Annotated in this window: 90 protein-coding genes and 1 tRNA gene (1 of these 91 only partly in view); 20 read left to right on the forward strand and 71 right to left on the reverse strand. The window is 62.5% G+C overall.

Going from position 1 to position 48,774, the window contains the following annotated elements; genetic code table 11:
- Nucleotides 1-356: 356 nt before the first annotated feature.
- The 15 genes from NNI01S_RS28115 to NNI01S_RS28175 all read right to left on the reverse strand — a co-directional run bounded on the left by NNI01S_RS28115 (nt 357) and on the right by NNI01S_RS28175 (nt 5,030).
- Nucleotides 357-551 (reverse strand): hypothetical protein, encoded by a 195-nt coding sequence (locus NNI01S_RS28115; RefSeq protein ID WP_157115017.1) that lies wholly within the window; start codon nt 549-551, stop codon nt 357-359.
- Nucleotides 552-585: 34 nt separating this feature from the next.
- On the reverse strand, nt 586-711 hold the full coding sequence (locus NNI01S_RS36395; RefSeq protein ID WP_281180695.1) for a hypothetical protein: 126 nt from the start codon (nt 709-711) through the stop codon (nt 586-588).
- The gene (locus NNI01S_RS28120) at nt 708-977 is read right to left on the reverse strand and encodes a hypothetical protein (protein ID WP_157115018.1); all 270 of its coding nucleotides are present in this window, start codon (nt 975-977) and stop codon (nt 708-710) included. Before NNI01S_RS28120 ends, NNI01S_RS36395 begins: the two co-directional genes overlap by 4 nt.
- A complete protein-coding gene (locus NNI01S_RS28125; protein WP_063023643.1) occupies nt 974-1,234 on the reverse strand; it encodes a hypothetical protein in 261 nt (86 codons plus the stop codon). Before NNI01S_RS28125 ends, NNI01S_RS28120 begins: the two co-directional genes overlap by 4 nt.
- A complete protein-coding gene (locus NNI01S_RS28130) occupies nt 1,231-1,617 on the reverse strand; it encodes a hypothetical protein (protein WP_063023645.1) in 387 nt (128 codons plus the stop codon). The genes NNI01S_RS28125 and NNI01S_RS28130 overlap by 4 nt, the downstream gene beginning before the upstream one ends.
- The gene (locus NNI01S_RS28135; protein ID WP_063023647.1) at nt 1,617-1,934 is read right to left on the reverse strand and encodes a hypothetical protein; all 318 of its coding nucleotides are present in this window, start codon (nt 1,932-1,934) and stop codon (nt 1,617-1,619) included. Before NNI01S_RS28135 ends, NNI01S_RS28130 begins: the two co-directional genes overlap by 1 nt.
- A gap of 138 nt (nt 1,935-2,072) precedes the next feature.
- Nucleotides 2,073-2,363: a hypothetical protein gene (locus NNI01S_RS28140; protein WP_157115019.1), complete on the reverse strand. Its 291-nt coding sequence runs from the start codon at nt 2,361-2,363 to the stop codon at nt 2,073-2,075.
- A complete protein-coding gene (locus NNI01S_RS28145; RefSeq protein WP_063023651.1) occupies nt 2,360-2,557 on the reverse strand; it encodes a hypothetical protein in 198 nt (65 codons plus the stop codon). Before NNI01S_RS28145 ends, NNI01S_RS28140 begins: the two co-directional genes overlap by 4 nt.
- Nucleotides 2,554-3,060, reverse strand: a complete 507-nt coding sequence (locus NNI01S_RS28150) for a hypothetical protein (protein WP_063023653.1) — start codon at nt 3,058-3,060, stop codon at nt 2,554-2,556. The genes NNI01S_RS28145 and NNI01S_RS28150 overlap by 4 nt, the downstream gene beginning before the upstream one ends.
- Before the next feature lie 200 nt (nt 3,061-3,260).
- The gene (locus tag NNI01S_RS28155; protein WP_063023655.1) at nt 3,261-3,443 is read right to left on the reverse strand and encodes a hypothetical protein; all 183 of its coding nucleotides are present in this window, start codon (nt 3,441-3,443) and stop codon (nt 3,261-3,263) included.
- 19 nt (nt 3,444-3,462) lie between these two features.
- Entirely contained in the window at nt 3,463-3,585 is a 123-nt protein-coding gene (locus NNI01S_RS36400; RefSeq protein ID WP_281180696.1) for a hypothetical protein, read from the reverse strand.
- Nucleotides 3,582-4,037: a hypothetical protein gene (locus NNI01S_RS28160; RefSeq protein ID WP_157115020.1), complete on the reverse strand. Its 456-nt coding sequence runs from the start codon at nt 4,035-4,037 to the stop codon at nt 3,582-3,584. The genes NNI01S_RS36400 and NNI01S_RS28160 overlap by 4 nt, the downstream gene beginning before the upstream one ends.
- A 23-nt stretch (nt 4,038-4,060) precedes the next feature.
- Complete coding sequence (locus NNI01S_RS28165) at nt 4,061-4,357, reverse strand: hypothetical protein (RefSeq protein ID WP_063023659.1); 297 nt, start codon at nt 4,355-4,357, stop codon at nt 4,061-4,063.
- Complete coding sequence (locus NNI01S_RS28170) at nt 4,354-4,710, reverse strand: hypothetical protein (RefSeq protein WP_063023661.1); 357 nt, start codon at nt 4,708-4,710, stop codon at nt 4,354-4,356. Before NNI01S_RS28170 ends, NNI01S_RS28165 begins: the two co-directional genes overlap by 4 nt.
- A 14-nt stretch (nt 4,711-4,724) precedes the next feature.
- A complete protein-coding gene (locus NNI01S_RS28175; protein ID WP_063023663.1) occupies nt 4,725-5,030 on the reverse strand; it encodes a hypothetical protein in 306 nt (101 codons plus the stop codon).
- Nucleotides 5,031-5,306: 276 nt separating this feature from the next.
- Here NNI01S_RS28175 and NNI01S_RS28180 point away from each other — a divergent pair, with 276 nt between their 5' ends.
- The 11 genes from NNI01S_RS28180 to NNI01S_RS28230 all read left to right on the forward strand — a co-directional run bounded on the left by NNI01S_RS28180 (nt 5,307) and on the right by NNI01S_RS28230 (nt 9,158).
- Nucleotides 5,307-5,567: a hypothetical protein gene (locus tag NNI01S_RS28180; RefSeq protein ID WP_063023665.1), complete on the forward strand. Its 261-nt coding sequence runs from the start codon at nt 5,307-5,309 to the stop codon at nt 5,565-5,567.
- Between the two features lie 13 nt (nt 5,568-5,580).
- On the forward strand, nt 5,581-5,868 hold the full coding sequence (locus NNI01S_RS28185) for a hypothetical protein (RefSeq protein ID WP_157115021.1): 288 nt from the start codon (nt 5,581-5,583) through the stop codon (nt 5,866-5,868).
- 279 nt (nt 5,869-6,147) lie between these two features.
- The gene (locus tag NNI01S_RS28190; protein WP_157115022.1) at nt 6,148-6,450 is read left to right on the forward strand and encodes a hypothetical protein; all 303 of its coding nucleotides are present in this window, start codon (nt 6,148-6,150) and stop codon (nt 6,448-6,450) included.
- An 85-nt stretch (nt 6,451-6,535) separates the two neighbouring features.
- Nucleotides 6,536-6,766, forward strand: a complete 231-nt coding sequence (locus tag NNI01S_RS28195; RefSeq protein ID WP_063023671.1) for a hypothetical protein — start codon at nt 6,536-6,538, stop codon at nt 6,764-6,766.
- Nucleotides 6,767-6,878: 112 nt separating this feature from the next.
- Nucleotides 6,879-7,133: a hypothetical protein gene (locus NNI01S_RS28200; RefSeq protein ID WP_063023673.1), complete on the forward strand. Its 255-nt coding sequence runs from the start codon at nt 6,879-6,881 to the stop codon at nt 7,131-7,133.
- A 7-nt stretch (nt 7,134-7,140) separates the two neighbouring features.
- Nucleotides 7,141-7,220 (forward strand) — tRNA-Asn (locus tag NNI01S_RS28205).
- A gap of 34 nt (nt 7,221-7,254) precedes the next feature.
- A complete protein-coding gene (locus NNI01S_RS28210) occupies nt 7,255-7,479 on the forward strand; it encodes a hypothetical protein (protein WP_063023675.1) in 225 nt (74 codons plus the stop codon).
- Between the two features lie 201 nt (nt 7,480-7,680).
- Nucleotides 7,681-7,953: a hypothetical protein gene (locus NNI01S_RS28215; RefSeq protein WP_157115023.1), complete on the forward strand. Its 273-nt coding sequence runs from the start codon at nt 7,681-7,683 to the stop codon at nt 7,951-7,953.
- A 3-nt stretch (nt 7,954-7,956) separates the two neighbouring features.
- Entirely contained in the window at nt 7,957-8,331 is a 375-nt protein-coding gene (locus NNI01S_RS28220) for a hypothetical protein (RefSeq protein WP_063023679.1), read from the forward strand.
- Nucleotides 8,328-8,510, forward strand: a complete 183-nt coding sequence (locus tag NNI01S_RS28225; protein WP_063023680.1) for a hypothetical protein — start codon at nt 8,328-8,330, stop codon at nt 8,508-8,510. Before NNI01S_RS28220 ends, NNI01S_RS28225 begins: the two co-directional genes overlap by 4 nt.
- A gap of 141 nt (nt 8,511-8,651) precedes the next feature.
- Nucleotides 8,652-9,158: a MarR family winged helix-turn-helix transcriptional regulator gene (locus NNI01S_RS28230; protein WP_063023681.1), complete on the forward strand. Its 507-nt coding sequence runs from the start codon at nt 8,652-8,654 to the stop codon at nt 9,156-9,158.
- Between the two features lie 141 nt (nt 9,159-9,299).
- Here the strand turns inward: NNI01S_RS28230 and NNI01S_RS34835 are convergent, their stop codons facing one another.
- Nucleotides 9,300-9,464, reverse strand: a complete 165-nt coding sequence (locus tag NNI01S_RS34835; protein ID WP_157115024.1) for a hypothetical protein — start codon at nt 9,462-9,464, stop codon at nt 9,300-9,302.
- Between the two features lie 52 nt (nt 9,465-9,516).
- Between NNI01S_RS34835 and NNI01S_RS36405 the strand changes: the two genes are divergently transcribed.
- Nucleotides 9,517-9,648, forward strand: a complete 132-nt coding sequence (locus NNI01S_RS36405) for a hypothetical protein (RefSeq protein ID WP_281180697.1) — start codon at nt 9,517-9,519, stop codon at nt 9,646-9,648.
- 7 nt (nt 9,649-9,655) lie between these two features.
- Here NNI01S_RS36405 and NNI01S_RS28235 read toward each other — a convergent pair whose 3' ends face one another.
- From NNI01S_RS28235 to NNI01S_RS34855, 27 genes are all read right to left on the reverse strand, one after another.
- Nucleotides 9,656-9,916 (reverse strand): hypothetical protein, encoded by a 261-nt coding sequence (locus NNI01S_RS28235; protein ID WP_063023682.1) that lies wholly within the window; start codon nt 9,914-9,916, stop codon nt 9,656-9,658.
- A 72-nt stretch (nt 9,917-9,988) separates the two neighbouring features.
- On the reverse strand, nt 9,989-10,324 hold the full coding sequence (locus NNI01S_RS28240; RefSeq protein WP_063023684.1) for a hypothetical protein: 336 nt from the start codon (nt 10,322-10,324) through the stop codon (nt 9,989-9,991).
- A complete protein-coding gene (locus NNI01S_RS28245; protein WP_063023686.1) occupies nt 10,314-10,604 on the reverse strand; it encodes a hypothetical protein in 291 nt (96 codons plus the stop codon). The genes NNI01S_RS28240 and NNI01S_RS28245 overlap by 11 nt, the downstream gene beginning before the upstream one ends.
- On the reverse strand, nt 10,601-10,984 hold the full coding sequence (locus NNI01S_RS28250; protein ID WP_063023688.1) for a hypothetical protein: 384 nt from the start codon (nt 10,982-10,984) through the stop codon (nt 10,601-10,603). The genes NNI01S_RS28245 and NNI01S_RS28250 overlap by 4 nt, the downstream gene beginning before the upstream one ends.
- Entirely contained in the window at nt 10,981-11,964 is a 984-nt protein-coding gene (locus tag NNI01S_RS28255; protein WP_063023690.1) for a hypothetical protein, read from the reverse strand. The genes NNI01S_RS28250 and NNI01S_RS28255 overlap by 4 nt, the downstream gene beginning before the upstream one ends.
- Nucleotides 11,961-12,365 carry a hypothetical protein gene (locus NNI01S_RS28260; RefSeq protein ID WP_063023693.1) on the reverse strand — a complete coding sequence of 135 codons (405 nt, stop codon included), beginning with the start codon at nt 12,363-12,365 and terminating at the stop codon, nt 11,961-11,963. The genes NNI01S_RS28255 and NNI01S_RS28260 overlap by 4 nt, the downstream gene beginning before the upstream one ends.
- The gene (gene ssb / locus NNI01S_RS28265; RefSeq protein ID WP_063023695.1) at nt 12,366-12,809 is read right to left on the reverse strand and encodes a single-stranded DNA-binding protein; all 444 of its coding nucleotides are present in this window, start codon (nt 12,807-12,809) and stop codon (nt 12,366-12,368) included. It lies immediately after the preceding gene.
- 81 nt (nt 12,810-12,890) lie between these two features.
- Nucleotides 12,891-13,223, reverse strand: coding sequence for a hypothetical protein (locus NNI01S_RS28270; protein ID WP_063023697.1), 333 nt, complete (start codon nt 13,221-13,223; stop codon nt 12,891-12,893).
- The gene (locus NNI01S_RS28275; protein ID WP_063023699.1) at nt 13,220-13,414 is read right to left on the reverse strand and encodes a hypothetical protein; all 195 of its coding nucleotides are present in this window, start codon (nt 13,412-13,414) and stop codon (nt 13,220-13,222) included. Before NNI01S_RS28275 ends, NNI01S_RS28270 begins: the two co-directional genes overlap by 4 nt.
- On the reverse strand, nt 13,411-13,758 hold the full coding sequence (locus NNI01S_RS28280; protein WP_063023701.1) for a hypothetical protein: 348 nt from the start codon (nt 13,756-13,758) through the stop codon (nt 13,411-13,413). The genes NNI01S_RS28275 and NNI01S_RS28280 overlap by 4 nt, the downstream gene beginning before the upstream one ends.
- Before the next feature lie 250 nt (nt 13,759-14,008).
- Complete coding sequence (locus NNI01S_RS28285; protein WP_063023703.1) at nt 14,009-14,458, reverse strand: hypothetical protein; 450 nt, start codon at nt 14,456-14,458, stop codon at nt 14,009-14,011.
- Nucleotides 14,459-14,463: 5 nt separating this feature from the next.
- On the reverse strand, nt 14,464-14,664 hold the full coding sequence (locus NNI01S_RS28290) for a hypothetical protein (RefSeq protein WP_063023705.1): 201 nt from the start codon (nt 14,662-14,664) through the stop codon (nt 14,464-14,466).
- Nucleotides 14,661-14,975, reverse strand: coding sequence for a hypothetical protein (locus tag NNI01S_RS28295; RefSeq protein WP_063023707.1), 315 nt, complete (start codon nt 14,973-14,975; stop codon nt 14,661-14,663). Before NNI01S_RS28295 ends, NNI01S_RS28290 begins: the two co-directional genes overlap by 4 nt.
- Complete coding sequence (locus tag NNI01S_RS28300; RefSeq protein WP_063023709.1) at nt 14,972-15,202, reverse strand: hypothetical protein; 231 nt, start codon at nt 15,200-15,202, stop codon at nt 14,972-14,974. Before NNI01S_RS28300 ends, NNI01S_RS28295 begins: the two co-directional genes overlap by 4 nt.
- Nucleotides 15,189-15,713 (reverse strand): hypothetical protein, encoded by a 525-nt coding sequence (locus tag NNI01S_RS28305; protein ID WP_157115025.1) that lies wholly within the window; start codon nt 15,711-15,713, stop codon nt 15,189-15,191. The genes NNI01S_RS28300 and NNI01S_RS28305 overlap by 14 nt, the downstream gene beginning before the upstream one ends.
- 240 nt (nt 15,714-15,953) lie before the next feature.
- Nucleotides 15,954-17,684 carry a DNA cytosine methyltransferase gene (locus tag NNI01S_RS28310; RefSeq protein WP_063023713.1) on the reverse strand — a complete coding sequence of 577 codons (1,731 nt, stop codon included), beginning with the start codon at nt 17,682-17,684 and terminating at the stop codon, nt 15,954-15,956.
- A 169-nt stretch (nt 17,685-17,853) separates the two neighbouring features.
- On the reverse strand, nt 17,854-18,246 hold the full coding sequence (locus NNI01S_RS28315; RefSeq protein ID WP_063023715.1) for a hypothetical protein: 393 nt from the start codon (nt 18,244-18,246) through the stop codon (nt 17,854-17,856).
- The gene (locus tag NNI01S_RS28320; protein WP_063023717.1) at nt 18,243-18,830 is read right to left on the reverse strand and encodes a hypothetical protein; all 588 of its coding nucleotides are present in this window, start codon (nt 18,828-18,830) and stop codon (nt 18,243-18,245) included. Before NNI01S_RS28320 ends, NNI01S_RS28315 begins: the two co-directional genes overlap by 4 nt.
- Complete coding sequence (locus NNI01S_RS34840; protein WP_157115026.1) at nt 18,827-19,777, reverse strand: hypothetical protein; 951 nt, start codon at nt 19,775-19,777, stop codon at nt 18,827-18,829. Before NNI01S_RS34840 ends, NNI01S_RS28320 begins: the two co-directional genes overlap by 4 nt.
- A gap of 282 nt (nt 19,778-20,059) precedes the next feature.
- Nucleotides 20,060-20,776: a hypothetical protein gene (locus NNI01S_RS28330; RefSeq protein ID WP_063023721.1), complete on the reverse strand. Its 717-nt coding sequence runs from the start codon at nt 20,774-20,776 to the stop codon at nt 20,060-20,062.
- Nucleotides 20,773-21,657, reverse strand: a complete 885-nt coding sequence (locus tag NNI01S_RS28335; protein ID WP_157115027.1) for a hypothetical protein — start codon at nt 21,655-21,657, stop codon at nt 20,773-20,775. The genes NNI01S_RS28330 and NNI01S_RS28335 overlap by 4 nt, the downstream gene beginning before the upstream one ends.
- Complete coding sequence (locus NNI01S_RS34845) at nt 21,654-22,055, reverse strand: hypothetical protein (RefSeq protein ID WP_157115028.1); 402 nt, start codon at nt 22,053-22,055, stop codon at nt 21,654-21,656. The genes NNI01S_RS28335 and NNI01S_RS34845 overlap by 4 nt, the downstream gene beginning before the upstream one ends.
- Nucleotides 22,052-22,729: an exonuclease domain-containing protein gene (locus NNI01S_RS28340; protein WP_063023725.1), complete on the reverse strand. Its 678-nt coding sequence runs from the start codon at nt 22,727-22,729 to the stop codon at nt 22,052-22,054. The genes NNI01S_RS34845 and NNI01S_RS28340 overlap by 4 nt, the downstream gene beginning before the upstream one ends.
- A 10-nt stretch (nt 22,730-22,739) precedes the next feature.
- Nucleotides 22,740-22,946, reverse strand: coding sequence for a hypothetical protein (locus NNI01S_RS34850; RefSeq protein WP_157115029.1), 207 nt, complete (start codon nt 22,944-22,946; stop codon nt 22,740-22,742).
- Nucleotides 22,947-22,948: 2 nt separating this feature from the next.
- Nucleotides 22,949-23,617 (reverse strand): hypothetical protein, encoded by a 669-nt coding sequence (locus tag NNI01S_RS28345; protein ID WP_245676403.1) that lies wholly within the window; start codon nt 23,615-23,617, stop codon nt 22,949-22,951.
- A gap of 1 nt (nt 23,618) precedes the next feature.
- Entirely contained in the window at nt 23,619-24,458 is an 840-nt protein-coding gene (locus tag NNI01S_RS28350) for a YqaJ viral recombinase family protein (protein WP_063023727.1), read from the reverse strand.
- A complete protein-coding gene (locus NNI01S_RS34855) occupies nt 24,455-24,616 on the reverse strand; it encodes a hypothetical protein (RefSeq protein ID WP_157115030.1) in 162 nt (53 codons plus the stop codon). Before NNI01S_RS34855 ends, NNI01S_RS28350 begins: the two co-directional genes overlap by 4 nt.
- A gap of 398 nt (nt 24,617-25,014) precedes the next feature.
- On the opposite strand from NNI01S_RS34855, the gene NNI01S_RS28355 reads away from it, so the two are divergent.
- Nucleotides 25,015-25,455 (forward strand): hypothetical protein, encoded by a 441-nt coding sequence (locus NNI01S_RS28355; protein ID WP_157115031.1) that lies wholly within the window; start codon nt 25,015-25,017, stop codon nt 25,453-25,455.
- Nucleotides 25,456-25,529: 74 nt separating this feature from the next.
- Here the strand turns inward: NNI01S_RS28355 and NNI01S_RS28360 are convergent, their stop codons facing one another.
- Complete coding sequence (locus tag NNI01S_RS28360) at nt 25,530-25,937, reverse strand: hypothetical protein (RefSeq protein ID WP_157115032.1); 408 nt, start codon at nt 25,935-25,937, stop codon at nt 25,530-25,532.
- Nucleotides 25,938-26,395: 458 nt separating this feature from the next.
- Between NNI01S_RS28360 and NNI01S_RS28365 the strand changes: the two genes are divergently transcribed.
- Nucleotides 26,396-26,698 carry a hypothetical protein gene (locus tag NNI01S_RS28365; protein ID WP_063023733.1) on the forward strand — a complete coding sequence of 101 codons (303 nt, stop codon included), beginning with the start codon at nt 26,396-26,398 and terminating at the stop codon, nt 26,696-26,698.
- A gap of 76 nt (nt 26,699-26,774) precedes the next feature.
- Entirely contained in the window at nt 26,775-27,461 is a 687-nt protein-coding gene (locus NNI01S_RS28370; RefSeq protein WP_157115033.1) for a hypothetical protein, read from the forward strand.
- Between the two features lie 370 nt (nt 27,462-27,831).
- On the opposite strand, the gene NNI01S_RS28375 is transcribed toward NNI01S_RS28370, so the two are convergent.
- From NNI01S_RS28375 to NNI01S_RS28400, 6 genes are all read right to left on the reverse strand, one after another.
- Entirely contained in the window at nt 27,832-29,130 is a 1,299-nt protein-coding gene (locus NNI01S_RS28375) for a tyrosine-type recombinase/integrase (protein ID WP_084489369.1), read from the reverse strand.
- Nucleotides 29,131-29,148: 18 nt separating this feature from the next.
- Complete coding sequence (locus tag NNI01S_RS28380; protein ID WP_157115035.1) at nt 29,149-29,346, reverse strand: helix-turn-helix transcriptional regulator; 198 nt, start codon at nt 29,344-29,346, stop codon at nt 29,149-29,151.
- A gap of 58 nt (nt 29,347-29,404) precedes the next feature.
- A complete protein-coding gene (locus NNI01S_RS28385; RefSeq protein WP_063023741.1) occupies nt 29,405-30,895 on the reverse strand; it encodes a hypothetical protein in 1,491 nt (496 codons plus the stop codon).
- Nucleotides 30,896-30,914: 19 nt separating this feature from the next.
- Complete coding sequence (locus NNI01S_RS28390) at nt 30,915-31,478, reverse strand: hypothetical protein (RefSeq protein WP_157115036.1); 564 nt, start codon at nt 31,476-31,478, stop codon at nt 30,915-30,917.
- A gap of 215 nt (nt 31,479-31,693) precedes the next feature.
- Nucleotides 31,694-32,047: a hypothetical protein gene (locus NNI01S_RS28395; RefSeq protein WP_063023745.1), complete on the reverse strand. Its 354-nt coding sequence runs from the start codon at nt 32,045-32,047 to the stop codon at nt 31,694-31,696.
- Nucleotides 32,044-32,364 carry a hypothetical protein gene (locus NNI01S_RS28400; protein ID WP_157115037.1) on the reverse strand — a complete coding sequence of 107 codons (321 nt, stop codon included), beginning with the start codon at nt 32,362-32,364 and terminating at the stop codon, nt 32,044-32,046. Before NNI01S_RS28400 ends, NNI01S_RS28395 begins: the two co-directional genes overlap by 4 nt.
- Nucleotides 32,365-32,644: 280 nt before the next feature.
- Between NNI01S_RS28400 and NNI01S_RS28405 the strand changes: the two genes are divergently transcribed.
- From NNI01S_RS28405 to NNI01S_RS28415, 3 genes are all read left to right on the forward strand, one after another.
- Nucleotides 32,645-33,538: a helix-turn-helix domain-containing protein gene (locus NNI01S_RS28405; protein WP_063917699.1), complete on the forward strand. Its 894-nt coding sequence runs from the start codon at nt 32,645-32,647 to the stop codon at nt 33,536-33,538.
- A complete protein-coding gene (locus NNI01S_RS28410) occupies nt 33,535-33,744 on the forward strand; it encodes a DUF397 domain-containing protein (protein ID WP_063023751.1) in 210 nt (69 codons plus the stop codon). Before NNI01S_RS28405 ends, NNI01S_RS28410 begins: the two co-directional genes overlap by 4 nt.
- Before the next feature lie 115 nt (nt 33,745-33,859).
- The gene (locus NNI01S_RS28415) at nt 33,860-34,063 is read left to right on the forward strand and encodes a DUF397 domain-containing protein (protein WP_063023753.1); all 204 of its coding nucleotides are present in this window, start codon (nt 33,860-33,862) and stop codon (nt 34,061-34,063) included.
- A 9-nt stretch (nt 34,064-34,072) separates the two neighbouring features.
- On the opposite strand, the gene NNI01S_RS28420 is transcribed toward NNI01S_RS28415, so the two are convergent.
- Complete coding sequence (locus tag NNI01S_RS28420; protein ID WP_157115038.1) at nt 34,073-34,396, reverse strand: hypothetical protein; 324 nt, start codon at nt 34,394-34,396, stop codon at nt 34,073-34,075.
- A gap of 346 nt (nt 34,397-34,742) precedes the next feature.
- On the opposite strand from NNI01S_RS28420, the gene NNI01S_RS36195 reads away from it, so the two are divergent.
- Nucleotides 34,743-34,946 (forward strand): DUF2510 domain-containing protein, encoded by a 204-nt coding sequence (locus NNI01S_RS36195; RefSeq protein WP_245676406.1) that lies wholly within the window; start codon nt 34,743-34,745, stop codon nt 34,944-34,946.
- Between the two features lie 52 nt (nt 34,947-34,998).
- Here NNI01S_RS36195 and NNI01S_RS28425 read toward each other — a convergent pair whose 3' ends face one another.
- From NNI01S_RS28425 to NNI01S_RS28480, 12 genes are all read right to left on the reverse strand, one after another.
- On the reverse strand, nt 34,999-36,054 hold the full coding sequence (locus NNI01S_RS28425; protein ID WP_063023757.1) for a hypothetical protein: 1,056 nt from the start codon (nt 36,052-36,054) through the stop codon (nt 34,999-35,001).
- Entirely contained in the window at nt 36,045-36,302 is a 258-nt protein-coding gene (locus tag NNI01S_RS35490; protein WP_169813030.1) for a hypothetical protein, read from the reverse strand. Before NNI01S_RS35490 ends, NNI01S_RS28425 begins: the two co-directional genes overlap by 10 nt.
- A 248-nt stretch (nt 36,303-36,550) precedes the next feature.
- Nucleotides 36,551-37,285, reverse strand: coding sequence for a hypothetical protein (locus NNI01S_RS28435; RefSeq protein WP_063023761.1), 735 nt, complete (start codon nt 37,283-37,285; stop codon nt 36,551-36,553).
- 10 nt (nt 37,286-37,295) lie between these two features.
- Entirely contained in the window at nt 37,296-37,517 is a 222-nt protein-coding gene (locus NNI01S_RS28440; protein ID WP_063023763.1) for a hypothetical protein, read from the reverse strand.
- On the reverse strand, nt 37,517-37,876 hold the full coding sequence (locus tag NNI01S_RS28445; RefSeq protein WP_157115040.1) for an LtfC-like domain-containing protein: 360 nt from the start codon (nt 37,874-37,876) through the stop codon (nt 37,517-37,519). Before NNI01S_RS28445 ends, NNI01S_RS28440 begins: the two co-directional genes overlap by 1 nt.
- Before the next feature lie 21 nt (nt 37,877-37,897).
- Nucleotides 37,898-38,608 (reverse strand): hypothetical protein, encoded by a 711-nt coding sequence (locus NNI01S_RS28450; protein WP_063023767.1) that lies wholly within the window; start codon nt 38,606-38,608, stop codon nt 37,898-37,900.
- 194 nt (nt 38,609-38,802) lie between these two features.
- The gene (locus NNI01S_RS36700) at nt 38,803-39,147 is read right to left on the reverse strand and encodes a phage tail fiber protein (RefSeq protein WP_063023769.1); all 345 of its coding nucleotides are present in this window, start codon (nt 39,145-39,147) and stop codon (nt 38,803-38,805) included.
- Between the two features lie 6 nt (nt 39,148-39,153).
- On the reverse strand, nt 39,154-39,465 hold the full coding sequence (locus tag NNI01S_RS28460; RefSeq protein ID WP_157115041.1) for an LtfC-like domain-containing protein: 312 nt from the start codon (nt 39,463-39,465) through the stop codon (nt 39,154-39,156).
- An 18-nt stretch (nt 39,466-39,483) separates the two neighbouring features.
- Nucleotides 39,484-40,728 carry a hypothetical protein gene (locus NNI01S_RS28465; RefSeq protein ID WP_157115042.1) on the reverse strand — a complete coding sequence of 415 codons (1,245 nt, stop codon included), beginning with the start codon at nt 40,726-40,728 and terminating at the stop codon, nt 39,484-39,486.
- Nucleotides 40,725-41,075: a hypothetical protein gene (locus NNI01S_RS28470; RefSeq protein ID WP_063023775.1), complete on the reverse strand. Its 351-nt coding sequence runs from the start codon at nt 41,073-41,075 to the stop codon at nt 40,725-40,727. Before NNI01S_RS28470 ends, NNI01S_RS28465 begins: the two co-directional genes overlap by 4 nt.
- Nucleotides 41,072-41,404 carry a hypothetical protein gene (locus NNI01S_RS34860; RefSeq protein WP_157115043.1) on the reverse strand — a complete coding sequence of 111 codons (333 nt, stop codon included), beginning with the start codon at nt 41,402-41,404 and terminating at the stop codon, nt 41,072-41,074. Before NNI01S_RS34860 ends, NNI01S_RS28470 begins: the two co-directional genes overlap by 4 nt.
- Before the next feature lies 1 nt (nt 41,405).
- A complete protein-coding gene (locus tag NNI01S_RS28480; RefSeq protein ID WP_063023779.1) occupies nt 41,406-42,014 on the reverse strand; it encodes a hypothetical protein in 609 nt (202 codons plus the stop codon).
- A 133-nt stretch (nt 42,015-42,147) separates the two neighbouring features.
- Here NNI01S_RS28480 and NNI01S_RS28485 point away from each other — a divergent pair, with 133 nt between their 5' ends.
- Nucleotides 42,148-42,375: a hypothetical protein gene (locus NNI01S_RS28485; protein ID WP_063023781.1), complete on the forward strand. Its 228-nt coding sequence runs from the start codon at nt 42,148-42,150 to the stop codon at nt 42,373-42,375.
- Here NNI01S_RS28485 and NNI01S_RS28490 read toward each other — a convergent pair.
- The 8 genes in view from NNI01S_RS28490 to NNI01S_RS28525 are tightly spaced (at most 51 nt apart) and all read right to left on the reverse strand, a layout consistent with a single transcriptional unit that may run on beyond the window.
- Nucleotides 42,372-42,671: a hypothetical protein gene (locus NNI01S_RS28490; RefSeq protein ID WP_063023783.1), complete on the reverse strand. Its 300-nt coding sequence runs from the start codon at nt 42,669-42,671 to the stop codon at nt 42,372-42,374. The genes NNI01S_RS28485 and NNI01S_RS28490 overlap by 4 nt on opposite strands.
- 1 nt (nt 42,672) lies before the next feature.
- The gene (locus NNI01S_RS28495) at nt 42,673-43,074 is read right to left on the reverse strand and encodes a hypothetical protein (RefSeq protein WP_063023785.1); all 402 of its coding nucleotides are present in this window, start codon (nt 43,072-43,074) and stop codon (nt 42,673-42,675) included.
- A 51-nt stretch (nt 43,075-43,125) separates the two neighbouring features.
- A complete protein-coding gene (locus NNI01S_RS28500) occupies nt 43,126-43,467 on the reverse strand; it encodes a phage holin (protein ID WP_157115044.1) in 342 nt (113 codons plus the stop codon).
- A gap of 21 nt (nt 43,468-43,488) precedes the next feature.
- Nucleotides 43,489-44,556, reverse strand: a complete 1,068-nt coding sequence (locus tag NNI01S_RS28505; RefSeq protein WP_063023798.1) for an N-acetylmuramoyl-L-alanine amidase — start codon at nt 44,554-44,556, stop codon at nt 43,489-43,491.
- The gene (locus NNI01S_RS28510) at nt 44,556-45,248 is read right to left on the reverse strand and encodes a phage gene 29 protein family protein (RefSeq protein ID WP_169813031.1); all 693 of its coding nucleotides are present in this window, start codon (nt 45,246-45,248) and stop codon (nt 44,556-44,558) included. Before NNI01S_RS28510 ends, NNI01S_RS28505 begins: the two co-directional genes overlap by 1 nt.
- Nucleotides 45,249-45,261: 13 nt before the next feature.
- The gene (locus tag NNI01S_RS28515) at nt 45,262-47,469 is read right to left on the reverse strand and encodes a Gp37-like protein (protein ID WP_157115045.1); all 2,208 of its coding nucleotides are present in this window, start codon (nt 47,467-47,469) and stop codon (nt 45,262-45,264) included.
- Entirely contained in the window at nt 47,466-48,395 is a 930-nt protein-coding gene (locus NNI01S_RS28520) for a phage tail family protein (protein WP_157115046.1), read from the reverse strand. The genes NNI01S_RS28515 and NNI01S_RS28520 overlap by 4 nt, the downstream gene beginning before the upstream one ends.
- A 3-nt stretch (nt 48,396-48,398) precedes the next feature.
- Nucleotides 48,399-48,774, reverse strand: the final stretch of a protein-coding gene (locus tag NNI01S_RS28525) for a transglycosylase SLT domain-containing protein (RefSeq protein ID WP_063023806.1). Its footprint extends 4,544 nt past the window's final position; the window shows 376 of its 4,920 coding nt (coding positions 4,545-4,920); the start codon falls outside the window, past its right edge; its stop codon occupies nt 48,399-48,401.

Here is a 48,774-nt window from a genome sequence, read left to right on the forward strand (position 1 = left end):
TTTGGTTTCGCCTTCGACGCTGAAGTCCCATTGGGACGCGCCGCGGTTGTCACGCATCCACTGTTGGGCTTCTTCGCTGCGGCATTTCGCGCCCTCGAACGGGTTCGCCCGCTTCAACGCTTGAACACCGCGATCAACGGGGCGGCGAGAGCGCCGGCGAGGACGAGGGGGATTGCGGTGAGTGCGCCGAACAGGCGGGCAACCCACTGTGTTGTGCGAGGGTGCTGCATCTTTGCGTCTCCTAGCGTTGTGTCTACACGTTAGCGTAGCGTGCACGCTACTAATTGGCAATGCGGCTGGACATGCGGAAGGGGCAAGCCTTTCGGCCTGCCCCTGTTCACGGAATCTGCTGCTAGTTACGGTTTTTGCGGCTGCCAGCGATCATCTGGTTGCCCGGTCTCGAACCATGCTTGGACGGCGTCACCGATCAGTGTGCGCATCTCGTTTTGGTCGAGCGCGACCGCGATGCGGCGCCCGTGGTCGTCGATGACGAGCGACGCGTACCGGTTGCCGTTCGGTGTCTGCGGCTCGACATGGAACTCGACTGTCACACCGGTCTCCGTCTTGATCAACGCTGGCCCTCCCTCACCGGCCGAACATGAGCCAGGCCATGAACCCGAAGAAGACGAGCAGCATGGCGCCACCGATCAAACCCACCCAGGGGTTCTCGTTGGTGCAGGCGGTTTCGGCGGCGAGCAGGGGCAGGTTCACGCGATTCTCCAAGTGTTGGTTTCGGGTTGAGTCAGGTACGGCCGCACCTTGACAGGCTGAGTCGCTGGTCTCGGTCGTTGCGGCAAGCGGGTGATCTTGCTCGGTTGACGGTCTTGGGTGTTGCCGCGGAGTGCGGTGAGAGCGTTCAACCCCTCCAGGTACCGTTTCAGGGCGGCTTCACGCTGATCGAGCGGCGCGTAATCCAACTGCTCGGCGAGGTCTTCCAACTCCTCATACGCGCGGGAGGCGTAACCGAAGACGCTCACGACTCCCATTCCTTCCATGCCTGCTCGACCTGATCAGTCGTGTAACCAGCGATAACGTCGGACTGAATCGGCACTGCCCAGGCGACCGGCCGAAGCATGTAGCCCGACTCGGCGCTCCCGCGGCCGTCGAGCCACAGCTGTGTGCTGTTCACCTGGTGCGCGCGCATCAGCGCATCGGCGCGGTTGAGCGCGGGCAGCACGTCATCCATGCCCTGGACGTGCACAGCCCAGTCGCCGCTTACGATCCCGGCGTTCATGCGGTCACCTCGCCGATGGGCCAGTCGTCCTCCGTGAAACCGGCAGCGATCAGGTCGAATTCGCGCATGTCGTGGGCGACGAGAATGTCTTCCAGCCAGGCGACGACGTCACGGTTGTTGCTTGCGAACAGACCGGAGGCTTCCTCTGCCATCAGCCCGAGAATGCGGGCGGCGACGTCTTCGGTGTCTTCGACCTTCCCGGTGCGGAAGTCGATCACCTGGAAGCAGTCACGGACACCGCTGTCGCGGAGGAACCCGTATTCGCCGTGCAGTTCGATCGCCCAACCGGCGACACACCGCCGCCACTTGCCTTGGTCGTGCCGGTCGGGGTGTTGCGTGATCTGCTCGTACACGCGACGCATGAGCGGAATGTTGTGGGACATCAGTAGTTCCATTCGGCGTCGATGTCGACGCGCGGGTAGTCGGGGTTGAAGTGGTTGAGGTTGTGTGCTGTGTCTGCGGCCTGCTCTGGTGTCAGGTCTTCGATGCGGGCGACCAGCTTGTACAGCGCGGTGGCGGTGCGGCGGCTGTCGGTTCGGTCGGCGAAGTCGCGGACCGCAGCGGCGAGCACCCGGTAGCGGTCGGCATCCGGTTTGAGGGAGTCGATGAGCGCCGCGTTGGTGGCGTTGCTCATGCTGGTCATGCCGTGGATGACGGCGAGGGTGATGTCGAGTCCGACGTCTTCGGCGGGTGTGCTCATGGCGTTCTTTCGGTGTTGGTGGTCTTGGTAGGGGCGGCGCCCGAGAGATGTGGTGTTCGATCTCGGACGCCGCGCTCCTCCTCTTGCGCTGCCGTCGACGCGAAACGAAAGTGGGTCGCCGCGGTCAGCGTGCGAGGCTTATGCGGCGAGCGACGCGAGAACCGCTCGTATCTCGTTCAACTCGTGGGTGTCGACGGTGAACCAGTCGTGACCGCCGGCGCCGTCGGGTTCGTAGCGTTCGACACCCCAACGGGCAAGGTCTTCATGCCCGCGTGCCGCGAGGTGGTCAGCGAAGTCCTGGAATGCGTCGATGAGGTTCACGGCGACAGCAAGGTTGGGGATCAGTTGTTGGTAGAAGCTGGGCAGCGGGTTGCGGCGCGGGTCCGGCACGTACCAAACGCGCAGGGCGTTTGGCTTCGGTGAGGTCATGATTGGTCACCTCGCACGCCTACGGTGTGCAGCCAGCCTTGTGCGTCCATGTCTTCTTCGACTTCCACTGTGGTGGTGGCGTCGTGCTCGTCGGCGGGGTGGATTTCGTGGGACCACCAGCCGCCGGTCGGGCAGTCGATCCACCGGATTACGCCGCCGCAGGTGTCGCACCGTGCGGTGATCTGATCGCTCACGGCAGCACCTCCACGAACCCGTCGGGCCAGGACTCGGTGAGTGACACCGTCGCGGTGTAGCCGTCGTAGTTGCCGTTGTAGAACTGGTGGAACTGCTTGCTGTCGAAGTCGTCGCGCATCCACTGGAAGCCCTTGTCACCGTTTACGGGCGACACGCGTACCTCGTACGGGACTTCCTGGGCCGTCTTCCACGTGCGCGGCTCACTGAGTCCTTCGACTTCGGCTTCCACGATCTCGTCGTCGAGGATTTCGTAGGAGAGCCGCACCCGCACAACGTCAGCGTGTCGGTTGAACAGGTCGGTGAGCCCGAACCGTTTCACCACGCCAGCGATGTTGGCGAGCGTTTCGCGCGCGTACCTCTCGTCGCTCCACAGGTACGCGTATCGGCCGTCGGGCAGTTCTGCGTGCGCGCCGCCGACACGCTCCTCGTGGAGGATGTCGTTGGCGAGCCGCCCGTTGGGGAGCCGGATCGCGTACAGGATGGTGTCGTTGCGGTCGGTCATGGCTGGTCCTGGATGTGTTGTGTGGCTGCGCAATGCAGGTGGTAGTGGCGGGGGTTGTCGCGGACTGGTTCGGCGCGCTCGTCGAGGACGTACGCCAAGACCACCAGATCGTCGTATGGGAAGAGTCGTTCACCGCAGCCGTCACAGATCGCGGCAGGTGGCTCCCATATTCGGCCGGGGATGAAGCTCATGGTTGCTGTTCAGTCCTCGTTGTCGCAGGTGTGGCCGTAGACGACCTGGCGGGCGGCGGCTTCACCGAACGGGCCGGAGCCCCACAGGTCGTAGGCCATGCCGGTTCGGAATCCGCACGGTTCGTGGGTGAGGTGATGGATTTCGGACCATCCTGAGGCGCGTTCGGCGGTCCAGTCAGCGGGGAGTCTCATCGTGTGTCCTTTGCGGTGGTTAGGCGGTGATGGTTCCGGCGACGGCGAGCATCAGCAGGAACCAGGCGGGGATGAGGGCGACGATCAGGGCGAGCAGGAGGTACGCCCACCAAAACGAGCGGGACTCGCGGCGGGCGTTCATGCCGCATCACCTTGGGTGGTCGCCTCACGCTTCTCGGCGGCGCGCAACATGGACTGCGCGTGCTCCAACTGTTTCCGCAGCTCGACGTACCGAGCCAGGCGGCTGTCCTCGCGAGCCTGAATCTTCGCGGTGCGCTTGCGGCCCAGAGCCACACCGCCAGCCGCCGCGCGATCGTTGATCAGCGGTTCAGTGAGCGGCGCCATCTGAGCTTCAAGGGCGGCGATCCGGTCCCGCCAGTGCGACGCGGGGCGGTAGTAGCGAGGCTGGCGAACCGGTTTCGGCTGAGGCTCGGGCGCGGCCAGGATCGCGGGGTCGACCAGCTCCTCGTCGCCGTCGCGGATGAACCAGGTGAGCAGCGGCGGGTACTTCGGCCGGATGGCGGCGGTCGAGTTGGCGGCGAGCCATTCGTCGGCCCGCTGTTGCAAGAGCTGCATGTACTCGTCGCCGGTCATGCGCTGTGTCGCGGCAGTCGTGCTCATGACGCACCGCCCAGGTCGTCGGTGGTGTGTGTGACGTTGCGAACCGAGCGGATGTCCTCGGCCCGCGCGGACAGCAGCAGCCTCCAGCGGCCATCGATCTCGCCGTGGAACGCCCACCCGCGACGGGGCTTGGTCACCGTCTCCGTCGAGCCGCACACGCCCTCGCCGAGCTTGAACGGGAAGCTGTCATCGGGCGGCAGCAACACCTGGTGCGCTTGGATGCGCTCGACATGCCCCCAAGTCCAGACGATCTCGTAGGTGTCCAGCGGACCGTGGTCGTAGTAGGCGCTCATGCCGCATCCTGGAGCGCGTATCGCAGGTACCAGCCGTTGACGACGACTTTGAACAGGTAGTTGTCGTCGTGGCTGAACGCCTGGATCTCGGAGAGGATGTCGGCGAGGTGTTCGGGGGCGTGCTGCCACGAGAACGCTTCCTGCTGCACACCGATCCAGCCGGGGCGGTCGTAGGTGTCGTCGTAGCTGATGCCGTTGTAGTCGACGTGCACGGCGGCGGGGAGATCCTTGCCGACGCAGCATTCGCTGTGCTTGAAGTCGCTGCCGTCGTAGTCGATTTCGACTTCGACGAGGTGCTTGTCAGCGGGCAGTCCGAGTGCTTCGCGGACCTGGGCTTCGGTGATGGTGCGCATGATCGGGTGCTCTCCTAGGCTGCGAGGTCGGTGGTGAGGATGGACACGCTGACGAGGAGCGACGCGGGAACGGTGACCGTGATCTGGTCGGCGTCGCCGCAGGACAGCCAGTCGATAGCTCCGATGGCGCAGTACAGGCAGTAGATGCCGCCCTCTCGTTCGGCGCCGCGGGCGTGTTCGGTGATGGTTTCGGTGAGGACGGTGGCGTGGTCGCCGCAGTCGTCGCAGCGGTTGGTGAACAGCGAATCGGAGCCGATGCGGCCCTTGATGCGGTCGTCGTGGTTGCGGAACAGCTCGCGGACCTGCTGGGTGATGTTCATGCCGTGTACTCCTCGACGTTGACGCGGACGGTCAGCTCGCCGTCGACGCATTCGCGGCAGCCTTGGCCGTTGCAGGCTTCGTGGATGACGGGGATCCACTCGTAGTCGCGCATTGGGGGCCTTTCGTGTGTCCGGTGCCAGCCGGTTTCTTCTTTGCGTTCACACTACGTCGTAGTTTCCTCGCTACACAAGGGATTGCCTCGAATTAGTCGGTCACGGATGCGTGTCGACAGAACACTGTTGCGTGTTGTCGACGCTACCGTTACCGTCACACCTATGACTGCATCCATAACGCATCCACACTGGCTCCACGACCTCGCCGCACACGCCCTGCACTGGGCGCACGCACACCACGACGAAACCGTGCGCCGGCGCGAAGGAATCGGCGCCTACGCCGTCACCAGCCCCGAACCGTTGGCATCCGAATGGCCCACTTCTCCCCCACCCCGCTACATCCAGGCCCGCGGAATCGGGTTGCGGGAACTGCCGTATCGGTCCCGCTCACACGCAGCCCGCATCGTCGGCTTCAACTACTGAAACGGAGCGGCACGTGACGGAGTCGAATCGTCGTGGCGCGGACCGGCGTTTGACATTCACGCAGGACCCGTTCACGGCGAAGTACGCGGAAGAACTGGCCGAAAGAACCGGCTTGTCGAAGGGCGCTTTGTACAACCAGTCGATGCGGGTTTTGGCTGTGCTGGTGGGTGCGCACAGGCGGGGCACTGAGTATGTGGTCCGTAACGCGAAGACGGGGCGCACGCATCACGATCCGGGGTTGAGCGTCCTGTTGGGGGACATCCTGGCGACGCTTCCGGAGCATCCGCCGTCGGGTGACTGACGGCGGCGGGTGCATCCAGGTTCCGGCGTATGGGTGGGGTGGTTTCGGATGCGGGCGAGGCTTCCGCGTGACGTTGCGTAGTGTTGACTAGACGCTATTGCGTTCACCGTACACGCCGTGTATGGTTGAGTCATCGCCCGAACAACCCAGGAGGACAGGAAATGCGAAGAAGCTAGCGGGGCAGCCCACACGGGCGGAGGGACCGGCCTCCAGCACTCGGCGCAACAAAACCGGCTAGCCACCACCCCGACCCGCCACACCATCCCGAAGGAGATGACCATGCTCGCCCAGGTTTTCGAAATGATCGACCAGTTCGCCCCCGAGCTGAGGGCGCGCGCGAACCAGGTCATCGCCGACATCGAACAGGAAGGTCGCGCCCTCGGGCCACACGCCTACCTCAACCGTTTCATCGGGCGTTGCGACGATCTCGTGTTCGAGTGGCGGGAGCGTGAACTTCAGGACTACCGGTTGAACGGCGAACTGATGGGCGTTTCGTTCGCCGCCCGCGACGCCTACTACACGCTGTGGTTCTTCGCGACGAAAGTTGCCCGAGACGCCGAACGGACACAGCTCGCGGCGTAAGCCTGAGCCGCTTGCGTGGCCCGCACCGAAAGGTGCGGACCGCGTTGGCAACTCAGCCACCCACCGCGAAGACGAGGAGACGGACATGGAACACCCCACGCTCTCCGGCCCGTACAACAACGCCGCCGAAGTGTTCACTTTCGCCACCTGCAAGCACTGCGGCGACGACAGGTTGTCCTGGAAGCAGTCCAAGAAGGGCAAGTGGTACTTGTGCGATGTCCAGAACTGCATCGGACCCCGCTACACCGACCCGGAGACCGGCGCGACCCGGTACTTCCAGTTGGCCCGACTCCCGCACAAGTGCCCTGACCGCTAGAGCTCCCCGAATGGTGGCTGGCTGGTTCCTGCACAACGGCGTGTAGAGGGCGACAACGACGTCCCCGCGAACCAGCCACCACAACCCCCAAGCCTCGAAAGGAGAAACGGCCATGTCGGCGAAACTGTGGCTGGACCACTACGCGCAGCAGTTCGATTGGGACGTCACTGAGTCTGAGCGACCGAACGGCCACCCTGTGACCTACTACAACCGAGGGAATGTCGAGATCCGGGCCGAGTTCGACTCGCGTGGCGGCCTGCTTTGGGTCGGCCGATACGTCTTCAGCGGACTCGACGAATCCTTCGATCAGCAGGATGGAGGGAAGCGCGAGATAGCTATGTGCTGGTTGTCGAGCAGCTTCTACTGACGGACCAGGGTCGTTAGCTCAGTGGTAGAGCGCGCGGGAATGGCGATTACCCCGCGGACGACGCAGGTTCAAACCCTGCACGACCCACAACCGCAAAACACTATAAAACCGAGGAAACCGAATGAACGCGAGACAGCTGCGGGCGTTGCTCGCCGACGTGCCCGACGAGACCCCGATCATCGTGGACGGGTACGAGTCAGGGTTTGATGCCCCCTCCGACGCGGGCAGCGTGGTCGTCGCGCCAAGCGGCCGGGAAGGCTACTGGAACGGAAAGTTCACGCTCGCTGACCTTGACGACGAGGACCGGTTCGCTGCCTTCTACATCGGCACTGGTCGCCACAGATGACGACACCAACTGAGCCTGAGCGCCCGGATTTGGTTGGGTGGCGTCGCCGGCAAGCGTTGCGCAGTTCGAATGCTGCGCAGCCGAAGCCGTCGGGCAAGCAGTACGAGCGGAAACCGAAACACCAACAGGAACAGGAGAAACGAGATGGACGCTGATGCTAAGCGGTCTGTGCGGTCTGTTCGCCCGCCGAGACTCACCCGCTTGCATGCGACCGCGCTTCTGTCCGGCCGCAGCACGCTACTCGCAGTCTACGACGATGGTTCGTTTGCGTTCACGACGGCGGAGGGTTTGATGGCGGGTGGTCGCGGGCGGATGATGCTGACCCGCGAGCAGTTGGTTGAGTCGGGCGTACGGCTCGATAAGGGCGGACGTCTCGCGCGTGGCAGCGGGCCGATTGTCGACGAGATCATTTCAGAGGCGAACAAGTATTTGACGCAGGCATGGAACGAGGCGCAGGCATGGAACGAGGACTGAGAGATGGATAAGCAGGATCTTGCACGGTTGATCGACCCGCATGCGTGGGCGGCGTTGGAGGCAGATCAGAAGACTCTGGGCGGTCAGTGGGATCTGAAGATGCGGCGTTACGACTCTGAGGAGGCTGCTCAGCGCATCATTGATGGCGGTTTCGCGTTGGTGAAGCTGCCGGACATGGTGGTCGACGGCGCCGGGCAACACACTTGGCCGGTTGTGAGCCGCGACGACTTCGCGCGTGTTGTGCATCGCAGGTCGGATGGCCGGTTGGCGCTTGACTCGGTGAGCAATCCGTTCGCGAATCCTGAGCATGCGTTGTCGCTTGCTGCCGCGTTGATCGCCGCCGCTCGGCACGTGCAGCAGGAGGGGGTGTCGTCGTGAAGCTCGTCGAGGGTCGCAGCGGCATGTGGTTCTACCACCTCAGTGACCATCCCGACTGCTTGGTCGCGCTGTGTGGTGCGGCGACGATGACCACTTCCGCGGGGATCGACAGTTGGGGTGTGGTCACGCATGTTGGTGAACGGTATTGCGCGGAGTGCGCGCGCCTGGGCGGTATGTAGGGTGGTTGGTGACCGCCCAGTGGCTGCTTGACAGCGACTGCTCGAATCATTGATGCATCATCCGATTTCCATTAATTTGCTGCGAACGCGCCAAGGATTCGCGAAAGTGGATGAAAGGGACGGAACGATGAGGGTGGCGCGATGCACGACAACGATCCCGGCAGCGATGTGCGGCAACAGGCATGGGCGGCTTTCGTGTCGCTATCAGCACATCTCAGGTATGCGGTGAACGCCCAGCTTCGGCACGAGTGCGGGTTGACTCACATCGAGTTCCGCATCCTCCATGAGTTGGCTGACCAGCCACAGCATCGGCTCGGCCTGTCCGCGTTGGCGTTCGGGGTGGATTCTTCACGGTCGCGACTAACATGCCGGTTGGATGGGTTGGAGCGTCGCGGCCTGGTGAAGCGAACATCGGGCGTGCCGGATAAGCGCGCGAAGGAGGCGGTGTTGACCGCGGCAGGTTGGGCGGCGTATGAGGCTGCGATCCCGGTGCATGAGGCGATTGTGCGGACGCTGGTGTTGGATGTTTTGTCGGATGATGATGTGGCGGAGTGGTTGCGGTTGACGCGCCGCATGTTGGCTCGGGTGGTTGCCCGGGAGGAGTGGACGTCGCGTGAGGCGTTTCAGGCTGGCCGCAAGATCATTTGATGAGGTGGTCGCGGCCGGTAAACAACGAGTGAGCCCCGGACCGCAGGGGGATGGTGGTCCGGGGCTCACTTCAGGGTAATCGTCGAACCGCACATGGTGGTTACTGACCGACAGACTGTAGCCGGTCGCCGGCGTTGATGGTTAATCAGTTCGGGCGCCTGGTATGCGGTCGGGGTGTTGCCGGTAGTAGGCGACGAAGGTGGCGATGATGCTTTCGCGGATGCGTGGTGGTGGCGGCCCGAGCCGTTCGACGTGTCTGCTGACGTCGATGCGGTCGTATTGGGCGCGGTGGTCGCTGATCTTCATCCGCGGATGATGCCACGCCAGGGTTGTCGGCACGGCTGGTTACGATCCGGTTATGAGCGATGACCCGAAGCTGTGCAGTATCTGCGACGAACGGCCCGCTGGTCCTGGTGGCTTGTTGTGTGGAGAGTGCCGCACCCGGATCGAGGCGCACAACCGCGAGCATTGGGGCGGCACACTCCAGTGACAGCTGGCTACTCGATGCCCAACTTCCCCCGGATCTGGTCGAGGTCGATCCGGCTGCTTCCGAAGTGCACCCAGTGGACTTCGGTTACTGCGATCACCGTGCCGTTGGAGTCGCGGTGTTCTTTCCGTTCGTAGGTGATGGGGAGTGCGGCAGCTCCGAAGCCGACTGTGCTGTTGATTCGGGTGGCGAGTTCGCCGGTGATCGTTGCGCGGGACACGCGGGATCGGGTGAACTCGTTGAGCTGTTCCACGGTCGATATCTGGGTCATGACAACCTCTCCGATAGCAGTGGCGCGCAGGCTTGACCACATCCTAGGCGTGGAGGCTGACAGAAATGACAGTCAAGCGTTGAGCACAGCGGGCTTCGGCGCGGGGGCGGGTGTGTCGCGGCAGGCGTGTGGGACGTGCGACCAGTCGGGGGTTTCGATGTTCAGCAGCTCACGCACGGCCTGAAGCCGAACCAGCAGCGATTCAGGGTGTTGGCAGTTGCAGCCGTCGAACCATTCCGCGAGCTTCCTGGCGGCTCGGGAAAGTTCCTCGAAATTGTCGGAAACCGCTCTGCGGACCATTAGGTCATGGAACCGGTCGTTCTCGACCTTCAGGTACAGCCGTTCGTACCGTGCAGCGTCCTTCTCGGCGGCACGCAACTGTTTCCGCAGCTTCTTCTTAGTCGGCATCAGTGGCCTCCTGGTTGAGTGCTCGCCACGCGCGGCACATGTCGACGGGAGTCCAGAGCCACGACAGGCGTTCCCAGCGGTCGAACTTGTTGAAGAACGCGCCTGTGCTGGTGTAGCGGTATTTCCAGTACTTGCCGTGTTCGCAGCGTCGGACGTCGCCGGGGTCGGCCATGGTTCCTGGGAATGGGCCGCCGGGTTGTGAGGCGCCGTGCTCGTATCGCCACGTGCTGTGGCAGTTGTCGGCGCAACGCTGTTTGGTGGTGAGGATGTTCGCTTTCACGCTGCGGCTCCTGTGTCGGCGACGGCCATATGCAGCCTGTAGCTGGTTTCGCGCATCTCCCGCGGCCAGTACGGATCGCGCCAAGTGAGGCGCCCAGCGAACATGCCGCACGTGTCGACTTCCCGCCATGTCAACGGCCCGTCGATGGCGCTCCAGTTGAGTGTCCGCTCGCTGGTTTTGATGTCGAGCGAGTACACGATCGGTCGGGCAACCTCGTCGTTGGGGCGAATGGTGGCGACGAGTTCGATGGGATCTGTGGTGTCGGCCCAGTAGCGGAGCAGGTCGAGGATCGGGCCGCCTGCGTGCGCGACGACACCGTGCTCGTTGGCGTCGTGGATGAACGCATCCCATTCCGGGACCGTGGAAACAATCCTCGTCACGCTGCGTCCTCCGTGGTGTCTGGTCCCCAGGCTTCGATGAGGGCTGGGTCTGGACTAAGTTCGACGTCGCGGATGAACCCCAACGGCTGCCAGTTGCCCGCGGTGAACAGTTGGGCTTCACCAGCGTTGACAACGAACGGGATCGAGTCACTGGCGACGAACGGCGGCGGTCCCTCGATCGGTCCGCCGACCCGCTCAGTGGTCGAGGTGCGCGCGTAACCGTCACCTGACGTTTCCTCCGCGACCGGTTCCGGCTGTTCGTCTCTCGCATACCAGTCGCCGACTCGGGGCCGGTTGCGGCAGTGCGCTTCAACCCACGTGCGGCTGTCCGGTTCGAACCCATACTGCACGCATGTCCCGAACTGTTCGTTGGGGTCGTCGACGAGTTCGATACGTTCGCCGTTGACGGTCAATGTGTGGTGGCGGCGGATGATTCGCGTCGGCGCGGTGAAGTCGTCGGTTTCGTCTGTGCTGGTCAGCGTGACTTCCAGTTCGCTGATGTCGTCGCACCGCCACCACCGCGGCGGCAACTGTTCGAGTGCAGTCAGCGGCGAGAGGATTCCGTCGACCTGGTCGCTGATGTCTGGCAGGAACGGGTTCGACCAGGCGAGTATCGTCCGCAGGGCTTGCGCTTCGGTCAGTTCCGTCCACGGGACAAGGTCACCGTCATAGTTCCGAACCCAGTGCCGGATGATCGGTTCTGGTATCGGTGGCTGGAATTCACCCTCGAACAGCGATCCTGGGCACAGGATGGTTGAGTCGTCTTCGTCATACCTGTAGTCGCCGTCGATGACCCCACGCCATCGCATTTCCCGCATGCGTTGGGTGATGGCGAGCCCATGCCAGGTTTCGGAGCACCACGGGTGCGGGCATTGCGGGTATGTGGGGTCGTCGTAGTCGTATCCGGTTTCGGGTTCGCCGGCGTCGAGTTGGGTGGTGATCAACGCGTCGATTTCGTCAACGATGTCGCGGCCGGTCACGCGGCATCCTCCTGCGTGTTCGGGTTATTGCTGGTTTCCGTGCCGCACGGAACAGGCGGGTTTCCTGAACGCTCGATTACCTGCCAGCCGGTGACGTAGCGTCGCATGACGGGGCAGCCTGAGTGAATCTTCCGGATGACGGCTTCTTCGCCGGAGTATGTGCACGGTTCGCCGGCGTCGCAGGGGTCGGCGCTGTCACAGTGACCGCAGTGGTAGCCCCACTCGGCGCTGGTCGCCAGCAAGTCACCGAGAGCGTCGACGTCCTCTGCTGCGGATGCCAAATATGTTACGGCCCAGTCGGGCAGTTCGTCCCAGGTGCGACCGTTGCGGCCGACACCGCGGGCGAACCTTGCTCGCGCGATCCGTTCGATGGCTTCGCGGCGGATGTCGTCAGCGTTCATCTAGAAAGGCGCTTCGTCGTCGCGGAAGTTGGATGAGCCTTTCGACGCTCCCCACGGCTCGTCGTTGCCGCGGCCACCACCGTTGCCGTTGGTCTTTGTGACGGCGACGGTTGCGCCTTTCACCGAGGGGCCGATCTCGTCGACTTTCAGTTCGATGACGGTCCGCTTCTCCCCTTCACGGGTTTCAAAGGATCGCTGTTCGAGTTTGCCGGTGACGATGACGCGTGTGCCTTGCGGGAGGTTGGATTCGGCGAGGTTTTCGGCTGGCTGTCCCCACAGTGTGCAGCGGAGGAACAGTGTGTCGCCGTCTTTCCACTCGTTCGTGTTCTTGTCGAGGTACCGGTTTGTTCTTGCAACGGTGAAGTTGGCGACGGCTTTCCCGCCGGGCGTGAAACGCAATTCCACTGGCGCTGTCGTGTTCCCGACGATCGTGGTGTCTGTCATTACGGTGTGGTCTTCTCCCAAGGGGACCGTCCGGCGAATGCCGCTTACACCCATTATCCGAGCGCTGTATAGCCGGAAATTTCAGCGACGATCCCAAAGAACGCGTTGTGCGTGTTCGATTTCGGCTTCGGTCAGTTCGCGGGCGGGAATCTTGAACTGCCATTCGCTGTCGGCGTACGCGCGCGGCCCCAACAGTTCAATAAGTTCGTCCGCGCACCGCCGAATCGTCGCAGCAACAGGGCTCATGTCGCCGTCCGCCTGGTCGTACCAGCGGTCAACCAACGCCCACAACTGGTCATGCGTGTACGGCGTGCGGTTAGGAACGTGAGGGGCGCAGGCCGGGCGCGCTTCTCCCGCAGTCGCGCGCTGCCGTGCACGCGCGGCCATCCTGGCTTCCCAGCCCTCGTCGCTCACTGCTTCTCCACTTCGTCACCATCGAACTTGATCAGCAGCTCTCTGGCCTCCACCCGAAGTCCCGCGATCCATCCCTCGTTCAGATCGCCCGAGTTCGCCCAGAGATCCGCCTCCCGGTTCAGCCGTTCAAGGCTTTCGGTCCCCGCAATCTGCTGGAGAAATGCGCGCACTTCGTTGGGCAATCCGCTCACGGCTTCTCCGTCTCGTCGACGGGATACCACAACGACCAAAGTGTTCGCGCAGTCGCTCCGCCATCTACCGGCATCTGCAAGACGGGCGGCAGGAACGGATTCCGCGGCACGGTGATCCCCTCCATATCGGTGAGGTGCCATCCGGCGGCGTCGCGCAGCGGGTACCGACCCACCTCCTCACCGTCGCGGGTCACGGTCGCGTACTCGCCCAGGGCCGAGATGATCTCCACACCAACAACGTCGCCGTCTTCGATGACCACATCAGCGGCGGTGTAGACGCGGCCGTGACGATCGGTGAACATGACAGTGCCGTTAGCGATGGACAGCGAAACGGGGGTGGTCATGAGTCGTCTCCAGTTTCGGTGCTGTCCTCGGACGGCTGCGGGTTCGGGCCACGTCGTGAACACTTCGCAAGGGCGGCTTTCATCGCGTCTTCGAGGGTCGGCAAACCCATGCTGCTGCGACAGCGGTCTACCTCAGCAATGAGCGCTCGGGGAACTATCGCGCCGAGTCCGCGGTAGTCGTTGACCTGTTCGGCGCACAGACGACGGTCGCGGGCTTCTTCCTCGGCTCGGACTCGTCGGCTATCCGGGTTCATGCCGTGTCCTCGGTGTAGATGGAGGCCAGGGCTTCAATCACGCTGGCGTACGCGTCCCTCGTGGCCACGTCGGATGCGAGCTGAACCTCAGCGCTCAACAACTCTTCTCGCGCCCGCCGCTCCTGTGTCTGCCGCTCGTCGTCGCCGCTGTCGTGGTCGAGCCTCATGGCCGCCAGGGTGTACCTGGTCGCGGCGTACTGGCGAGCCGAAACGGTAGCCTCCACGGCATCGACTGCGGCGAGGTACGGGGCGGTCACCTTCTCCCGTATCGCCTCCACTTGCCGCAGGACGCGGGCCGGTGGATGGCGGCGGTCGTGGATGCACCGTTCGCCCACGCACGCGGCCGTACCGTCGTAGTGCACGTGTTCCACGCCAAGCGCTGCCCGCGCGAGTTGTTCGTCTTGGTCCAGGCCCGCCAGCAAGCGAGTCAATGCGTCCCCGGTCATGCCACCTACCTCAGCTCCAGGCGTGCGACCCGCGCGTTAACAGCGTCGAGGGCCGAGATGATCGTGTCCAGGCATTCCAACGAGGCCACGTCTGCAACGAAACTGAGCGCATCCCGTTGGAGCTTGGCGCGCGCAATCCACGCGCATGTGTCGCAGTAGCCGCCGTACAGCTTGTAGATGCCGCAGCCCTCGCACTCGTCGTTCATGCGTGCCGCCCCAAGGCATTGGCGATGGCCGCGTTCAAGTCCGCCAGGCGCTGTTCCTGCTCGGTGATCTCGGCGTGCAACGCCATGCCGCGCTTCACCAGTTCGTCGCAGTGCTGCGCCAAACGGTTCCTGTTGGCACGCTCCAACGGGATGTTCAACGGCTCCAGATCGAGGTAGGCGTCTGAGTAGCCCGCCGCCTTCAACCGCGTGAACTGGATTTCGTCTTCGGTGGCGACGAGCACGAAGCCTTCGTTTTCTTCGAGGTCGTCGACCGCGGCCCACAACTTCTGCTTCAACTCGGTCTTGTTCACTGATCTTCCTTTGGTTCTGCGACTACCGCTGGAACGGAAATGGCTGAGAACGTGCCCACGTTGACGTCGGCCACGTGGATGTAAAGTGCGCCGTCAGGCTCGGCTTCTATCGACAGCTGATTCGCGGTGTCAGGCCAGTAGAAGCAGAGCCCGCCGTCCTCGGTTGCGTAGACGGCGCGGCGTCCCAAACCCGCGAACAGCTGTTGCAGTGCGTCATCCGCGTCCATACCGGAACCCTCCAATGCCGAGCCGATCCATCAACGCGTCATGCCACACAGCAGGATTCGTGGCGCCTTCTGTCTCCAGCTCCTGCATCGCGTCCGTGATCGGCCGCAACACTGTTTGGTCGAACGCGGCGGACTGCTCCCGCTGCGCCTGCTCCCGCGCCGCCCTCTTCGCGGTTTCCTCCGCTCGCCGGCTCGGCTCATCAAGCCAGTCCGCGAGTCGTTCCCGCACGTCCGCATACGAGAAGTCGAGCTGCTTCGTGTCGTCACCGCATTCGATGATCAGCCAGCGATTCACCTCGTGACAGCAGTCGCATCCACTGCTGGACCCGGAATACGCGATGTCTTCCGACAGCCACACAGGCACATGCTTGTTCGCACTCATGCGCACCCGGATTTCGTCGGCGAGGTCACCGATCACACGGGCGCGTGGCTCGTCCTGGTCAGCGGCCCACACCAACCATTCCTCGATCGACGACACAATGTGCTCGGTCATGCTGCCGCCTTCGGCCACCAGTCGTCGTGACATCCATTCGGGCACGGCGCCAACCCGGTGTAGGTCGCGATCCCGCATGTCGTGCAGTGCATTCCCGTACACACGCCGTGTGCGTCGGCACGGCAATCTGGGTGTTCCAGGTCCGCCAGCCACGTGTGCACGTCGGGGTAGTTGTCGCGGGGCTTCTTTGCGTTGTCGCTCACTTGAGCTGCCCTTTCTTCGTTTCCATGTTTGGATGCGCATATCGCAGTAGCCAGATCACGCCGCCAACTCCCCTTGGTGGAGCACGGCGCGAAGCCGTGACCCGATCCAGGCGCCCACCGACGGCGACACGGCATTGCCGAAACCATCAACCTGATCGCGGGCACTCCCCCACACGATGAAATCGCCAGTGTGGCCAGGGAAGTCGACATCGAAACCACAGCCGCGGCCAACCTCATGCGGCCCCATCATCCGGAAGTAGCAGTCTTCAAGCGTGATATCGGCGAGCATGTACCGGTACTCGTCAGGGTCGGTCCAGCCACCGAACAACAGGGACTGCGACGCCGAGGAGACGATGGTGCCGAACGGGTCGCTGACCGGGTGCGCGCGATACTTCGCTTCACCGATAGCGCCATTGTTTTTGATCACGCCGGCGGCGGTGAGCAAGCCAGGGATCTGCTCGGAGGTGACGGTCGGCATCGCTTCCGCGTGTGTTGTCGGCAGGGTGTTCTTGCGGAACGGGACCACACCGGAGGAGACCAGGCTGAGCGTCTCCGAACCGCCCTGAGTGGGCAGCGATTCGGTCACGCCGCGGGGGGCTCCCTGGAAGTTGTTCACCGCAGCGAACAGCATCGCCTTCTCGTGCGTGGAGGTGACAGTGTCCATCGGTTGCGAAATGTGTTTGCCGTCGCCGTTGTGACGGTGCGCGGCGAACACGCTGCCGGTCGACAGGAGCGCGGTCTCCTGTTGGCTGGTTTGGGTCGCCATCGGCTGCCACGGATGCCGCTCCGAACCATGCACACTCTTCGCGGGCATCAGCACCGCGGGAAACTCGGCGAACCGCTGACGGCACCGCTCAGCCCGCGCCATCGTGGCCGGCGCAAGAGGCTTCTTCCGGTCACCGATGCGGGTACCCAGGTTGGTGAGGTCCAGTGCATGTAATGACGGAGTCATCGGCGGCACCACCTCTCGGCGGCACCGCGGGCACCTGTAGTTGTACTGCTTGCCGTAACGAACCGAACCGGTCGGCGGCACACCGGTCTTCCACGACCACACCGCTTCAACTATGTCGCCACATGAAGCGCACCACGTCGGCGGCCGATGCTCCAAGTCCGGGGTGGGCAGCCGCCGATCCCAGAACACGACATAAAGACGGTCACGCGACTGCGGAACACCGAAAAACATGCTGTTGAGCCGCAACTCCCGATACCGGTAGCCCAGGTTCTCGAACTGCCGCAACCACCACCGATACGTCGACCCATCACCAACTTTCGCCCTACCGGGGATCGCAGGACCCCACGACACAAGTTCAGTGGTGCACTCGACCAGGATCAGCCGCGGACGATGCTGGTCGGCGTAGTGCAGCACACAGTTCGCCGTCGCCCGATCCCGTTCCGAACGCGTCACCCGCGCATCGAAATCAGGGTCCTCCAAGTCGAACAGCGACAACCCCTGCTCGTACGCCTTCTTCGTGTTCGCCTGCGAATGATTGACGCACGAGACGCCAGCAACGAGAAGATCCCCCGCCGGGAGGTCCCGCGCCGAGTGGTAGTCGGCGGACTCCGGGTCTACAAGATCGGCGATCCAATGCTCAGCGTCCGGGTGGTTGGCCTCATGAACCTCAACTTTGTACGAGTTGTGGTTCGCGGCCATGATCGTCGTAAACCCAGCCATCTCGATCCCCCGAGTGAGACCACCGAACCCGGAGAACAAGTCCACCGCAACAAGATCGTCGTGACGGAACCGGCGCCTACGGGAAGCCGGGCGATGCTCAGCCGTACGAGTCACGCCGCCACCCCGATTCCTGCCGCCCAGCCGCCACGCACAGCCACGAACACGCCACGCGCGACCAGAGACGCACCCCCGGCACCCATCAAGCCCTTAAACAAGGACGTCGGGCGAAACTGCGTCGAACACCGTTCGTTAGCTATACGGACCATGGTCCGGTTAATGGTTTTCATGCTGCGATGGTCTTTCCGGTGAGGCGTGAGACGCAGGGGCAGTGGGCTTCTTGCCCGGTTTTGGCGGTGCAGGTGTCGCCCGGTTTGGCTCCGCAGGTGTCGCATGGGTAGTTGATGGCCCCATTCACCTGGTAAGCGAGCATGATGGCTCGGCGCATTGGTCGTTGACTGGTGGGTCGTTGCTGGATTTGTTCTGCGATTTCGAGGAGCGCGTTGGGGGTGATGCGGTAGGCGGACGTTTTGTGGTGGATGTTGACGGCTTCGATCGCGACGGTTTTGGCGAGGTGTCCGATGGCGTGATGCCATTCGCTGATGAGGTCGGCGTGGATCTCCCGGTTGTCGTATTCGGCGACGAGTTCGAGGATGTGGGTGGTGTCTACCCGGTTCACGACGCGTCCTTGGCTTCGATGGCGAACAGGTTGGCGATCCTGATTTGCTGGGCGAGTTCGCGGCGGCGGTCGCGGAACTGCAATGCGGCTTGGTTGTGTCGCGTGAACCTGGTTTTGAACTCTTCGAGCTGTTCGGGTTCGAGGTCGGTTCGTGGTTTCCGGCCGAGTGCGACGGCGAGGGCGATGTCCCGTGACAGCTTGTGAGCTTGCTGCGGCAGGAAACCCATTTCTTGGAAGATGTGGTTGGCGAGTTCCATCTCCTGGACGCGCTCTTTCGGCAGATTCGCGAGCGCTTCCCGCCGGGCCGCGTGGGCGTGCTGAACGATGAGGTCCGGGGTGGGCCGGAACTGCTCGACCGGCTCGGACCGTGATTCAGCTCGTGCTTGCGCGACCTTCATGTGTCGTGTGCGGGCGTGGTTGACGCCGTCGATGAGGTCTTCGGTGGACAGCCCGGATGCTTCGAAGTGTGCAGCCCAGGCAGCGACCGCGGCGGCGCCGAATTTCGGGAACCACAGGTCGAACGCTTGGAGGTTGTCTGCGACGGCTTGTGCGGCGTCGAGGTAGTAGGTGCTGGGGGTGTTCATGCTGTGGCGCTCCAGTTCTGGCTGGGGTCGATGGGGTCGGCGTCGATGACCTGCATGAGGGGCGACTGTTGGGGTGTCGCTCTGGCTGCGGCGGCTTGGCGGCGCACTTCGTCGAAGATGGCGTCCTGTTCGGCGCGCTTGCGATCAGAAGCGGCCAGTTGCGGCGCGCTCGCGGTTGATGGGGACGCGGGCACGCTTTTACGGCGGATGATTTCGCTGACGAGCGCGGGGAGCGCGCGTGGGCCGAGGTTGGGCTTGGTGAGCCAGAGGTCGAGCGCGGCTTCGATGTCCGCTTGGGACGTGCCCGCTTTGAGCATGGCGGCGGCTTGGATGGCGAGTTCGCTGTGCACGGCCGGCGGGTGTTCGGCGGGGATGTGTGCGCGGACGAGGCGTCGGCCGTTGATTGGCACTACGGGGCCGGGCTTTTCGATTGCGGCTTCGATGTCGTCGTTGCGCACCGCTTCGGCGCTTCGCGCGTCACTTACGAGAGATGAGTTACTAACGTGACTGTTAGTTATCTCTTCTCCTCTACTCTCCTCTGGGGGCGTGACGTCACGTGAGGTGTCACGTGACATGGTGTCGGTTTGCTGGGCTCGCTTTTCGCGTGCTCGACGCTGCCGTTCCCGGTCTGCTTTGCGGCGTTCTAGCAGGTCATCGCCGGTTCCGTTCCAGTTGGCCCATGCTTTGAACCGGTAGCCAGCGTTGGTTCGCCCGTCTGCGTCGGTGTCGGTTTCGAGCCAAATTCCGGCATCAATCAGCTCCGAAACTCGCTTGGAAACCGCACGAATTCCGAACGTTTTCAGCACACTTTTCGGCACGAAACCGCGTGTTTCTGCGGCGCCGCAGTAGGCGAGAGCGCGGGTGAACAGTCGCTCGGCGTCGGCGTGGGGCAGGCTCGCAACGGCGGGATCGAGGTAGTAGGTCGACGACAGCCATACAGCTTTCACAGTGGGCCTCTTTCCCTGAGGGACCGGCACGTTCGCGAGTCGCGACGCATTACCTCGAACCAAGGTCTGCGTGATATAGTCATTTGTGGCCCCCTCTCCAGGGCCGCTTTGCTGGTAGCCGGTTTGGCTACTTCAGCCGGTACGCACGGGAATGCGTACTTCGCTTATCGGGGCGTCCTACTTGGCGGTGGACGCCCCGAATTGCGTTTACTGCCGGGAAGTGTCGAGCGGCGCTTGATCAACTAGGCGATGTAGCGTGAACACTACACTACAGCATGAATGCTACGCTACGCGTCGTTGGGCGCGTTCTCGTGCGTGTGCTGCTCGTCGGCAGGTGACGCATTGACGGTGTCCGCGGGTGTCGATGTAGGTGTTGGCTGGGGTGTAGCGGTGGTTTTTGGCGCAGACGGGGCGTTGGGTGAGTTTGATCCCGGCAGCCGCCCAGTCGGGTTGCGCGAGTGGGTGGTCGATGTCGCGGCCGTCCCATGCGAGGGGCGGCACCTCGCCTTGGCGGTGTGCGCGTCTCACGCTGTGCTGGCTGGGGCCGGGGGTGCCGGACAGTTCGTTGTAGAGGTCGCGGATGCGGGACCACATGTTGTAGGTGGTGTAGTCGCTGGAGATGGCGATGTTGAGGATGCTGCGGCTGGATTGCCCAAGTCGGTGGGCGAGTTCGTCGGTGGGCCAGCCGAGAGCGTTCAGTGCTCGCACTCGCCGTCTGGCGCCGATGGCGAGGACGGTGGGCTGGTTGGGGTGCGGGTGGTGGGTGACGGTGAATATGCGGGCGCCGACGTCGACGAGTGTGTATTGGGTGGAGCGGTTTTCGATGTGGCTGACGGTGGCTTTTCCGAGTCCTGCGGCGTAGGCGATCATGAGGTTGGTGAGGCCGAGGTCGTGGAGTTCGTCGATGCGTTTGCGGACGAGTTCGACGGGCATGGTGGTGGGGATGCCGCGGCCGCGTTTGAGTTCGTACTGCTTCTTCTTGAGGCGGGATCGGGTCATGCTGCGTCCTGCTTGCGGAGTTTGCGGCGGTGTCGGACGAGGGCTTGGTCGGCGGCGTCGAGGCTGAGGTTGAGTGTGTTGGCGACCCTGGTCCGGTTCCAGCCATGCTGAACGGCGTGATCGAGAACGGCGATGCGTTCGGCTTTCGGGATGCCGCCTTTGTGTTGGCCGCGCAGTATCCGCCCCAATAGGACCTCGTCGGCGGTTGTTTCGCCAGCGTTGTCGTCTGTCACGGGCTGGTGGTCTGGGTTGTCGATGTCGCGGTCCTCCCACGCCAAGGGTGGGGCAAGGTTTTCGCGGCGAGCAGCCGTCAGGGTTCGTTTCGATGGTCCTGGCGTGCCGGACAGTTCTTCGTAGACATCGCCGATCGCTTTCCACGTTTCGTAGGTGACGCTGTTGAACAGCATGTATGAGGTGACTGATTGCCTGGTGACGCCGAGCCGGTTCGCGATTTCTTGATAGGGCCAACCGAGTGCTCGCAGTGCGTGAAGGCGCCTGCGTGTGCCGATCGCCGGCACCCGCATCCCTGATTGGGCGGGGACAGGGCGGTAGGTGACGGCCATGATCCGGGATGCCTGGACAATCTTCGTTTCTGCGTAGACGCCGTCGGCAATGCTGAGTACGGTCCGCCAGCCCACTCCTGCGGCGGCTGCAATGCTGAAGCAGGTGAAGCCCATGTCGATGAGATGCCGCACATGTTGTCTTATCGGTTCCGCGGGCACCATGCTCGGGATGCCGCGCGCTGCTCGCGATCTGCGGATTTTGGCTGCACGGTTGATGCCCAGCTTCGGTATCGTGCTGCGTACTTCGCTGACGACCTGTAGCCGTCGGGATCGCACTGGATGCACCGGTCGGGTGGGGTTTGTTGTGTGGCTTGTCATGCGGCCAACGCTTTGCGGACACTGGTGCCGGACATTTTAAGGGTTCGCCCGATGCGATTTCGGGACCAGCCGCGAGCGTTGAGAACACGCACGTATGCGGGCTTGTCGACGGCGGGCACGCGAATGTCAGCGCCTTCCAGAAGTCGACTCAACACGACATCGTCGACATATGATGCTTTGACGTGGATGTTCCGTGCTTGTTCGACAGTGACTGCGGTAAGTGCGGCTGCGTTGTCGGAGCGGATCTTCTTCCTGCTCAGGTGCAGGACATGCCATGCGAGCGAGTTGGACACTCCGGCAGCTCGCGCTACGCGGAACATGGGCACGCCGGCATCGTTGATGCGCTGGAGGTGCGCGCGGACGGGTGTTATGTCGATATATGTGACGCGGGTGTTCATGCTGCTTGGTCTTTCGTGTCGCGTTGGATCGGCCACTGGGTGCGGACCCCGTCGGTGGGGCGGTCGTTGCGGCGGAGGTAGTCGATGAACCGGTAGGCGTCTTCGCGGTACCAGTCGGCTTGTCTGGTCATCAGTTCTGATGCGGTGAAGGTGGCGAGGTGCGGGTAGACGCGTGGCAGTTTCCATGCCAGGCGGGCCGCGGCGAGCGCATCCGCTTCCGCGTCGTGCGCGTCGTCCAGGCGCATCCCGTAGTGGATCATCACCGCGGACAACTTCCGGGAGCCCTTCCGGAATCGGTCGTACATCTTGTCGAGGCAGAAGGGGTCCACGATCAGCCCATCACCGACAGTGAACGTTGGGTCGTGGATGGCGAGCAGCGACGCGTCGTAGGAGGCGTTGTAGATGCACAGCGCGCGCCCTTCGGCGAAGATGGCGTGCACTTCCGCACTGACCTCAGCGACGACCTCGCAATGCGGGCGCCCATGCTTTTGCACGTACTCGTCTGTGAAGCCATGGATGGCGCTGGCCTCGGCCGGAATGGGGACGCCCGGATCTGCAATAAAGTTGCGTGCCCGAACGTCCCCGCCGTCGACCCGCAGGACACACGCAGACACAATCCGTGCAGTGAACGGGTCAGCGGACGTTGCCTCGAAATCCAGCGCCGCGAGCGGCATCTCTGTCCAGCTAGTCACGCTGTTTCTCCCAGGCTTCGAGGATGGTTTGGCCGGGCAGGACGTAGACGGCGCGGTAGCCGTCGCGGCGGTTGGCTTCACGGAGCGCGGCGAGTTCTTCGGTTCCGAAGTTCATGACTTCGTAGGCGTCGCCGCCCTCCCCGGCCCGTGCCCCATGCTCTGGGAACACGAGCCAGTTGCCGTCAATAGGCGGGAGCACGACTACGCCTCCAGGTCCGGCGGGAACATGCCGTCGCCGTAGTAGTCGGAGGGTGCGTCGGTTACGCCGTCGTCGACTTCAGGCGGCACCTTCTCCTCGTCACTGAGGGTGTTGGCTCGGCCCTTCCAGAGCTGCACCAGCCGGGTCCGATGCTGTCCCAGGTCGAACGTCTTCAGCTGCGCGCCGATCGCGTCGAGCGAGGCACGGTCGCGGGCCTTCTCGATTTCCGCTGCGATCTCGTTCGCTTGCGCGTCGGTGATCCTTGGTGGTCCGGCCGGCAGTGGCTCGACGACGTACGGTGCCCGCTTGCCCCGAGTGACAGTCAGGGCGAGGGTGAGCCGTTTGTCGATGTGCGAGAGGTGGCTGACGCGGATGCCGCCGACCTCCTGGCCGCCGAACTTCACGGTCGGGTCGCGGTAGATCGTCATTCGTCGTCCGGAGTAGTTCGCGGCGTCCGCCCCCCAGGCTGCAACGAGGATGCGGCGCACAGTCTTGGAGGGGCGGAAGGGTCGGCCGGGAAACTCCATCAGGTGGATGTTCACTGGCTGTTCGGCGGAGCCTTTGCTGACCTTTTCGACGGTTACGGTGCGGGGGCCAGCGATGAGATCATCTGCGTTGACCTGGTCAGACTTGGCTTCGATTGTGGACGAGATGTCCAGGTGGTCGGTCATGTCACAGCACCATTTCCATTTCGATGATTCGTTCGGTTTCGGGCAGGCCGTCGACCGCCTGGTGGTAGCGGCGGATCATGTCGGCGGCGTTGGTTTCGAAGCTGGTGACGGCGGCGATGATGGCGTCGAACCAGCGCTGATCCGGGTAGATGCGTACGGGCCAGAGGGGCATGCCGCCGCAGTAGGAGATGTAGTCGATCCACTTGCGGCCGGACACGAGTAGACCGCATTGCAGCTGCGCCATGACATCTGCTGGTGGCTGTCCGGAGAGGATGTGCGCGAGGTGGATTTTCGGGCGTCGGGATTTGATTTCGATGAGTCCGTCGGCGCCGACGAGTCCGTCTGGGGAGTAGCCGATTCGGATGCCGCCCCGTTCGCGGACCATGAATCCGGCTTCTTGGACGGGGGCGTAGTGCTCGCTGTAGACGTCGCGGGCGCGTGGTTCGTCTTCGATGCCGCGGAGCATGTCGTCGCCTATGTAGGTGGGGTCAGTCCAGCCTGTGATGCGTTCGGCGACGAGCAGTGCGGTGAGGCTGCGTGATGTGTCGTTGTTGGCGGTTGCGAGGGTGATGATGTTGGTGCGGCGAGCGACTTCTGCGCGTTCTGGGTGCAGTGTCTTGATCGATGCTTCGGCGTTGATCTTGCTGCGGCACGGCTGGTTCGCTGTCGCGTCGCATGCGGGGCAGGTGTAGTCGATCGCGGAGAGTTTGTGGGTGGCGATGAGATCGCCGATGACGGATGCGGTGACGATTCCGCGTCGTTGCGCAAGCCATTCGTCCGAGCCCTGGAGCAGGTCTGGGTAGACGGTGAGGCGGGCTTCAAGCCATTCGCGGTTGTTCATCCGATGCTCCAGGCGAGGAGTGCGTTGGCCCAGTCGATGAGCCATGCTGTGGCGCCGATGAGTCCACCGAATGCGGCGACGGTCGCGTAGGCGATCACGTTGTCGATGAGGGTGGGTGGGCGCGGTTCGGGTGTGGTCGTATGATTGGTTTTGGACATGCCACGGTCGCCTTTCGTGCGTGGTGTGCTCGGCCCGTCCTCATGCCAGTGGGGGCGGGCCTTTTGCGTGTCTTGGTGTTGTTTCGCTGTGCGCGTTCAGGACACGCTGTTGTGTAGTGACTACGCTACATCGTAGCCTGCACGCAACTGTCGTGGCAAGTGCTACGAGCGCCAAAGGGGCGGGAGGCGAATACCACGTTTAGAATGGGACCGGTAGGTTTAAGCTGCACCTTTACGCAGTACTGTGACCCGTGTCACTTTCTGAGTGTAGGCTGCACTGTTCCCAGTAGTGCTGACACTCGTTACCATCGATCCACCGGAACCGCGCCCACACTCCACCAAAACAGGGCGGCCGTACAGCAGACGCAACACAGGAAGGCGTCACCTTGACTCCCCCGATGGAAGAACCCACCGACTGGTGGCGATATGTCCAGCTCCTAATGGAAGTACAAAACGTCCCCAGCAACGCAGCCGTCGCCGAAGCCATCGGCGTCGCCAAATCCACCCCCGGACTATGGGCACGAGGCGCCCAACCCAACCTCGAAGCAGTACACGCGATAGCCAACTACTTCCGCCGGCCCCTCGCCGAAGTGTTCATCAAAGCCGGGTACGCCACCGCGGAACAGCTGGCCTACTCCGCGCCACCGATCGCCGACAGCCGCACCCTGAAGAACGCTGAACTTCTCGACATCATCCGCGAACGCCTCCTCCCAGATGATGCATTGGAACTTGCCGAGCCGACTCCGTTGCGGGCCACAGACAGCGACCAGGACGCCACACCCTCTGGGCGTGGCCGCAGACCCCGCAAGACACCAATGGCACGCGAGAAGAACGACTGATCGCCCTGTAGGCGCGAAAAAGGTGGCCGATTCCCCCCGACCTGGGGAATCGGCCACCGTCTTATGTGCGCTGGCTACGCTGCTGTTCCTGCCATCGGCGCCTGCTCATGGTGCGAGACCTCCGCGTCCAACACCATGTACACCAAGAGGCTCAGTCGGCAATCCCAATAGGCGCCTGTATCGTGGCGCGACCAGTGAGTGGCGTCGGACGGCGGGTAGTGGAAAGCTTTGCAGCCCTCGCCGAACAGCCACCCCTTGTCATAGTCAGTCGCCCCGACGTAGGGGCGGACCTCGATGACGCCAGTGTCGCCGACGCGAATTTCGCCGACACGCTTCCACAGATCACCATCTGCGTCGATCCAGTAGGAAACAGTCCCGACAGGTTCACACATGGTGATACCTAGTGGGCTGAGGCCATCGAGTGCCGATTCCTCGATGTAGGTAGCGGTGAACCTGTGGTAGTCGGGTGGGTTCGGTTTCATAGCCGTCGTTCCTTGGTTGTGACACGTGACTGTCCCCTATATGTCAGGTAGGTAACAGGACGTTTGCCGGTTGAGGATAGAGGGCCAAGGAGAGGACTTTAGCCCCTAGTTTTAACCGGAACGGGCATGTTCCGGTTCTTTCGTGAAGGTGAGGGATCTAGGGTTGCTCCCCCACTACGGCGGCGAGACCGCGGCCGTATATGGAAATGTGTTGTGACCAGTTGCCAAAGCCATTGCCCTACACCCCTTCGTGACGGCTCGCGCTTGGCTGTGCCCGCCCCGACGTGGGTCTCGGCTTTCGCGTTATACCGGACTGGTATCCGAGTTATCTCGGTGTCTACTGCACTTTAGTACCGCCCCTCCCGGTACCGCAAGGTCTGTACGCTACAAGTTTGCACAATCTTGAACCGTCCCCAGTTCCGGGGGCACGCACCCCCCACCGCGGGGTTTAATGAGGTGTGGATCGGGCCGAGATACTCAACCGCGTACTGGGGAAGGTCATCGCCGCGCAGCGTGCCGCGGTGAGGAAGACCCAGAAGACGGTGTGGGAGGAAACCGGGTTCGGCAAGACCGCCTACCGAGACCGCGAGCAGGGCGCGCAAGTCTGGAACGTCGTCGAACTCAAACGCGTCGCTGACGTGCTCGACACGACGGCATGGCAACTGTTGAAAGCCGCCGAGGAGAGCCGCGACACCGAACCGCCGTCCGACACCCAACGTGCGGCGGAAGAACTCCGGGCCGCGCTCGGCTTTTCCGAATAATCTCAGTTCGGCAAACCTTCCGCATCGCATGCACAGATCTTCATATGATGCGATGGTGGTTGTCGTTGTCGGATTGTTGTACATCGTCGCCTCTGTGCGACTAACCATCTGGGGGACGGCGCCACGGTCACGGCTGTTCACGCTGGCCCTCCTTGCACTCGCTGCCTCCTACACTCTGGCGCTCGCCACGATCGGCGACCGACGGATAGACCCCGCTTTGACGGGCGTTATGGGTGAGAACATCTCCGACCTCGCTCACACCGTGCTGCTGACCTTCGCCTGCTACCTGTACGGGCTGGTGTTCGTGCGGGTCCTGGTCGCGCGCGGGTGGCGGCGAGTGTGGAGCGTCTACGGATTTGTCACCGTGACGGCATTGGTTGTTACGTCACGTTTCGGTGACGCTGCCCGGTTGCCGGTCGACGACGAATTCGAGTTGCAAGACGGCTGGACGTCGGCGTACTCGGCGATCTTCCTCACCTTCCTCGCGGTGACCTGTTTGCTGATCTTCGCCGGGACCGCGAAAGTGTTCCGTGCCTCCCGCAAGAACGATCGGCGGGCGTTCATCGCGCTCGTGTTCGCCGGCGGCATCGGGGTTGTGTACGCGGTCGTGGCCGCGGTGTGGCTGCTGTGCAATTCGCATGTGTTGCGCGACAACCACGGCATCATCATCACGCTCGCCGCGGTGCCGATGCTGACGGGGTTGTCGATCGCGGGTTTGTATGGGGTTGTTGACGCGTGGATGGCGAAGCGGCGGGTTAACTGAAGGACGAGCGTGCTGGGAAACGGGTCGGTGTGTCGCGTGGCCGCCGCGCCAGAACCGTCGTCGCGCAGGACGCGTATGGCTGGGCTTCGGCGGTGTGTCTGTGGCCGTGGAATGTGGTGGGGTCGTTCGGTTCTGCGCGGTGTTGCAGCCGTCGGAATCGAGCGGGGCGCAGCGGGGTTCAGTCCAACTTTGAGTGTCACTTTGAGCGGAAAACAGCGCGGGGCGCAGCGGGGCGGAGGGGGGCGCAGCGGGGTTCTCGGGACCGCGAAAAGCCTGCTCAGAACCCCTTTTTGAGCGTGTTTCCGCAGGCTAGTAGAAACCGCTGTGCAGACTTCGCCATCTCTGCACGGTTTAGACCTTACTTCGCAGCTCAGGGGCATTCCCAAACCCAAACATCAGCCCCGGATTCCAACCTTGCTCCAAGATTCCTCGGACACAGAGACTCTAAGGCATCAGAGTTGTCCACCGCGGGGTGCACATACCCGTCCTCATCAATGTAGTGGCGCATCGCCATAGACGCGCCCTCCGAATGCCCCAACTGCGCACTAGCACGCTTCGAGTCCCCTGTCACCCCCTTTACATGCGTCGCGACGGTGTCTCGGAGGTTGCCGAACTGCATCCACTCCAACGACGTCCCCACACGGGCATTCCGAAGCGCGTCATCCGCGGTGCTCAACCGCACCACACCACCGAGCAGCGAGATGAACAACGCACCCTCCTCGGATATGTCCCCGCGCTCCTTCACCCACAACCGCAGCACACTCGTCAACCAGCGAGGCAACACCACATAGAAGTCGTTCGACACCTTCGACTTCTTCGCCGACTTCCGGTACGGCTGACGCACATACGCACCCTTCCGAGCCACCATAGTTCCGCACACATGCAACGTGATGTTCTCCACGCCGTCATCGTCCAGCCCGCGCAGATCGCAGCGACGCACCGCCAGCGCCTCACCCGGACGAACACCCGTCCCCAGCATCAGCAACACCAACGGCAGCAGATACTTCGCACGCTTCTGCCGCCCCCCGATGATCGGGCACAACTCCTCACGTTCATCCGCAGTCAACGCCCGCTGACTACCACCCCCAGACTCCGGCCGCGGCACCTGAAGCATCGGGGAGTATTGGAACAGGCCAGCCAGTGTCAGCATCTTGAACACCCCCGACAGCACCGTCCAATGGTGTCCTGCTACACCAGGCCACTCCTTAGCCAAGCCATCCAGGTAGTCAGCGAGGAACGCGGGCGTCCCGGCCTCGCCGATGGACAACCGGCCCAACGTCCTCGCCAGCTTCAAAGCATCAGGCTTCGAGTTCAGCCCTTCGCCCTTGTAGATCGCGCGGTGGGTCGTCGTCAGCGACTGTTCGGTGATCTTCCCCGCCGCGAGCTTCTTCTCCTGCTGGGCGTAGTAGGCGTCGAGGGCGACCGTCATCTTGTCCGTCAGCTTCAACACCTGACGGTCGCCGCCGTTGCCCGCGCTGCCCTTGCGGCGGTTGCGTTCGAACCGCTCGTGCCAGTCGGCCAGGCATTCCTTCCGCGTCCGACCAGAGCCGGAGGTCCGCACGTAGGTGCCGTTGAACGCGCGATGACGCACCCGCGTCAACCGCCACACACCATCCGAACCCTTCACGGGATTCAGCTTCGTCGGCTCCGGGAGCGCGCCCGGCTCCATCGAATCCTGAGGCACGGGCTACGCCGCGGTGCGCTGCTGCTGGGCCATCCACGCACGCACCTCGTCCACGGGATACCGGTACACGTTGGCGACCTTGAAGCACTTCGGGCCACGACGCGGCTTCGACAAAGCCCACGTCTCCAGCGTGCGCGGCGAGTAACCCGTCATCGCGGCGACCTGACGGCGGGTCAGCCACTGCACAGTCGTGTCAGCCATAACAACCATCCTCTGTAGCGTTGCCACTACGCTACTTCGTGCAATACACGACACGCAACTACCGATCCCGACGCTGCTCTCGCTCACGCTCCGGACCGCCATACCCGTACCCGCGCTGCACCCGCGGCGTGTCCTCATCCGGGGGACGCGCCACCGCCGCAGACGGAGCCTCGCCCTGACTCAAATCCAGCAGGTTCGCGACCTCCGGCGGAAGCCGATCCATATCACGCTGATGAACCGCACGCTGCTGCTCGGCTTCCCGCTGAGCCCTTTCCGCTTCCCGCTGAGCCTGCGCAGCCTCCGGGCCGTCCTGGCGCGCCTTGTCCGACTCCTCCCGCGCGGTCGCGGCGATGGCGTCGATCAGCCGTTGGGCGTCACGGTCCTGCTGTTCCTGGCGGAGATCCAGCGCATACACCCATGCCCGCGCGTCCTTCTCGGGCATACCTCTTTCGATCTCAGCCTTCGCGGCGGCATCATGCATGTCGCGCTCCATCTTCTGCACCGCCCCTAGGGCGTTGCCGAGCGCGAGGCCGTCCTGCCGGAGGCGGTCCAAATCCAGATCCACGCCCTGCTCGCGCGCGTCAAGGATGCGCTCCCCAACCTCCTGGGCGGCCTTGCCGACCTCTTCACGCTCCCGGTCGATCAACTCACTCGTGATCGGGTCGATACTCGCAGCACGCTCATACGCCTTGTCCCGCGCCTGAAGCTCCAAATACTTCTCGACGTCGCGGGACTCGTGGTAGCGCAAACCCAGCGCCTCACGATCCTCCTTAGCGCGGTCGAGATCGATCCTCGACTGAGCCAGATCCATGTCACGCAACGCTTCGTTCATGAACCGCATCTGGTCAATGCCGAGCGGCTGCCCCAACTCCCGAGCCTTCTCGATATCGCGGAGATAGTCCTTCGCGATCTGCTCGATAGACAGCCCGTTCGCCTCACGCGCGGCCAGCTTGCCCAGATTCTGTTCCAGTTTCTGGGCCTGCTCCTTCTGAACAGCCTTGTACCCGGCCTCGAAGATCCTCTGGAACGCCTTCTCTGACGCGGCCTTCAGGACGAACTGTTCCGGATACGTCTTCTTGAAATGTTCGATCAGCTGCTTCGCTTGCGGACTTAAACCTTCCAGTTTGGAGGCTCGCATCAGTAGAGTGAAGTGCTCGCCTGCGTCCAGCTTCGCCTGATACCCCTGCATCTGGGCAAGGTCGCGCTCCTTGAGATCACCCTTCTTGATCTCAAGGTTGTGCGCCTGGCCGCCTTTGCGATCGTCGTGTTCCAGATAGCGATCCACCTTGATCTGCTGCCCAGTTGGCGCGGTGTACGGAACCTCGGCCCGCCACCCCGCTTGCGGCAGCCCGAAGATGATGTCTGCGCCGCGTTCGAACGCTTTGCCGGCTACCCACTCCGCGCGCCAGGATGCCGACGCCTCCCGCCACTTGTCGGGTGAGCGCGGGACCTCGTCGCGAGCCAGCTTGCGCGGAATATAGCGGTCTTCGTACTGCTCCCTCTGAGCGGGAGTCAGTTTGTCCGGGCGGTCGGGTTTCTCATCCCCCATGATGGCCTTCTCATGATGTTCAGACCCTGCCGTCGAAGATGTCTTGCAGGGAGATTTTCTGCCACTCGTCGTAGTCCGGGCGGCCGACTTCGATCCACCGCTCCACGCGGCGAGTCATGTTGTCCAGCACCCACACCGGTTGCCCGTCGGGGTGCGCTGGCGTGCGTTTGCCGATCATCAACACGAACGCACCAATTACCTGGGCTTCTGGGTCCAGGTACCCGATTGGCACGGGACCTTCGAACACTGGGAAGAACTCGACCTCGCGAGTCGTGTTGCCCGGCACGTTCGCCCAGCGGCCACCGAACTGATGCCGATACAATTCGCCGAAGAAGCGCATGAACCGCTCTGCGCGCGGCCGGTGCTCTGGTGAGAAGATCGGCTTGTAGTCGGAGAATTGGCGGCGCGCCGCGAGCGTTGCCAGCCGCAAACCTTCGCGCGTCCATGGATCATCGAGTGCGGCTACCTCGGGTGCATCTTCAGCGAAGAACACTTCCAATTCGGCGTCCATGCGAGCAACCCACGCCAGGAAGGCGGGGTTCTCCTGGTCGCGGTCGCGCTGCCGCAGTTCGGCCTTGGTCATTTTGCGGATGCTGCCCATCGTCTTGTCCTCTCTCCCGGTGATGTGTCGCACCCAGGCTCCCAGAAGCCGCTGCTCAGCAGGTTCGGAAATAGGTCGTGTCGCCGGGAATTTGCGGACGCCCCCGGTCCGGCTGGGTTGTGGACCGGCACCGGAACCAGGGGCATCCTCTTACCCGTCCGCCACCCTTGCGGGTCCTCTCGGCAGACGGGAAGTCTCTATGACACCTGCACGGTTCGAAGGTGCGGGACCACGAGATTCGACGGCTCTGGGTGGCGGCGATATAACACGTGAGTGTCCGCAGCAATGACATCGCAAACATCGAGAGCTTCGTCGAGCCGGATATGTCCGACATGGGGGACGATGATGACTTGGACTCGCTCGCGGCGAACGAAATTCATCATCATCTGGAAGGCGTTCTCGCGACCAGGCCGCAACACGAACGTTTCCCAAACCGCCCAGTTCTCTTCGAACGCCAGACTGTGTGCAGCCTCCGTCAACGCGCCTATCGTGTTACCGCTAGCGCCCTTCGCGCCAGCGTCCACGAAGATCACCACATCCTTGTCGATCACCGTGCACCGACCGCGAGACGCTGCGTGTATGAGGCGAGCGGAAACAAAGTGAGCAGATCGGCCTGCCGCAGCACAGGGCCAACGTCCTTGCCTGGCAGGTGCTTCAGTGTCGGAACGATCATGCACGCAGTGTCGTGGAAACTCATCCACTCCAGCGCAGACCGAAGCGACCCGGAATGCGTATCGGGTACGACGATGATCTGATCGAACTCCAGGCCGTGCGTCTGTGCCGTATCCTTCGCTAGGGCGCTAAGCTCCGCTTTTGCTCTCGCGCTCAGCCCTTGCACTAGATAGAGCACTGCCGTTCGGGGCGCCATCCCACGCCTCCCTTCATGCGGACCGTCTGGGGGCACTAGATGGCTACCGCGGTCTGGATCGGAGACCACGGACCGCTGCCTCACAGTAGATTTCGCGGGCTAGCCAGACTCCGCGAGTGAGGCGGGGTCCTTGCGGCCATCTAGTGCCAACTCCCAGTAGACACGAGGTAGAGGCTTCGTGGAGTATTCCAATCAGATGTTTTCCACGAAACTGCCGTGTCTTCCAAACAGCAGTGACAGAATCATTCCAATCAGGCATACACGCTGAAGGGGCGAGGGGATGACCACCACAACGGGATCGACCGTGCCACGCCGCATGCTCGGTCGATTACTGAAGCAGTACCGGATAGCTGCCGACGTCAGCCAAGCCAAGGCCGCACGCGAGCTACAGGTTGGCGCACAGACGATCTGGCGCATGGAAACCGGGCAGAACGTCATCTTGAAGAAGGTGTACATAGACGCCCTCTGCAAGCTGTACCGGCTCAAAGGCGAGGAAGCCAAACGCATCCGCCAACTCCACCAAGAGGCGGAGGAAGCCAGCCACATCACATGGTGGCACCAATACGACGAGCAGATCCCGCCGCACTTCGACCTCTACATGCAACTCGAAGACGCCGCCCAGTCGTTCAGCGCCTATCACCCGTCGCTGCTGCCTGGCCTGTTGCAGACGCCCGAGTACCGGCGCCAGATCATCTGGACCGAGTTTCCCGCGATGGCGACCGTAGAGGTTGAGCGGCGAATCGAGCTGCACACCAAGCGGGTCGAGCGTTTGACCAGCACCAAGCATCCGATCCGCGTCAGCGTTCTAGTCGACGAAGCCGTGCTCCGTCGACCCGCCGGACCGCCAGAAGTGATGTCCGACCAGTTGGAGCACCTCGTCGAAGCCGACAAGTTGCCGAATGTCACTGTCCGGGTCGTGCCGTTCTCCGTTGGCATGCATGTCGGCACGATCACTGGCCCATTCGTTCTGCTCGACTTCCCGCCTCACGCCACAGCGGAGTTGACAGAGCCCCCTACGGTGTACATCCAAGGGTTTACCGGAGCCGCCTACCTGGATACGGCGGACAAGGTTGCCCCATACCGCACCGCGTACGCTGAAATCCAGCGTACGGCGCTGGATGAGAAGGCTAGCCACCGTCTCATCCTCGACATAGCAGAGGAGTTAACCCGGTGAGTGCTGATCTGTCGCGAGCAAAGTGGTTCAAGAGCAGCCACAGCTCAGGCAGCCAAGAATGCGTGGAAGTCGCCTGGCTCGACGGCGGCTCGGTCGGCGTGCGGGACAGCAAGAACCCCGCGGGTCCGGCTCTGGTGTTCAACCCGAGCACCTGGGACAAGTTCGCCACCCATCTCAATGGCGGCGAGGTCAACCACCCCGCATAGAAGCCCAGACGAAGGAGCCCCCTGGATCGGAGGGGGCTCCTACCGTTTTCCGCGACTTGTCACCCCGCCGACGTAAGCTGAGACCTCAACATGTGAGGGAGCGGAGGAGTTCTCGATGAGTGTTGACCTCAGCGGCGCCGAATGGTTCAAAAGTAGCCACAGTCAGCCTAGCGGGGACTGTGTTGAAGTGGCCTTCTTTCCAGGCGGCTACGTCGGCGTGCGAGACTCGAAGAACCCCGATGCGCTCGCGCTCGTGTTCAATGCCGCGGCCTGGGATGCCTTCACCGCGGGCATCGCACGCCGCAGCATCAGCTACTAGAAACAGTCGTCACGCCTTCTCGCGGGGCCGCAGCGCATACGCCGGCACAAGCTGCCAGCGGAGGTCGAGTTCGCGGCCGTCCATGTACCGCACCTTGTAGTGGACGTGCCCCAGCCAGTCGCCGAGGCCGGTGGGGATCCATTGCAGCAGGACACCGGGCACCTCCCCTGTCATGTCGACGCCCGCCGCATTCTTGCGCACCGGGACACCCGGGTTGCGCACCATCAGCGCGTCGAGTCGCACCCAGACATGTTTTGGTGGTTCGGTCAAGCCCCACAGGTCGTTTGTTGTTGCTGGTGTCCACCCCTCCACACGCTCATCGTTCGCACTCATGTTCGAATACTAGCGCGAAACAGACCGGACGGAACGTGGTCTATACCCTTCCGAGTCGCGCGCCACACGCTTTACCCTGACAAACGCGTAACGGCGCCCATGCCGGTGCGATGAACCAGCACACTGCCGACATCAGGGGCCATCCATGTCTCAGCCGCCACCGCAACCAGGGCCACACCCAAGCGCCGGCCCCGGCAATCCGACACCACCAACACCCATGACGGATCAGCAACACGACCAGCGACTGAACAATACGTGGTTGTGGCTGGCGATCATCGGGACAATCGTCGGACTGGTCGTTGTGGGCAGCCAGATCGGCGACGGCGGCCTAGAGGTTCTTTTCGCGATGCTTGTGCCAGCCGTCCTAGGCATCCTGATAGTACGGGCGCTGATCCGGGTCGGCGACAAACGACCACCTCCAGTTGTCATCGCACCCACTGCGGCACCCCCTCCAGGGTGGTACCCGGACAGTCAAGGCGTCACGCGCTGGTTCGACGGCGCACGGTGGACTGAGTTCACGCAGCCTCCACCGAACCCGCAAAGCCCCTGAAACGCCGAAAGCGGCCCCCGTCCTCAAAGGACGGGGGCCGACTTGTTTGCCCTTACGTGATCTGCAACAGGGCCGTGCTAGCAGGGACAGTTCCGGCGCTTGAGCCGTTCGAATTCATTTGGATCTTGTACACCTCGCCGTCGACCACCGCCGCCGTCGCCTCGCAGAAGCACGAGCTGGCGTTCGACGTGACCCCATCGCCTGTCGCGATCACCGCGCCATCGCTGACACGCACGATACGAATAGTGTGCGTACGAGTGAACGACCCGCCAGTGAACGGCACCTTCGCATAGAAGTTCGCCGCCGCCTTACTGCCGCGTACCGTCACCCCGTTACTGGCAATCACGGATCCCGGACACCCCGAATGGGCGACAACACCGGACAGGTCAACCCAGGTCGCCGAAGTCGGCCACGATTGGGTAGAGCCGTTCTTCTGCAACCCGGATTCGATGAAATCTCCCGACGCGCGGTCGGGCAGGTCCCATGCTTCGAAGTTGTCGAAGGCGGGGCCGTAGTATTTTGTGCCGCTGGAGTTCGCTGAAATCGCATAGAATCCGAACCGCTGCGAGGCTTGCGGCACCAGGGTATAGCCGGTATCGGTGTAGGCTGTCAGGTTCAGTCGCTTGCCAGCACGCAACCGGTAAGCGACATATTCGTTGCCGTACACTTCGAATCCGTACCGGTCACCGACTTCACACAACGTCCGGTCATACGAAGTGCGGTTGGTCGGAACCACTCCATCGAAGTTGGAAATACCGGCGTGGGAGGCGTCTACGATGTTCAAGTTCATCGTCTTCGCGCCGTCATTCGACATGCGGCAAATCAGACCCGACTGGGCTACCGCATTAGCGGCCTCGATCGGCGTGAACTCCACACGATGGTTGTAACCGGGGAACAGAACCTTGGGTGCCGTCTTGCCGAGGACTGTGCCAGTGCCCGGATCGGGTGCTTTACATGCGTTGCTCAAAATCCTGGGCTGAATATTGAGGTACGAGCCGCCGGTGTAGTAGTCGTAGATCGTCAGGTCCAGGGGGCCGTCAGCGCGGTTGAAGTCGTCAGACCAATACGAGAGATCCCTGGGACTCTTCAAAAGGTGCATCAGTTCCACGTCCCGAACAGGTAGGCCCGCAACCCTTTACCTGGCCCAGTGCCGATCGCTGTGCAGGCCAGATTGATGCGGTCGCCCACTGCGAAAGACTGGTTCGGGTTCGCGGTGCGCGCCCCGTCCGTGCTGGTGCCGTCGACCTGGTTAGCGGCCGACACGGTGACGTTGGAGCTGGCGACTTGGGAACCGTTGCGCGTGATTTCCGCTGACGTGCTACCACTGCTGTCCGCTGTTTCGAACTGGTACACCACTTTCGTCAAGGTGAACGCTCGGCCGACATACTGCCCGACAGTCCAATCTTCCGTAGTCGACCGGACAGTGCCTGGACTGATCGCCACGAAAACGAAGTCACAAGGGACCGTGTTCGCTGCGGGCGTGCGAGCATCTGTGAACCGCGCGTCGTTCGTATTCGCCTTCGTCGCCAAAGTCGTGCGAACAGAGTTGAACTCGGTCGCGATCCTTCCAGCGAGGAGGCTCACTTGCGATGCGAGGGACATGGCTACACCAGCCCAGCTTCGAACACCGCGACGAAATCAGTGGTGGGGCTGCCGATATCGGTTGTCGAGTAGACGTCGATGTTCGTGCGAGCATTGCCCTTCTGCGTGCTGTTCAGCCCCTGCGCGGCGGTATCCACACGCACCCGGTTGCCGAGATCCGTGCTGACGGTCGTCGCGAAGTTCGCGTCATCACCGAGCGCCGCAGCAAGCTCATTCAGGGTGTCCAGGGTGCTCGGCGCCGAATCCACAATCAGCGCAGTCACCGCGGCCGACAGGTTCGCGTACGTGATCTTCTTCAGGACATTCGACGCTTCGCTGTCGATCAGCGGGACAGCGTCCGCAGCAACTGGGGTCGCTTTCGTCGAAACACCGTGGATCGAGGACCCGACATTCGCCGCGTCCGTCACATCCGCTGCGGTCTCGATCCCGTCCAGCTTCGTCTTCATCGTCGGCGTCATCACGCCGGCGTTCGTGCCATCAACCGCGGGGATCGTGGCGTCAGTGCCCGTGTCGGAGGTGATGACGGTCTGGGTCGAAGACAGTGTGGCCGCGAGGTTCGTGGCACCACCGCCGCCGACCTCGGACTGAACTTCGTTGATCGCGGCAACAAGGTTGGTCTTGTCGGTGGTCGTCAGTGAGGCGAGGTTGCCCGTCTTGGTTGCGACCTCAGTGCGGACCGTCTTGATTTCGGTGGCTATGCGAGTCGCGAGGTCGGAGACTTGAGTAACGAGGGACATTCAGTGGTCCTTATGCCAGGCCGTTTTCGAACAGCAGAGTGAGAGTTACGGGCGGTTCGAGATCGGCGAGCACTTGATCGGCTGCGTCATCGGCGATCTGCTCCATGTCCTCTGGAGCGATCTCCCCCGCGGGGCCGGGCGGTCCCGGAGTTGGGACGAGGACGACGCGGGCGCCGTCGCTCGGCCTGATGGCGGTTTTGGTGGTGGATACGCGGATCGTGACGGCGGGCACTATTCGACCGCCTTGCCGTCGTAGCGTTGGATGGTGCCGTTGACCACCACAACCTCAGTCGAGGGTGTGCCGGGATACGACAGGATGAACGCCCACTTGGTGTGGTCGCGCAGCTCGTCGGCGGCATCCGACTCCACCCGCACAACGGCATGGGAGTCGGTGATTGTGGCCGTGAATCTCTGCACCGGTGTGGTCTTGATGTCCAGGTACGCCGTCACGCCCGCGTCATAGTCCAGCGGGGTCGGGTTCTCTGGGTCAGCGCTGTCTGGGTCGACATTTTCGAAGTCGACAACCAGATCGCCATGCCACGACACCGGAAGGACGTACAGGGGTGGTGGATCGAAAAGAGGCGTCGTCACTATTCCCCTCCCAGGGGGTGGTTAGGCGGCGTCGTAATACAGGTATGTGCTGGTCGAGCCAGCCGCGACGGTGCCGCTCGCCCCGAACGGGGTCGTGTATTGGAGGCTGATCGTGTCGCCAGGCGCGAGGCTCGTAGAGATCGGTGAAAACGTCGCCGATGTCCCGTTGAACGGGATAGACGCTGTCCCGATCTGCGTGCCGTTCTTCAGCACCCGCAGCGTCAACGCCGTCGAATTGCTCCAGGCGCCAGTCAAGGTGACCTTGCACTGCACCGTGACGCTCGACGGGCCGTCCGACACCAGCGCGTTGCTGGTGATGACCGTGTTCGGGTAGCCCGAACGCGCCACCCAGCCGGTGATCAGTGCCGTGGTGTTGGCGGTCAGCGAGCCTGTTCCGGACTTGTCCATGCCCATCGGCGAGAACGACGGCGCCGCAACGAAGCCGAACGTTCCAGTGCCCGCGACAGCCAAGCCCGGTGCAGGTGCAGCCGCCATTGCCAGCGCGCCAGACCCGGTCAGAGCCAGCGGCGACGCAGGCGCAGCGGGCAGAGCCAGTGTTCCCGTCCCGGTGACATCGGCGGTGACCGTCGGGGCGGTTGTGAACCCCATCGTTCCCGACCCCACCGTCCGCAGTTCAGCTTCATACCCGAACTGAAGGAACGCCTCCGACGTCAGCGCCAGAGCGGCGTTCGCGGACGTCGCGTCGAACGCGACCGCACCCGAGCCGGTCACAGGTAGATCCGTGGCCGGTGCCGCAGCGAGCCCGATCGCGCCAGCTCCGGTCACAACCAGATGCCTGTGCGGCGGTGGCGTGTACACGAGGGTGTCGGGCACACGCGCCCCTGTGCCTTGCGGAAGTGACGCGGTCGCGCGTGATGCGCCGGGAAGCGGTGCCCGCGCCCATGATCGGCGAGGCAACCCCATGGTCAGCTCTGCGTGTAGCTGGGGGTGATGTTGATGCTGCCCGTGCCGCCCAACGTCACAGACGGGCTCAAAGCGTTGCCGCCGATGAACGTGCCGCCCGAGCTGGCGGTCCACAGTCCGCCGTGCGTGTAGGTTCCGGCCGGTGCGGGGACAGCCACCAACGCGGCGGTCAGCACACCAGTAGTACCCGACACCCACGTGGCCTGCACCCGCGCATACGGAGCGCCGGTCGCCTCATTAGCGCCAGTGGTGCCGGGGTCCGCGGTATGCAGAGAAACCCACGGGGCCGTAGAAACGCCTTTGACACCGTCAGCGGCGGCCTGCTTGGTTGCATTTGGTAGAGCCATTGTGCGTTATCCTTCGCGGGCCACTGAGCCCTGATACCAGCAGAAATCTTTGCCGTCCGAGTAATGGACGTAGAGCCGGAAACGAGCCGGAATGGAAATGGTGTCCGCCAACGCGTACGACACATTCCACGAGATCGATGAGGACGACACTGTCGCCGTCCATGTGCCGAGGACATCGCCCGCCATGTCGTAGAAGATGATTTCCGCGCTGGTTTCCGACGGGATCTCTTCACCGGGCAGTGGGTAGATGTCGTGAACGAAGTCCTGCCCGGTGACGAGCACAAGCGTTTCGACGACCGGCCTATTACCGATTGCCATGAAACCCCCTGATGGGTGTTAGATGCCGGAATAGATGCGGACGTCGTTCCAACTGTTGGAGTTGTTCGACGAGGCGCGTTCTACTCGAAGGCCCGCATATGAGTTGGTGGCGGGGACGACGCCGTGAATGTTCCCGGCATACAAGATGGGGGTGCCGTTTTTTTCGAGCCACCCGATTCCGTCGTGAACGGAGAACGCCAGCACATCGCCGCTGGTGACGGTGACACCGCTGGTCACGGAGTCGAAATCCGTGAAAGTAGGCGGGTTGCCCGACAGGGCCGACGAGAAGCGACTGAGATATACTTTGTTGCTGAAAATGTTCGCCGACAGCCCCTGTGTTCCTGCCGCATTGGAGCAGAGAACCAGGCTTGAGTCCGCGTTCCCGTTGGGGCCGATATTGCCGCCAACAGTCGCCTCCACGCGCACTTTCCCGCCAGTGATTCCGGTGTCGCGGATGAGGCCCCGGGAACCGTCGGTCGTGCCTGTGGTCGACCACGAGTTGTTTTGGATCGCGGCGTCTGTCCCGATCTGTGTCCACCCGTTGTCGACAACACCGTCAGAGCGGTTGAAGTCGTCGTAAAAGATGGACGTCCACACCGTTTTCGGTGGTATAGAACTGGTGCGGTCATAGTGGTCGATCCAACGAATCCAGGCATCACACAACGCACCGTTGAGAAACCGTACGCATCGACGACCAGGCCCGAGCTTGAACGTGGGGCTGATCATTTTGCTTCCGACATAGATGTTGTTGAGCCAAACTCTGACCCATTCATCGTTTTCGATCCACAGTTTGAGGGTGATGCTGTTACCGAAGTAGCCGACCGGGCTAGACCAGGCGAAAGGAGTTCCGGTGACGGTCATGACGTTCTCGAACTCGACGTACTGAATCAGGTCTCCGCCGATGGCTGGGGCGTGCATCAGTCGGATGCCGACGCAGTTGAGGAATGTGCCGCCGATCTTCGACCAGGAGTCCGTGAAGTAGACAGCGAGTGATTGCGCGGCCAAGCCCTCGACAGGGAACCACACCTCGTATTCGAGGCCCCAGTTCGGTGTGAATGGCTGGAACTCGTAAGATTCGCCGCCGCCGTTCACGGTGCCGAAGTTCTGCGGGATATGCAGTTCATGCAGGCTATTGATGTCAGCGACGGTGCCGTCTCCAAGATGCACCCATGGACGCTTTACAGGGTTTTCGATGGCGCGATCAAAACTGTCATACCATCCAGCCCAAGCCAGTGGCAGATTGCGTCGAATCAGAAAGCTCATGGGCTTGCAGGGTCAGTGAAAGCCCCGTTTACTGTGCCGCCCTGCGTTGCAGCGAAATTCCGCATGCCTGCGATAACATTCCGCATGCGGTTGTATTTCACGCCGACCGGCGAGGGGTCCGCCGGGTCCGTGTAGGTGTATTTCCAGGTCGCCTTGTTCGCATCCATCACCGCGATAGCAGCGTCAAGAATCGGCAGCGCGTCAGCGGCGGCCGTCATATCGAACATTCCGTCCAACGTTGATACACCGAAAGCAGCGCGATACAAGTTACCGTTATACGGCTCCTGAACGGCCACGACCTGAACGTAGGTGCCAGTGCTGGACACTTGCTCGAAGATTTGCGTCACTGCATTACCTCCTCTTGTTCGACAGCGCCGGAAATAGTGCCTCCGTTGTGCGCGAGGAACGTGCGAATGCCGATGAGCGCTTTCCGGTTTCCGCGCAATCCGATCGGGTCGTCGGCGGCAACAAGGGGCCGCAGAGACTCCGGGGCATCGTTGAAGCGTGCGATAGCTGCGTCAAAAACCGGTATGGCGTGGTCTGCCGGGGTCATATCGAACAATCCGTCGAGCGAGTCGACTTGAAAGGCGGCACACCACAATGCGTCACGATTCGCCTGGATAACGGGGGTAGAGACGTAAGTCCCACCCGCAGCAATGCATTCGAATACCCTCACGTCACCCTCCAGCGGGGATGAACACACCCGCAACCGCTATTTGCAATACTTGAGGCGCGATCGACCCAGTCACCGATGTGACCGAGTAATAGAAGCGCTCTTTGTCCAGAACTGGTTCCGACAGCAGCGGAACGTTTCGGCGCGTCTCATTAGCGCCCATCACTGTTGAGGTGACCGTGGTCCACGCCGTGCCTGTGGCGTTCCATTTGCGGGTCTCCACAGTCATCCCATTCGGTTGCGTCAACAGCGCGATATGGATGTCGGTGAGAATCGCCTCTTGGTCGTCCGGCACGTTCAGAACCGGGCCAAGCAGAAGCTCATTGACGCCCAACACGACGCCAGCGGACGCAACGACGCACTCGATGATCCAGAAAGACGCGTTCTCGTACGCCTTGTCGGCGAGGTCTTCGGCGTTGGCAGCAGCATTCGCTGCCGCCTGCGCCGTCGTCACCGCCGAGTCAGCTGAGCCGTGCGCTTCCAGCGCCAGCGCATAGTTTCCGTCAATCCGCTGGACGACATTCGTCGTGTGAGTGTTCTGCGCCGACTCGTAGGACACCCTCACGCCCTGCGTCAAAGCGGTCTGCGTGTCCTCCGCGGTAGCGTTCTGCAACGCCGCGAACGTGCCCGGTACCTGTGACCCATTAGGTGTGGGCTGATTAGGGGCAGTCACCAGACATCACCCCCAATATTTCGGTTTGACCAGGTGGAACACGCACAGCAGGTGAGCCACGTACGATGTGGGTATGGCAGAGGACGACCCCCCGGACGCCGACGAGGTCATGATTTGGAACCGGCTAAGCGGTCAAAGCGTCGGTTTCACGCTCCCCCGCCAATACGATGAACTGATCGCCTGGTTGGAGCGGCATCACGACCGGCGAACCTCCCCCACCGACTACGCGCGCCAACAAGGGTGGCTACCGCCGTCGAAGCCGTCCCGGCTACGCGTATTCCTCGCGAAACTGCGCGGCTAAACCCACAGTTCAGGCGGGTTCGGGATATCGGTGTCCCCCAACCGGTTGAGCCGCTGGATCACCATCGCGTCCCACCGCTGATGCTCATACAGTGCCGACTTGAACTGCCGCAGCTCGTTCTTCGCCTCAGCAAGATCCTGCTGCATGGCCTCGACCTGCTTGATAGAAACCTCAGACAAGGCAGCCGTCGCGTCGATCTTGACCTTCCGCCGCCCCATCACCCCATTGATGATTGCCGTTGCCGCACTGGAACCAGTCAGCAGCACCAGCATTTCGAAAAGTTGTTGCGCGCTCATCTCACCGCCTTGGTAGCTTTCGAATCACACGGCGAAGTTCTTTCCACCGGAACGCGAAAGCCACCACCACGGCAAACGTGAGAGACGCGGGGAGGACCGCATTCAAGCCACCGAAAATTAGTTGCGCGCACCCATACAGCACCAGCGACATCGCAGCAGTCACCAAACCGACCGACTCGACGAACAAGCCGTTGATCGTGTTCTTGATGACAATGCCCCACAACGCGACAATCGCCCCAAAGGTCATCAACCCCAGCCAAGCCACATGCAGCCACGACGGCATCAACGCCGCAATGGATCCTGGAACAGCACGCGTAACCAGCTGTGTGATTCCACTGACGATAAGCAGGAGCAGGAACACCAGCTCGAACGGCTCACGTCTGTGCAGTAGAAACTTCTCCATGTCACGACCTCCGAGCGGGGCCGACCCGTGACGTGGTCGGCCCCAACCAGATCAGTCGTCAGTTGGAGTCTTCGCCGCGGCGACACCGAGGCCGAGCAGTGACACCACCAGCGTGGTCAGGGTCGCGGCCTGGTTCTCCGCAAAAACCCCGTAGTAAACGAGGACGGCCTGCGCGGGGATCAGAAGGTTGTACAGCCAGGTCCGCCACGTCGCGGTGCTGTTCGCGCCAGCGAGGCCGAAGCCCAAAGCGGCAGCGATGGCGGCGACCCACACTGCGGCGGACTCGCCGCTGAGCACGCCGAACGCGACAAGCGCGGTCTGCAACGGTACGAGCGCGGCGTAGATGCGGCCACGCACTACAGCGGTGACGTCGCGGATGGAATCAAAAGTCATAGGAACGCTCCTATTTGAGGGTTAGCCCTGTGCGTCAGGCACAGGAGTGTCGGCGCCGTCGACGGTCAACGTGCCGAGAGTCTGCTTCGGGGTCCAGAAGATGCGCCCGTGTTCGAACTCCTGATAGGAGCCGGTATCGAACGGGACCTCATCGGAAATCGGCCACCCGTACGGCCCGCCTTCGTAGCCCGAGCGGTTCCAGCGGTTGCGGATCTCGCCATGCACCCATGCGCCCGGCTGCCCGTAACGCCGGTAGATGGCGCCGCCTTCGAAGCCCTGGACGTCGCCCACGGGCTTGCCATCTGCGCCATTCAGCACGGTGTGGTCTCCCACCGGGTAGCCGAGTGGACCTGCTTCCCAACCGCGTTCGGCGTAAGCCTCAAACACGTTGGTGGGGATTGCGTGTGCGCCCGTGCGCGGATGCCAGTAGATGTGCCCGTGCTCGAATTCGGCGCGTCGGCCCTCGCCATCGGGGGTTGGGATTTCGCCGTCATGCAGCCGTTTGCCCAGCCACGTCGCGCGTGCGGCTTCCTGGTCGATCATGTTGACGACCGGGGCCGCCAATTCGCCGCCGTCGTATTCGCGCACATAGGCGGCGAACACGTCCCAGGGGAAGTTCCAGCCGACGTCCGTGTGGTCGCCAATGCCCAAGCATTCGGTGACGTATTTGTGGTCGGAGATGCCCTCGGCACGCCAGTAGTCCGGGACGATGACGTCGGTGGAGAACCCGTACTTGTGGGCGTCCTGCACCGCGAGGTAGGCGGCGATCCGAAGGTCGTTGTCCCGCTCCAGCCACTGTGCGCGGGAGAACGAGGACCGCGAGCCGGCGAAACACAGGTTGATGGTGTAGCTGTTCGCGTCCAGGACGCTCCAACTCGCGTAGTCGGTGTCGACCACATCCACGAGCACGCCGTCCCGCAACGTGTAGTGATAGGAGACGCCGTTGGCCGAGTTGTTCAGGTAGGCGGCGAGCGATTCTGCGGTGCCGTTGCCTTCCTGCGTGTGCAGCAGGAAGTTGACGACGCGCGCCCCCCACCGGTTCGAGCGAGACCCGCCCAGCCGATTGACTTCTGTGTACTGCGGAGCCATCAGGCACCCACCTCCGGGTACTTGGAAAGAATGGTCTTGCGCGGCTTGCGGGAGAGGTGGCGTTCGACCATCAGCACTCGTTCGCGCTCTGCCTCGTCGACGGCTTCCAGGTACTCCAGAACCTCGTCGACGGTGTGTAGGCAGGGGTTCCAGCCCGGATCGCGGACAGGGACGTTGCTTACAGACGCGCCATCACTCGTGACCGGCCCCGTCTTCAGCGGACGCCCCTCCCCTGTGATCCCGTCTACGATCTGCGAGTTCGACGGAGTCACGTCCGGGCCGAACCCGAGAGCTTCAGCCAACTGTCGGCGAGTGTCCTGCGGCAGCGACTCGACGAACTCTTTAATGTCGAACTTGCTGCGGTCCGGGGCGTCGATCGGCTCCCACACCCCAGGGCTCGTCAGCCAGTGCGGGTCGGTATTCCGCGGCTGCTGATACTTGATGACCTGCTTCGCGGGTATCACCGAACCCGGAGGGCGTGCGCCGCAGTCCCATTGACGCCCGGACACTTCCTTCAGGTATTCGATCGGGAAGGGCAGCGGTGCCCCGTTCATTCCGGGCAGCCCCGAGTACATCCACAGGAATGCCTCTTCGCGGCAGTTGGGGTTGCAACGCTCCTGTGTGGGGAATTCGCCTGGTTTCAGCCACGGCGACGTGTCTACCTGCGGGACACGCGAGGACTTCTTCGACACCTGTTCTCCTGGCTTAGCGGCCGTGGACAGCGAGTTGCTGCACCAGCGATCCGAGTTCAGCGATCTGCGCAAGCGCGCGTTGGCCGCGGTCTTTGTTCTTTTCCTTCTCGCCGATCACGGGCACCCATTCGGGTGGGGACTCGCGGTCCCAGGCGAGGGTGAGTTCGCGGACGCGGTCGACGTAGATCGTGTGGTCGTCGACGTACAGGACTGTTGGGCCGTTGCCGACCACCTGCGTGCCGATGACCTGGGCGCCGATCCGGTCACCGATGAAGAAGTGACCTTTACCGTTGTCGCCGATGAACCACGGTGCGCCGTCACGGATGTTGATTTCATGCGAGAACCACGACCGTGTCTCGTGCAGCGATTTGCGGATCGACAGCAGCATTTCGAGTGTGTATGCCCGGTCTGAACCGGACGCCAATACTTCGAACGGTGCAGCCCAGCCGCCGTTGGTTTTTCGGCTGGTGCTCTCGATGCTGGCCCAGGCGGCGATTGTGTCCCAGTAGAAAATTTGGGCGACCGCATCCAAGGCGCCGCCGATAGGCGGGATAACGATCGCAGCGGCCAGGAGATCGCCTGCTGTATTATGCGAAAAAATTCTCTCGGCCGAATAGTTGACCCAACCGGGCACCCGCATGTCGTAAAAGTCCCGGACGCCTACTGATTCAACGGAGATAAGCCGAGAATAGGAAACAGCGTTCCCGTCCTCGACTCCGATCCATGCCTCGTCCGGAATGTCTTCGGATGGCTGCTCGTTGACAGACTCGCGCGACGCGAGATCCGCAGAAGCGACCTCGGTCCCTATCGGCGCATCGCCAGCATATGTCCAACCGTCACGCGTCAACCAGCGATGCCTTGCGGTCGCTGTAAGAGCGCATCCATTTGCGAGGGTGTACCTGAATAGCTCGGCACGCCCCTTCTTGAACGCAAACTGCGCCGTAGCAGCAACTCGTTCGCCTGAAGGTGTAACCGACCAGATCCGGAACGGCCCGCCACGCTTGGCGAGGACGTCGATACGTTCTCCGCCGTCAGGTCCGTCGATGACGGTATCCCCCGAGACGCATTGGATCGCTGCGGATATCAACTCGTTCACGAATGGGAACGAGTGCCCTCCGGCTACGATTTGTCGCGCGGTCGAGGGGGTGAAGGTGAATTTACTGGATTCGATACCAGTTTCTTCGCCTTCAAGGTAGATCACGTAGGGGCAGGTTTTGTCTGTGAGCCGCAGCCCCGGAACCATGTACGAGTCCGGGACGGTAGGCGAGACAACGTCTTCCTCGAATGCGTCGACGAAGTCCTCGGCGAACTGAGCGAACGTGCGCCGCAAACCGAGGAACGGGTCACCGCCATTGCTGGTGTCGGTGTAGTACCCGGATTTGTCGACGATGTCGACGACAAGGCAGCCATTCCGGAGGGTTTGCCCCTCGATGGGCTGCTCGTCCTCGCCCGCAATGAATCGACGTACCTGGATAGATAGTTGGGCGTCTTCCAGGATGTCTTTCGCCATGTCCACCCAGCGTTTGAAACGCGAGTTGGGGACAGACCAGATCGTGCCCGCGTTCAGGTCATCCATGAACGTCGTCGGTTTGATCGCGACGGGCCAATTCGACATCATCGTTGCCGGTGCCGAACTTTGGTCTTGCGGGTCATCCGGGAGCGCGAAATTGCTGGTCGCGTTTTCCCGCATAATTTGCAGAAATAGGGCTGTTTTCAGGCCCCAAATTGAGGGACCGGCCAGGAAGAAAACGCGCGGAAATTGCACGAAAGCGGGGAGGAAACTATTACACCATACGAGATAGTGTTCCAGCGTGGACATGTCATGCAGCCACCGCACAACCAATACCCAGGTGCCGTCTTCTCTTTTTTCAACGGTGTGGTCGTGCAAACGGCCGGACCAGCGGGCACCGTCTTTATCGACGGTGATGAAGACGTGCAGTTTCTCGCCGCGCGCTACACGCGGCGCAACCTGCCAGATCCATTTAGCAAGCGGATCGTCGAGAGGGATCTCAGTAAGTCCCGGACCCACCTCGTTATCGAGCCACGTAAACGATGCTGAATACTCGGTGTCGAGAGTGTCGACCAAATTCCAGTCGCCGGTCCAGATTCGGATCTTCGGCGGTACTAGGCGAGCCCTGCGGTCTTCTTCCTCAGCGGCGAGGGTCGCTTTCCAGATTTCCTCGCACTGTTCTTTCAGCGAGAGGGTTGAGAGGTCTGTCATCGGCCCTCCCATGCGTGACTCCAGCGCCGCTGGCAGTACACTTCGACCCGGCCGCCGCCCACAGGAGCGCCTTCGACCTTCACAGGCAGGTTGGTTTCCGGGGTCTTCGGCGGGACGACATGCTCGAACGAGATGCCGTTCATTCGCGCGGCAAGATTTGTGCCTGCGAAGTCCCTTACTTGGAGCTTGTCCCGGTACAGGGTGATTCGGGCGCCGCCCTCAACATCGCCGAGCGTTGGCAGGGTGATTTTCCGATTCGGATACTTGCCGCCAGGAACACGGTGGTGTTTCTTTCCCGTCCAGGAGAAGTCCGGCAGAGTCCATTTACCGCGTGTGACCACCCATTGCAGTCGCATGGGGATGTCGCACGGGTTTGAGATGGTTACGAACCCCTCCGACGTACCCGTAGCGCCGGTTTCGAAGTAATCGAATGGCGTGTTCTCCCATTTGTCTTCGAAGAAGAACGGTTGGTCGGCGATGACCGCCATCGGCACCTTCGAAGACCGAGTGACATGAGGGTCGTGTTTCGACTCGAACTCGACCGTGTCGTCTTTCGCCAGCCACAAACTGCGGGTGCCCGAGGTAGGGTAGGTGATCGACATTTTTGTGAGCGTCGAGTCTGGATCCCACTGATCCGCCTCGTAATCCCACATCGCATTCCAGCGGTCCTGGAGATCTTGCCACTCCTCTGGAGTGTCACCCTTGATCTCGACACCGAAGGTAATGCGCCGCTCTTTGTACGTCTTGCCCAGATACGTCGAACCCCGCTGGAACGCACTCGACTTTCGCCGTGTTTGGACGGGTGCGTCGTAGATCCCTTTGATGTCTGTCGACAAGAAAAGTTTCTCCGACACACCCGCACCATTGATCACGGCGTGCGAGCCATCGACTCCGAAGATTTCGACGCGGGCAGATTCCCGCATCAACAGTTAACCCCTTGCAGTGCCAGTGTGCTGAATTGCGCGGAGGTCGGCGAGCTGCTGTGCACGCCGGAACGCGTCAGCGGTGTCCGCGGTTTGCACGGTGATGTGTGTCGAGTAGTCGTAGGACGCCATTTGGGTTCCACCGCCGTTGGCTGACTGGGTGGTGACTACGTCCGCGGTCCCGACCGGCGACACTGTCGCGGCTTGATACCCGGACTGTGCGAGCGCTTGCGATGCTTGCGCGGACGCTGCGCGGGCACGCTGCCACGCATCCAGTGTTTGCCCGTACTGGAGGACTTCCGACGGGATCAGCGACCGTGGATCCGGCAGACCGAGCGGGCTGAGCGTGCTGTCCACCAGGTCGTTGAAGCCTGTCGACAGC

It is taken from the genome of Nocardia niwae NBRC 108934 = DSM 45340 (assembly GCF_001613465.1).
GTDB classification, from domain to species: Bacteria; Actinomycetota; Actinomycetes; order Mycobacteriales; family Mycobacteriaceae; genus Nocardia; species Nocardia niwae.

What these genes read in the sequence shown, in the direction of transcription:
- NNI01S_RS28155 (WP_063023655.1), bottom strand. Translation starts at nt 3,443, where the DNA reads ATGAGACTCCCCGCTGACTGGACCGCCGAACGCGCCTCAGGATGGTCC.
- NNI01S_RS28180 (WP_063023665.1), top strand. Translation starts at nt 5,307, where the DNA reads ATGACTGCATCCATAACGCATCCACACTGGCTCCACGACCTCGCCGCA.
- NNI01S_RS28200 (WP_063023673.1), top strand. Translation starts at nt 6,879, where the DNA reads ATGTCGGCGAAACTGTGGCTGGACCACTACGCGCAGCAGTTCGATTGG.
- NNI01S_RS28505 (WP_063023798.1), bottom strand. Translation starts at nt 44,556, where the DNA reads ATGGCTCCGCAGTACACAGAAGTCAATCGGCTGGGCGGGTCTCGCTCG.
- NNI01S_RS28175 (WP_063023663.1), bottom strand. Translation starts at nt 5,030, where the DNA reads ATGAACATCACCCAGCAGGTCCGCGAGCTGTTCCGCAACCACGACGAC.
- NNI01S_RS28420 (WP_157115038.1), bottom strand. Translation starts at nt 34,396, where the DNA reads ATGAGTGCGAACGATGAGCGTGTGGAGGGGTGGACACCAGCAACAACA.
- NNI01S_RS28350 (WP_063023727.1), bottom strand. Translation starts at nt 24,458, where the DNA reads ATGAACAACCGCGAATGGCTTGAAGCCCGCCTCACCGTCTACCCAGAC.
- NNI01S_RS28465 (WP_157115042.1), bottom strand. Translation starts at nt 40,728, where the DNA reads ATGAGCTTTCTGATTCGACGCAATCTGCCACTGGCTTGGGCTGGATGG.
- NNI01S_RS28515 (WP_157115045.1), bottom strand. Translation starts at nt 47,469, where the DNA reads ATGACAGACCTCTCAACCCTCTCGCTGAAAGAACAGTGCGAGGAAATC.
- NNI01S_RS28490 (WP_063023783.1), bottom strand. Translation starts at nt 42,671, where the DNA reads ATGAGCGCGCAACAACTTTTCGAAATGCTGGTGCTGCTGACTGGTTCC.
- NNI01S_RS28230 (WP_063023681.1), top strand. Translation starts at nt 8,652, where the DNA reads ATGCACGACAACGATCCCGGCAGCGATGTGCGGCAACAGGCATGGGCG.
- NNI01S_RS28405 (WP_063917699.1), top strand. Translation starts at nt 32,645, where the DNA reads ATGACCACCACAACGGGATCGACCGTGCCACGCCGCATGCTCGGTCGA.
- ssb (WP_063023695.1), bottom strand. Translation starts at nt 12,809, where the DNA reads ATGACAGACACCACGATCGTCGGGAACACGACAGCGCCAGTGGAATTG.
- NNI01S_RS28355 (WP_157115031.1), top strand. Translation starts at nt 25,015, where the DNA reads ATGGAAGAACCCACCGACTGGTGGCGATATGTCCAGCTCCTAATGGAA.
- NNI01S_RS28345 (WP_245676403.1), bottom strand. Translation starts at nt 23,617, where the DNA reads ATGACCGACCACCTGGACATCTCGTCCACAATCGAAGCCAAGTCTGAC.
- NNI01S_RS28135 (WP_063023647.1), bottom strand. Translation starts at nt 1,934, where the DNA reads ATGAGCACACCCGCCGAAGACGTCGGACTCGACATCACCCTCGCCGTC.
- NNI01S_RS34855 (WP_157115030.1), bottom strand. Translation starts at nt 24,616, where the DNA reads ATGTCCAAAACCAATCATACGACCACACCCGAACCGCGCCCACCCACC.
- NNI01S_RS28235 (WP_063023682.1), bottom strand. Translation starts at nt 9,916, where the DNA reads ATGACCCAGATATCGACCGTGGAACAGCTCAACGAGTTCACCCGATCC.
- NNI01S_RS36195 (WP_245676406.1), top strand. Translation starts at nt 34,743, where the DNA reads ATGCTTGTGCCAGCCGTCCTAGGCATCCTGATAGTACGGGCGCTGATC.
- NNI01S_RS34845 (WP_157115028.1), bottom strand. Translation starts at nt 22,055, where the DNA reads ATGAACACCCGCGTCACATATATCGACATAACACCCGTCCGCGCGCAC.
- NNI01S_RS28385 (WP_063023741.1), bottom strand. Translation starts at nt 30,895, where the DNA reads ATGGGGGATGAGAAACCCGACCGCCCGGACAAACTGACTCCCGCTCAG.
- NNI01S_RS28165 (WP_063023659.1), bottom strand. Translation starts at nt 4,357, where the DNA reads ATGAGCGCCTACTACGACCACGGTCCGCTGGACACCTACGAGATCGTC.
- NNI01S_RS28125 (WP_063023643.1), bottom strand. Translation starts at nt 1,234, where the DNA reads ATGAACGCCGGGATCGTAAGCGGCGACTGGGCTGTGCACGTCCAGGGC.
- NNI01S_RS28435 (WP_063023761.1), bottom strand. Translation starts at nt 37,285, where the DNA reads ATGTCCCTCGTTACTCAAGTCTCCGACCTCGCGACTCGCATAGCCACC.
- NNI01S_RS28280 (WP_063023701.1), bottom strand. Translation starts at nt 13,758, where the DNA reads ATGACCACCCCCGTTTCGCTGTCCATCGCTAACGGCACTGTCATGTTC.
- NNI01S_RS28415 (WP_063023753.1), top strand. Translation starts at nt 33,860, where the DNA reads ATGAGTGTTGACCTCAGCGGCGCCGAATGGTTCAAAAGTAGCCACAGT.
- NNI01S_RS36700 (WP_063023769.1), bottom strand. Translation starts at nt 39,147, where the DNA reads ATGGCTCTACCAAATGCAACCAAGCAGGCCGCCGCTGACGGTGTCAAA.
- NNI01S_RS28485 (WP_063023781.1), top strand. Translation starts at nt 42,148, where the DNA reads ATGGCAGAGGACGACCCCCCGGACGCCGACGAGGTCATGATTTGGAAC.
- NNI01S_RS28240 (WP_063023684.1), bottom strand. Translation starts at nt 10,324, where the DNA reads ATGCCGACTAAGAAGAAGCTGCGGAAACAGTTGCGTGCCGCCGAGAAG.
- NNI01S_RS28285 (WP_063023703.1), bottom strand. Translation starts at nt 14,458, where the DNA reads ATGACCGGGGACGCATTGACTCGCTTGCTGGCGGGCCTGGACCAAGAC.
- NNI01S_RS36405 (WP_281180697.1), top strand. Translation starts at nt 9,517, where the DNA reads ATGAGCGATGACCCGAAGCTGTGCAGTATCTGCGACGAACGGCCCGCT.
- NNI01S_RS28500 (WP_157115044.1), bottom strand. Translation starts at nt 43,467, where the DNA reads ATGACTTTTGATTCCATCCGCGACGTCACCGCTGTAGTGCGTGGCCGC.
- NNI01S_RS34835 (WP_157115024.1), bottom strand. Translation starts at nt 9,464, where the DNA reads ATGAAGATCAGCGACCACCGCGCCCAATACGACCGCATCGACGTCAGC.
- NNI01S_RS28290 (WP_063023705.1), bottom strand. Translation starts at nt 14,664, where the DNA reads ATGAACGACGAGTGCGAGGGCTGCGGCATCTACAAGCTGTACGGCGGC.
- NNI01S_RS28260 (WP_063023693.1), bottom strand. Translation starts at nt 12,365, where the DNA reads ATGAACGCTGACGACATCCGCCGCGAAGCCATCGAACGGATCGCGCGA.
- NNI01S_RS28130 (WP_063023645.1), bottom strand. Translation starts at nt 1,617, where the DNA reads ATGTCCCACAACATTCCGCTCATGCGTCGCGTGTACGAGCAGATCACG.
- NNI01S_RS28220 (WP_063023679.1), top strand. Translation starts at nt 7,957, where the DNA reads ATGGATAAGCAGGATCTTGCACGGTTGATCGACCCGCATGCGTGGGCG.
- NNI01S_RS28340 (WP_063023725.1), bottom strand. Translation starts at nt 22,729, where the DNA reads ATGCCGCTCGCGGCGCTGGATTTCGAGGCAACGTCCGCTGACCCGTTC.
- NNI01S_RS28390 (WP_157115036.1), bottom strand. Translation starts at nt 31,478, where the DNA reads ATGACCAAGGCCGAACTGCGGCAGCGCGACCGCGACCAGGAGAACCCC.
- NNI01S_RS28160 (WP_157115020.1), bottom strand. Translation starts at nt 4,037, where the DNA reads ATGACCGGCGACGAGTACATGCAGCTCTTGCAACAGCGGGCCGACGAA.
- NNI01S_RS28320 (WP_063023717.1), bottom strand. Translation starts at nt 18,830, where the DNA reads ATGAACACCCCCAGCACCTACTACCTCGACGCCGCACAAGCCGTCGCA.
- NNI01S_RS28190 (WP_157115022.1), top strand. Translation starts at nt 6,148, where the DNA reads ATGCTCGCCCAGGTTTTCGAAATGATCGACCAGTTCGCCCCCGAGCTG.
- NNI01S_RS28150 (WP_063023653.1), bottom strand. Translation starts at nt 3,060, where the DNA reads ATGACCGACCGCAACGACACCATCCTGTACGCGATCCGGCTCCCCAAC.
- NNI01S_RS28195 (WP_063023671.1), top strand. Translation starts at nt 6,536, where the DNA reads ATGGAACACCCCACGCTCTCCGGCCCGTACAACAACGCCGCCGAAGTG.
- NNI01S_RS28210 (WP_063023675.1), top strand. Translation starts at nt 7,255, where the DNA reads ATGAACGCGAGACAGCTGCGGGCGTTGCTCGCCGACGTGCCCGACGAG.
- NNI01S_RS28400 (WP_157115037.1), bottom strand. Translation starts at nt 32,364, where the DNA reads ATGGCGCCCCGAACGGCAGTGCTCTATCTAGTGCAAGGGCTGAGCGCG.
- NNI01S_RS28170 (WP_063023661.1), bottom strand. Translation starts at nt 4,710, where the DNA reads ATGCGCACCATCACCGAAGCCCAGGTCCGCGAAGCACTCGGACTGCCC.
- NNI01S_RS28380 (WP_157115035.1), bottom strand. Translation starts at nt 29,346, where the DNA reads ATGGCTGACACGACTGTGCAGTGGCTGACCCGCCGTCAGGTCGCCGCG.
- NNI01S_RS28375 (WP_084489369.1), bottom strand. Translation starts at nt 29,130, where the DNA reads ATGGAGCCGGGCGCGCTCCCGGAGCCGACGAAGCTGAATCCCGTGAAG.
- NNI01S_RS28335 (WP_157115027.1), bottom strand. Translation starts at nt 21,657, where the DNA reads ATGACAAGCCACACAACAAACCCCACCCGACCGGTGCATCCAGTGCGA.
- NNI01S_RS28140 (WP_157115019.1), bottom strand. Translation starts at nt 2,363, where the DNA reads ATGACCTCACCGAAGCCAAACGCCCTGCGCGTTTGGTACGTGCCGGAC.
- NNI01S_RS36400 (WP_281180696.1), bottom strand. Translation starts at nt 3,585, where the DNA reads ATGAACGCCCGCCGCGAGTCCCGCTCGTTTTGGTGGGCGTACCTCCTG.
- NNI01S_RS28460 (WP_157115041.1), bottom strand. Translation starts at nt 39,465, where the DNA reads ATGGCAATCGGTAATAGGCCGGTCGTCGAAACGCTTGTGCTCGTCACC.
- NNI01S_RS28300 (WP_063023709.1), bottom strand. Translation starts at nt 15,202, where the DNA reads ATGGACGCGGATGACGCACTGCAACAGCTGTTCGCGGGTTTGGGACGC.
- NNI01S_RS28495 (WP_063023785.1), bottom strand. Translation starts at nt 43,074, where the DNA reads ATGGAGAAGTTTCTACTGCACAGACGTGAGCCGTTCGAGCTGGTGTTC.
- NNI01S_RS28360 (WP_157115032.1), bottom strand. Translation starts at nt 25,937, where the DNA reads ATGAAACCGAACCCACCCGACTACCACAGGTTCACCGCTACCTACATC.
- NNI01S_RS28330 (WP_063023721.1), bottom strand. Translation starts at nt 20,776, where the DNA reads ATGACCCGATCCCGCCTCAAGAAGAAGCAGTACGAACTCAAACGCGGC.